This is a genomic window from Rheinheimera riviphila (assembly GCF_004005945.1).
Lineage (GTDB): Bacteria > Pseudomonadota > Gammaproteobacteria > Enterobacterales > Alteromonadaceae > Pararheinheimera > Pararheinheimera riviphila.
Genome location: NZ_SACS01000001.1, coordinates 519,043 through 569,627 on the forward strand (window position 1 = coordinate 519,043; position 50,585 = coordinate 569,627).

Below are 50,585 nucleotides of genomic sequence, written 5' to 3' on the forward strand. Positions count from 1 at the left end.
ACCAGCCTGCATCGGTACCACCGGATCGGCAGTGCCATGCGCCACCAGCACCGGCGTTGTTTTATTGAGCGTGTTCATTTCAGTTTTTAAGCTGTCCGGAACCGCCATATAAGTCGATAGCGCCATCACCCCGGCAATTTTGTATGGCAGCCGTGGTAATAAATGTAGCGCAATCACCCCGCCCTGACTAAAACCCGCGAGGATAATTTTTTCTGAAGGAATACCACTGGCAATCACTTTATCCAACAGATTCTGCACCAGCAGTGCTGATTGTCTGACGCCGGCTTCGTCAGCGCGGTTTTGTAAATCCCAGGTTTTAATGTCGTACCAGGCCCGCATCACCATGCCATTGTTGATGGTGACCCGCTGCTCTGGTGCATGTGGAAACAAAAACCGGATGCCATGACCGGCAGGTAACCGCAGCTCTGGCACTATCGGTGAAAATCCATGACCGGAATCGCCAAGGCCATGCAACCACACCACAGCCGCTTTGACTTCACCACTGGCTGGAACATCGACAAAAGGTAACTGATTCATTGCTTTACTCTACTGATTTTAACTAACTAAATTAACCACAGCACCCGCTTGTTTTGACGCTGCGTCATTCAGCAACTGCCAGAATTCACTGCCGGTGCGGTTATCAATCCACTGCCCGTCGCGGTATTCAAAATGATGGCCATTAAATTTGGTCGCCACCCACAGCTGATGCAAAGGCGGTTGTTTATTAATGATTATTTTACTGCGATCCGGAAAGGTGATGCTGAGCAGGCCACCGTGGCTCTCATAATCGAGATCCAACTCCAGTTTTTCAATGGCCTCTTCCACTGCCAGCAAAACACTATCGGTCAACTCATCATATTCTACGTCATTCATCGGCTTCACCTGTTTGCTTTTGCTGCTAAGGATGCGATTATAGAGCGCTCAAAAATTAAAGAAACAGAAACGATGAAAGCGGTGATGCAAACTCTGTTCGTGTTGATGCTGGCCAGCCTTGGGCTCGCCGGTTGTGGTCAAAAAGGTGACTTATTTTTGCCAACTGAAAAACCGCCGGTGGCGACGCCCGCCGAACCAGCCGCTGAACCTGCATCAACGCAGCCAGAACAACAGCAGCCCGCAGCTACCGGGACTACTGCTGATCCAGCTCAGCACAGTACAAGCAACACAAAAAGGTAACGCCGGTGGATTATTTTAATTATCAGGGGCCACAGTTACAGGCCGAACAAGTCAGTTTAGCCGCCATTGCCAGCCAATTCGGCACCCCAACGTATGTTTATTCCCGCGCCACATTAGAGCGCCATTATCGTGCTTTCACTGATGCCGCCGGTTCTCAGCCGCATTTAGTCTGTTATGCCGTTAAAGCCAATAGCAATATCGCTTTATTAAACCTGTTGGCTCGTCTGGGCAGTGGCTTTGATATTGTGTCTGAAGGCGAATTACGCCGCGTGCTACAAGCCGGTGGCAACCCAGCCAAAGTGGTATTTTCCGGTGTTGGTAAATCGGAAGCAGAAATTGAGTTTGCGCTGCATACCGGCATCAAATGTTTTAACGTCGAATCCGAACCTGAATTACATCGCATTGCGCAAATCGCCGCCCGGCTTGGCAAAGTGGCGCCAATCTCCATTCGGGTGAACCCGGATATTGACGCCAAAACCCATCCCTATATTTCAACTGGTCTTAAAGCCAATAAATTTGGCATCGACATCAACAGTGCCCTCTCGATTTATCAACAAGCAGCGGCATACCCACAGTTAAAAGTCTGTGGTGTTGATTGTCACATCGGCTCACAACTGACTGAAACCCAACCGTTTTTAGATGCACTGGATAAATTGTTGCTGCTGATCGACAAGCTGGCGGCTGCCGGTATTGTGCTGTCGCATATCGACATCGGCGGTGGTCTTGGTGTGACTTATCTGGATGAAACGCCACCGCATCCGGCCGAATATGCCGCCGAAGTGGTGAAACGACTGGCTGCTTATCCACATTTAACATTGTTGTTTGAACCGGGCCGCGCCATTATGGCCAATGCTGGTGTGCTGCTGACCAAAGTCGAATATTTAAAACCAGGTCAGGAAAAGAATTTCGCCATTGTCGACGCGGCAATGAACGATTTAATTCGCCCGGCACTCTACAGTGCCTGGATGAATATTGTGCCGGCTCAGTTGAAACCAGAACTTAGCGCGCAAACCTATGATGTGGTTGGGCCTGTTTGTGAAACCGGTGATTTCCTCGGTAAAGATCGTGCTTTAGCGATTGAACCTGGCGATTTACTGGTGGTGCGCTCTGCCGGCGCCTATGGTTTTACTATGAGTTCCAACTACAACAGTCGCTTACGTGCAGCTGAAGTACTGGTGGACGGCGATCAAGTACATCTGGTGCGGCAACGGGAACAATGGCAAGACTTATGGCGCGGCGAACAGCTGCTGCCCGCTTAACCAACAATAGATAAGGTTGGCATGTTATTACAGTTTTCTAAAATGCACGGGCTTGGCAACGATTTTATGGTGGTTGATGCCGTCAGCCAAAACGTGTTTCTGACCAAAGAGCAGATCAAGCAACTGGCTGATCGCAACTTTGGCGTGGGTTTTGACCAACTGCTGATGGTCGAACCACCTTATGATCCGGATCTGGATTTTCACTACCGTATTTTTAACTCCGATGGTTCGGAAGTAGAACAATGTGGCAATGGCGCCCGCTGTTTTGCCAAGTTTGTCCGTACTAAAGGCCTGACCAATAAGTACAAAATTAACGTCAGTACTAAATCTGGCAAAATTGTGCTTTATATCGAACAGGATGGTCAGGTCACGGTCAATATGGGTATTCCGCAATTTGAACCGGCCAAGGTGCCGTTTAAAGCGCAAAAGCAGGAAATTAATTACATTCTGCACGCCGAAAACGCGACTACTTTGTGTGGTGTGGTGTCGATGGGCAATCCGCATGCGGTGATCACGGTCGATGATGTTGATGTTGCACCCGTCTTAAGCTGGGGCCCGGAATTTGAACTGCATGAGCGGTTTCCGGAACGCGCCAATATCGGTTTTATGCAGGTGCTGGATCAGACACATATCAAATTACGGGTTTGGGAGCGCGGTGCAGGCGAAACTTTAGCTTGTGGCACCGGAGCTTGCGCCGCAGCGGTGATTGGGCAAATGCAAAAAACGCTGGGGCCAAACGTCAGGGTTGATTTACCAGGCGGAACCTTGCATATTCGTTGGAACGGTCCTGGCCAACCGGTGAAAATGACCGGCCCGGCCGAGCATGTTTATGATGGGCAGCTGGTCTTGTGAATGAAGGCTTTGTAAATAAAGGTGGCATGAGCGAAGGTGTAATGACAGATCTGCCGGAATTAAAAGAAGAAGAAAAAGCGCTGCTGCACGATCAGTTCGTGTACCAGTACTTGCTGGAACATCCGGCATTTTTTCAGCATCATCCGGAACTGCTCAATCGTTTACGGTTACCTCACGCTCAGCGCGGCGCGGTGTCTTTAGTGGAACGTCAGCTGGAAATGCAGCGAGAACGTATTCGCGGCATGGAAGAAGACATCACCCGGCTGATGAGCATCGCCCGCCAGAATGAACATATTTTCTTTGCGTTAAACCAGCTTCATCTGGATTTATTGTCGGCGCGCCAGCGTACCGATATCACCATTGCGCTGAGCACTTTCGCTAACCGGATGCCACATGTGCATGCCTGTACCCTGCTCGATTTTAACCACGAAGCGATGGGTGACAACTTCAGCGGCCTGCAACTGGTACTGCAGCATCGATTGCAACACCGCAGTTATTATTTTGGCCGCCTCAACAAAGACGAAATGGCAACCGTGTTTCCTTCCAGCATTCACTCGGTGGCGCTGCTGCAAATCAGTCAGGGTGATAAACCGCTAGCGTTATTGGCCTTTGGCAGCGAACTGGACGACCATTTTCAACCCAGCATGGACACTTTGTTTATCGACCATATCGCAAAATTACTGGCCGTGGTGTTACCACGTTATGACCAGCGCTGATCCCATTCCCTCCTCAGTTGCCACCAACACCGGCAACAACGAAGCGGACGCTCTGGCGGCTTTTACGCCCTGGCTGAGCCAATTTTTAGACTATCTCAAATTTGAACGCGCTTATAGCAAGCAGACGTTATCAACCTACCAGCAACAACTTGATAGTGTGGCGCGGCAGTTGGCGGCAAGCCACAGCCATTGGCGCGAATTAACCCAGCAGCATTTACAACAACATTTATTGTCCTGTCGCGCCAGCTTAAAGCCACGCAGTTTGGCCCTGCGCGCTGCCGCCCTGCGTAGTTTTTATCGGTATTTACAGCAGCAAAAACTGATCGAGCAAAACCCGGCTTTGTATTTAAAAGTGCCGAAGTTTGATAAACCGCTGCCAAAAAATCTCGATGTTGATCAAATGCATAAGCTGCTGGATTTACCGAAAGAAGATGAACTGGCTTGTCGCGATCAAGCCATTTTGGAGCTGTTTTATAGCTCAGGCTTACGGTTGGAAGAACTGGTCAGCGCCAATATTGGCGATATAACCTGGAGCGAAAAAATAATCCGGGTGCGCGGTAAAGGCAACAAAGAACGGGTACTACCGATTGGCAGGCTGGCCGTCACCGCCTTGCAGCGCTGGTTGCAAATCCGGCCGGATTTTATTGGCACTGAACCAGAGGCTTTGTTTTTAAGTCGGCAGAAACTGCGCATTTCCGCCCGCCATGTCCGCAATAGAGTCAAGCTGTGGGCCAAACGTCAGGGCATGGATCAAAACGTGCACCCGCATATGTTGCGTCACTCTTTTGCCAGTCATCTGCTGGAATCCAGCGGCGATTTACGGGCAGTGCAGGAACTGCTCGGCCACGCCAATTTAAGTACCACCCAGGTTTACACCCATCTTGATTTTCAGCATCTGGCAAAAGTCTATGATGCCGCCCACCCCAGAGCAAAAAAATAGCCACACCAACCTCTTTTAATTCTTACACCACATTCGTAAACGCAAATAAATTAGTTGTTAACGCAACTTTACTAAGATATGTTTTAGCCATATTTTCAAAAGGATTTGATATTTATGCACAGTTTTCGCTTAGGCAAGTCAGTTACCGCCGCTATTTCACTGCTTGCTTTATCCTTATTCAGCACGCTGCTGTTGCCTTCCGCTCATGCCAACGAAAACTGGCCGGCCTTACTGGCGAAAAACCCAAGCTTTTTTGACTTCACCATCTCGCCGGATGGCAAACACCTGGCGGCAAAAATATTTAGCGAAGGCAAACGCACGCTGGTGTTTTTCGACAGCGCGACGATGCAAACCGTGGGTGCGGTGAGCATGGGTGGATTTAAAGAAGTCGGTGAATATCGCTGGGTCAATAATGAGCGGGTGGTATTTCAACTGGTTGAATCCAAAGCCTGGGAAAAACAACCTTTTTATTACGGCGAACTGTTTGGTGTGAATATCGACGGTAGTCGCAGTCAGTTGCTATTTGGCTTTCAAGCCGGAGACGCCAAAGGCGGTTCGCGCCTTAAAGTACGCGAATCCCGCAATGCCTGGGCTGATTTTATTGATACCGAATTGGATAAAGACGACCAGATCCTGATCCTGAGCACACCGGCAGATAAAGTCGGCGCTAAGACCGCTGAAATCCTGAAAATGAACGTTTATACCGGTCAAACCATCGGCCAAGGCAAAGTGCCGGTATCCTATGCCAACGTGTTAGTCGACAGTGATGGCAAGCCACGGGTGGTCACGGGTACCAACAAAAAGGGTGAAACAGAAGTTTATATTCGCTCCTTAGCATCAGAAGAGTGGCAAGAACTACCGCAGCAGCTATTTGGCTCATCATTTGACCCAATTGCCGTGGCCAAAGATAACAAATCACTGTATGTATTTGATAACCAAGGGCAAGATAAAACTGGCGTTTTTAAGTTAGATTTAGCAAGTGGCAAATATGAAGCTGTGTATACCGATCCGTTGGTCGATGTGACAATGGTCAGCAGAACGGCAGATTTACGTTCTGTTTATGGTTTAAGGGTCGACGATGGTTTTCCTACTTATGCATTACTAACCTCGGCGTTTGAAGAAGCAAAAGTGTTTAAAAAACTGTTGGCGGCCTTCCCAAGTGAACAGGTGACCATTACCAGCAGCACCAACGATGGCAAAAAGTGGTTGGCAGCCGTCAGTTCCGACATTAATCCTGGCACGTATTATCTGTATGATCATGACAAGGTATCGTTAACCAAGCTCGCTGATCGCAACCCGCATCTGGCCGGTAAAACCATGGCAATGATGGACCCAATTAAATTCCCTTCGTTTGACGGCAAAGAAATTCACGGTTACCTGACGCTCACCGAACAGCAGTCCGCGGCCAAACCAATGGTGGTGCTGGTCCACGGAGGTCCGCACGGTGTGCGCGATCGGTGGGGTTATGATTCAGAAGTACAGCTGCTGGCGAAATCAGGCTACAACGTCTTGCAGGTGAACTATCGTGGTTCGGGCGGATATGGTTCGGATTTCCTGCAAGCCGGTCATCGGCAATGGGGTGATGCCATTCAAAAAGATATCATCGCCGGTACCGAATGGGCAATTGCTCAGGGGCATGGTAAAGCAGGAAATGTCTGTATTATGGGCGGATCGTTTGGTGGATATTCGGTGGTACAAGCTGCCACCCTCAAACCGGATCTGTATCGTTGTGGCGTTGCGGTCGCTGGTATTTACGATTTAGCCTTGATGTCAAAACTGGGAGATATTCCACGTTTGGGATATGGCAAAGCATATTTACAAAAGGTGATCGGTAAAGACCCGGCACAGCTAGCGGCTTTCTCGCCTGTGAACCGGGTTGACCAACTCAAGGCGCATTTGCTGATCGCCCACGGCAGACACGACGAACGAGCGCCGATGGAACATGCCACCGCACTCAAAAAGGCGCTGGACAAAGCCGGCAAACCTTACGAGTGGCTGGAGTTTACCGATGAAACCCACGGTTTTTACTCAGAAACCAATCAAGAGCTATATTTCACTAAAGTGCAGCAGTATCTGGCGCAGCACTTAACTAAATAAGTCAAAATTTTGTCTGTCGCGGCAGTTTTGTCTGGAACTGCCGCGCATCATTCGTTGCTCCAACCGCCATTTTTTATCCGTCCTCACTTTTACAAACTTATGTGACCGCTGATCATTTTATGACTTTCGGCACTATGGGCGTTACCGCAAAACGCTCAGACTGCAACTACAGCAACTCCTACTTCTTAACATACAAGGACGACGATGAAATTATTCACGGTACTGACCAACCTGATACTCAGCGGTTTTATGGCGACGGCACTTGCTCCTGCCCAGGTATGGGCCGCTCAGCCATCCGTCGCTGCTGCCGCCAAACCAGCAAATACTGTGCAAGTCACCGAACTTGATTTATATGACAACAAACGCCAGCGACCAGTAAAAATTACCCTCTGGTACCCGGCGCAAGCAAGCTGTAAAGACGCCAGCATTTGTCTGGCAGAGCGCACCAAACTGAACAAAGCGGTGGTGTTTTCACATGGTGCGATGGGCGCCGCCAAAGGTTATAGCTGGATTGGTAAGATGTTCGCGGCGCAGGGATATGTCACTGTGGGTGTCAATCATTATGGTGAATCCTGGATCTATGGACCGGAGCATGTGAACCCGGCGGCAGCGCTGCAATTTTGGGAAAGGCCAGTCGATATCAGCTTTGTGCTTGATCAACTCAGCACCAATCAACAGTCAGTGCCGTCAGCAACCACCGCCCCCTCAAAACCTTCACAACGGATCTTTAACCGTGAAATCGCCTGGGATCACATCATTGCCGTCGGCCATTCGTCTGGAGGTGCGACTGTATTGACGATGGCTGGCAGCAAATTGGCTTTTGCTGATGCCGCGACCTACTGCGCCACTGCCGCTGCTGCGCCGGATAGAAGCTGTCATTATCTGAAATTTCAAACCGAAGCCAATACCAAAGGTTACAACCCGGCACAAAACTTTTTTGATGCCCGGATTCAAAGCGTAATTGCATTGGATCCGGCGCTGGGCCACGCCACCACAGCGCAAAGTTTGCAGGCAATGACGATTCCGGTGCTGGTGATTGGCTCCAGCCAAAACGATTTTTTACCTTATGAACGGCATGCCGGTTTCTACGCTGCAACCATCCCGGCGGCCGAAAGCCTGGTCTTTGCCGCTGGTGAAGGCCATTTTGTTTATCTGGACCGCTGCAAACACCAATATCAGGCGATGGGTGTCGCACTTTGCACTGACCGGCCAGGTATCGACCGCACGCTGGTACATCAGAAAGCTGGCGCGGCGATGCTGAAGTTTATTCAGGGTTGACGTCAGGTCACAGGGTCAAAGCAGTTGGATCCTGGATCCGGCTGCTGCTCGTCTTTCTCCTCCTCAACGCTGATCCTGGCGGCGCTGCAAATTCTGCATTTCAGATCTTGTAATCAATCACGGCCAATAGTAGTATTTATCATATAAATATAACTATTGCGTTATTTCTGATTGTTGGCGCGTGGAAAGGATTGCTGAATGAAAGTTTTGGTCACCAGTGGGAAGGGCTGTATCAGCAGTCACCGTGGTATTGCCTTGATGCCGGCTGGCATCACACCAGGGAATTTTGATCGTTTGAGCAACACCAGCGCCAAAATGCTGCATCGACGGCAAGCCTTTAGCGGCCAGCATGGTGAATTTACGACGGAGTCTGCTGATGAATAACGGCAAAGCTGCATCCCTTGATGTATTGCCCTTAACCCAAACGCATCGCCGGAAAAATCCGTTATCCGGCGATTGGGTGCTGGTGTCGCCGCACCGCAATAACCGCCCCTGGCTCGGCGCCACCGAAGCACTGGCCGAAGACCAGTTGCCGCAACATGATCCGGCTTGCCCTTTGTGTCCACGTAATCAAAGGGCCAATGGCGAAACCAATCCCGATTACGCCTACACCCATGTTTTTGTGAATGATTTTGGCGCTTTAACGCCGGGTGTGACCGAGATTGCCGAAAGCGACGATGCGCTATTTAGTTATACCGCCGCCAGCGGTGAATGCCGGGTGATTTGTTTTTCGCCGGATCACAATAAGACCTTGCCGGACCTGTCTTTAACTGAGCTCTCTGCGGTCATCAGCACCTGGCAGCAACATTATCAGGAGCTAAGCCAGCACTATGCCTGCATCCAGGTGTTTGAAAATAAAGGCGCTATCATGGGCTGCTCGCAACCGCACCCGCATGGCCAAATCTGGGCGCATCCGCATTTATCCACCGAAATCAGCCGCGAAGATGACCAGCAACGGGCGTATTTTCAGCAACATGGCCGGGCATTACTCGCTGACTACGCGGGGCGGGAAAGCCTTGATGGCAGCAGAACGGTGTTTGAAAACCAGCATTGGCTGGTGGTGGTGCCGTTTTGGGCGGCCTGGCCTTTTGAAACCCTGGTACTGCCGAAGGACAATCTACAGGCATTACATGAGCTCAATCAGGCGCAAAACCAGGCGCTGGCTGAAGCTTTAAAAGTGCTGACCACCAAATACGACAATTTGTTTCGCTGTAGTTTTCCGTACTCGATGGGCTGGCACAATGCGCCGGCCGGTTTCGCCGAACCTCAGTTACATTGGCGCTTACACGCCCATTTTTATCCGCCGTTGCTGCGCTCAGCCACAGTCAAAAAACATATGGTGGGTTATGAGATGTTGGCAGAAAGTCAGCGCGATTTAACCCCGGAAACAGCCGCTGCCATTTTACGGGCCGCGTCGACCCTGCATTACACACAAGGAACCCCTGATGACGTATGAATCGTTACAACAACAGTTTCAGGCACTGTATCAGCGGCCAGCGCAAGGCGTGGCCAGCGCGCCGGGACGCGTGAATTTGATTGGTGAATTTACCGATTACAATCAAGGCTTTGTATTTCCTTGCTCACTGGATTTTCGCACTGTGGTGTTATTTGCCGCACGTTCGGATCAGCAATTAGTGGTGCATTCGGTGAATTATCCGGGCGAGCATGACTCTTTTGCGCTGGATCAACCCGTAGTGACCGGCCCTTCGCAGTGGGGCAATTATATTCGCGCCATGGTGTATGTGCTCAAAGGTGCAGGCCTGCAACTGGGCGGTGCCGATTTGCTCATTAGTAGCAATGTGCCACAAGGCGCCGGTTTGTCGTCCTCAGCAGCGCTGGAAGTAGCGATTGGCGGCGCTTTTAATCAGCTGAATACGCTGGGTTTATCGTTACAGCAAATCGCCTTATTCGGCCAACAAGCTGAAAACGATTTTATGGATTGTCAGTGCGGCATTATGGACCAGCTGATATCGGCCAAAGGTGCACAAGGCTATGCGCTGCTGATCGACTGCCGCGATTTACAGACCACAGCCGTCGCGCTGCCAGCGGACTTGAAGCTGGTGATTATTAATTCTAACTATCCACGAAAACTGGTTGATAGCGAATACAATCAGCGGCGGATTGATTGTGAACAAGCGGCACAAAAGATGGGCCTGCAAAGTTTGCGTGATGGCACCTTAGCGTTACTGCAAGCGACCAAACCGCAATTAACCGATACCGAATATCGCCGTGCGCGGCATGTGATCAGCGAGAACAACCGGGTGCTGGCGACCCAACAGGCGCTTGCCGCTAATGATATGGCGGCGCTGAGTGCGCTGATGCGTGCTTCGCACCTGTCGCTGCGCGATGATTTTGAAGTGACAGTGCCGCCGGTTGACGGTTTGGTCGATATTTGCCGCGAAACCCTCGGAGATGAAATTGCGGTGCGGATGACCGGCGGCGGTTTTGGTGGGGCTATTGTTTGTTTATGCCGCGACGAGCATGTGCCTTTACTGCGCGAAGCTTTAACTAACAACTATCAGCAGCGTTTTGCTTTGCACGCCGATTTTTATCTCTGTAGCGCCGGTGGCGGCTTGCAGATTGAATTATTCAACGCGCTGCCTGCTGCAAATGCATGACCGACAAGCGATTGATCACAAAAAGGAATACAGCATGACCGCTTTCACATCTTCCCTCAGTCGCCGCAATGCTCTGGCGCTTGGCTTGTTGCTGGTGACCAGCCCGCTGGCCGTATCAGCCAAGCAAACGATACCTGAGCAGCTTTATCCGGCATTATCGGCAGAAGTTTTGCCAGAGCTGGCCGCTGCCGGCCGTTTTGCTGTGGGCGTGAAAACATTGCAGGTGACCGATCCTGCACGGTTTGACCCGCTCACTCAAGGTCCCAAAGCCCGTAAGCTGACGCTGGAAATCTGGTATCCGGCAGCGGCAGACGCCTCCAAAGCTTTGACATCCTATGAAAATCAAAGCCGTAGCGGCGTGCCGTTTAGCTTGCAGGCAAGTGCGATGCGCGACGTGCCGGTGCTGAAAAATGGGAAGGAAAAATACCCGCTGGTGGTGCTGTCACACGGTTACACCGGCTATCGCACCATTATGTTTTATCTGGCCGAGCATTTAGCGTCGCAGGGGTACATTGTGGTGGGCATCGACCACACCGATTCCACCAATGCTGAAATTGATATGAAAGCCGCGCCTTTTGCCGGTTTTGTCAGCACGCTGCTTAATCGTTCGCGCGATCAACAATTTGTGCTGGAGCATTTGCGTCGTGAATCAGCGCTCACCGGTTCACAACTGGATGGCAGCAAAGCGGCGGTGATTGGCTATTCGATGGGCGGATTTGGCGCGCTCAGCACCATTGGCGCTTGTTATGATTTTAATCCGATGACCACAGCGGCTTTTACCGGCTTAAAAGATCCGGCGCAGCTTGCCGCAATGCAGCAGTTATTGAATAGTTGTGCCGGTGGTCAGTACCCGGCGGCAGCTGAAAAACCGTCACAAGCCTCTGGCGCCACGCCAACTCCAGATCCAGCCTGGCAAGCCGCAATTGCGCTGGCGCCCTGGGGTGGTCAGCATCAATTATTCTCTGCTTCCTCGCTGGCATCGTTAAAAGTGCCAGTGCTTTATGTGGCGGGCGATTTGGATGATGTGTCGGGCTATGCCGGTATGCAATCGCTGTATCAACAAAGTGGCAGCAAAGCCAAGTATTTACTGACTTACCACAACGCCCGGCACAATATAGCCCCGCATCCGGCACCTGCTGTTGCCAGCAGCAGCGAACTCGATGTCGGTCATTATCATGAACCGGCCTGGTCGGTGCGCACCCTGAACGAAGTGAATAAACATTTTGCACTGGCGATGCTGGATTGCCACGTTAAACAACAAAAAGCGCGTTGTGCTTATCTGGATTTACCGGCCAGCCCGGATCAAAAACCAGTGGATGGCAAAACACCGGACACCTGGCGCGGCTTTGACCATCGTTATGCGACCGGGATGTCATGGCAGCAAGGCGCTGCCAAGCCATAAAGAGCGCATGCGGTTGGCTCTGGCAGTTAACACGGATGATTTCAAAGCAGCGGCTGGATTTCTATCTACGCCGCTTTTACAACAACCACTGCGGCGATAAATCGCAGTGGTTTTCAAGCACTCCCTGAACACCATGCAGCTGATAAATAAACAAATTTCCTGCAAGCGGCTGCTGCGCAAGCTGCGCTTCGGATAACCCCAGCCTGGATGAAGTGATGAATAACAAATCCAGATTGGGACCACCAATGGCCACACTGGACGGTTGTGACACCGGCAGGGTTAATTCCAGATCGATACTGCCATCAGGGCGATAACGCACCACTTTTCCAGCCCCCCAATGGGCATTCCACAGATAACCAGCCGCATCAATGGTTGAACCATCCGGATGGGCATTATGCGGCGTATCGGCAAACAACACAGCATCGCCGACAGTGCCGGTGGCAGCATCATAAGGGTATTGCTTGATTTGATGTTTGGGCGAATCGGCATGATACAAAGTGCGACCATCGAGGCTCCAGCACAAACCGTTGGAAATGCATAAACTGCCTAAAACCGGTTGTGCCTGGCCTGTGGCATCAAGCCGGTACAAAGCGGCTTGCGTGTCAGAAATGGCTGCGTTTTCGACCATAGTCCCGGCCCAGAATTCACCTTGCCGATTAACACGGCCATCATTAAAGCGGTGTCCGGCCAGCTGAACTTCCGGCTGACTGAGCCATTTCAATGCTTTGGTCTGTGGGTTGTACAGGGCAAAACCTTCGGCAAAAGCGACAATCAGCTGGAAATCCTGCTGTGGCCCTGGCTGCAAAAAGGCAAAACTGCCAATGCGCTGTGGCAACGCAAAGACGCTGTATGCGGCATCGGTGAGGCTGTAGCGCTGCAGCAATGCTGCTTCAATATCAATCCAGTAAATGGCCTGATCTTCGTGATGCCAAAGCACATTTTCGCCGAGAATATTTTGCGACGCGATGCTGGTTAACAGCGCACCCACGGTAGCAGTGTTCACCTTTCCCAGTCCTTTTCCCGAAACAGCAGATGGCCGAGCTTATCACAGCGCTGACCGGGATCAGACAAAATTTGCGATGATTGCACCAACGCAAAGCGCTGCTCGCCTGGTGTTGGTGCATTCCTCGCCAGTGGTTGGCTTTTTTGCAAAAATTCAGTTGCCAAACCGCATTTTTCCCGTCAATCTGACTATATTATAAGATATATATGAATTATAAACATGAAAACGCGTTATTTGCTGTCGATTGATCAGGGCACCACCAGCTCCAGAGCTGTGGTTTTTTCCGTTGATGGCAAACCTGTAGCTTGTGTCCATGAAGAATTTACCCAGCATTATCCGGACAACGGCTGGGTCGAACATGATCCAGCCGACATCTGGCGGACTGTGCTCAGCACCTGCAAAAAAGCTTTGGCGCAGCTGCATTTGAACGCCGCGGATATTATCGCCATTGGCATTACCAATCAGCGCGAAACGACGTTGGTGTGGGACAGAACCACCGGCGAGCCGCTGTACAATGCCATTGTCTGGCAGGACCGACGCACTACGGCTTATTGTGAATCAATCTATAGCGAACAGACCGAAGCTTTGATCACCGCCAAAACCGGTCTACTGCTGGACCCGTATTTTTCCGCCAGTAAAATCCGCTGGATTTTAGATCAGGTGCCAGGGGCGCGGGAACGTGCTGAACGCGGTGAATTAGCCTTTGGCACCGTCGATACCTTTTTACTGTGGCAGCTGACGCAAGGCCAGGTACACCGCACCGATGCCACTAATGCCTCCCGCACCATGTTATTTAATATTCATACCCAACAATGGGATGAACAATTATTGAACCTGTTTGATATTCCAGCATCGATGCTGCCAGAAGTGCTGGATTCATCCGCCGATTTTGGCATGACTGCCGCAGAATTACTGGGCGGCGCGATACCGGTGTATGGCATGGCAGGCGATCAGCAGGCGGCGCTGTTTGGCCACGCTTGTTTTGAGCAAGGTATGGCCAAAAGCACCTATGGTACTGGTTGTTTCCTGATGCTCAATACCGGCGACATGCCGTTAAAATCGGCCAACCGGTTGCTGACCACCGTAGCCTATCGGCTCAACGGCAAAGTCACCTACGCCATCGAAGGCAGTATTTTTATGGCCGGCGCCACCATGCAGTGGATAGTTGAAGGGCTGAAATTATTGCGCCATGCCGGTGAAAGCGAAGCCATGGTCAAAGATGTACCACTGGATCACGGCGTGTTTTTAGTCCCCTCTTTCACCGGTCTTGGTGCGCCCTACTGGGATCCCAATGCCCGTGGCGCCATTTTAGGCTTAACCCGCGATTCGGGCATCAGCACTATTGTCGCCGCGGCTTTGCAATCCGTGGGTTACCAGACCAAAGATTTACAAAAAGCGATGGAGCGTGATGGCTTAAGACCCAAAGTGCTGCGGGTTGATGGTGGCATGGTGAAAAACAACTGGGTGCTAAGTTTCCTGGCTGATATTTTAGGCGCCGTAGTCGAACGGCCGCAAATTATTGAAACCACTGCGCTTGGTGCAGCTTATCTGGCCGGATTACACGCCGGTGTTTACCACTCCACCAGCGAACTCGCCGCCATGTGGCACTGCGAACGCCGCTTTGAACCTAACATCTGTACCGAACAACGCAATCATTTATATGCGCAGTGGCAACATGCGGTGGCGCAAGTGCGGCTTTGATAAAAAGGGGGCGGAGCACATTTACACTCCGCCCCCTTTTACAATCCCTCACTGTGATAATAATCAATCGCATTGCTGTACGTGAAAATAACTAATTTCACTGACAGCTCAATTACTCCAGCACAGCGGACACTCGTCGTTTCGCGAGCGGCAGCTGGCCAAGCTCTGGCCTTACCACCAACCTTTTTCCCACCTTCTGCCCAAATGCCGCTTGTCAGTGAAGCAGGATCGCCATATCATGAGATATATACTATTTGTCTGATTTATTAATTGGTGATGGCGATGAGCGAAACTGCGCAAATCTATGATGTGCTGGTGGTTGGAGGGGGCATCAATGGGACGGGTATTGCGGCGGATTGTGCGGGTCGGGGGTTGGATGTGTTGTTGTGTGAACAGCAGGATCTGGCCTCTGCAACATCGTCCAACAGCAGTAAATTGATCCATGGTGGTTTGCGTTATTTAGAGCATTACGAGTTCCGGCTGGTAAAAGAAGCGCTGGCCGAACGGGAAGTGCTGTTAAAAAATGCGCCGCATATTATGTGGCCGATGATTTTCCGGCTGCCGCACCAGCCAAATTTACGCCCAGCCTGGCTTATCCGCACCGGGTTGTTTTTATATGACCATCTGGCAAAACGGGTCACCTTACCGGCGTCGCGCGGTATTCGTTTTGGTGCGGATAGCCCGCTGCAAAGTCAATTTAAAAAAGGTTTTGAATATGCCGATGGCTGGGTCGACGATTCCAGGCTGGTGGTCAGCAATGCATTGGCTGCAGCGCAGTATGGGGCAACCATTGCTACCCGCACCCGCTGTATTCTGGCGCGGCGCGAACAGGATCATTGGCTGGTGACCTTACAGCCAGCACAACAAGCGGCTTATCAAATCAAAACCCGCGCCATCGTCAATGCCGGTGGCCCCTGGGTTGCCAGGTTATTTGATGAAGCTTTAGAAGACAAATCGCCGCAGAATGTCCGTCTGGTCAAAGGCAGTCATATTGTGGTGCCACGCCTACACACACAGCCGCACGCTTATATGCTGCAAAATCAGGATCAGCGGATTGTGTTTGTGATCCCATTTGAAGATAACTTTACCTTGATTGGTACCACCGATGTCGAGTATCAGGGCGATCCGGGAAAGGTGCAGATCAGTAGCGAGGAAATCAGTTATTTGCTGGACATCAGCAACCACTATTTTAATCAACAGCTCAAGCCAGAAGACATCGTCAGCTCGTTTTCCGGGGTGCGGCCGTTATTGGATGATGAGTCGGCCAGCGCGCAAACTGTCACCCGCGACTATAAACTAGAACTCAGTACGCAAAACGGCCAACTGCCTTTGTTGTCAGTGTTCGGCGGCAAAATTACCACCTACCGCAAACTGGCCGAAGCGGCGACCGACAAACTGGTCGAGTTTTTCCCGGGCGCCAGTGGTCGTTGGACCGCCAGCCAACCGCTGCCAGGTGGCGAATTTAGGTCAGTCGAGGCACTTTCCAGCGAACTTCGCCAAGCCTACCCCTGGCTGCCGGAACAACTATTGCGGCGTTATCTGCGCAGTTACGGCAGTCGCAGTCGGCTTGTTTTGCAGCAAGCGGAGACGTTGGCTGATTTAGGCCAGGATTTTGGCCATGGATTGTTTGCCGCTGAAGTAACCTATTTGATGGCGCACGAATGGGCACAAAGTGCCGAAGATGTTTTATGGCGACGCAGCAAGCTTGGCTTGTATTTTAGTCCGGCACAAACCGCCACATTGGCCGGTTTTATGGCACAGCACCTGGCCGGAATTCCTGCTACCGCTGATGAAGCAACGGCACATAGAGTAGCCGACACAACCCCGGCTTGACGCTTTACCTACGTCAGGCTAGATCCGGACAAGTCGGGTTGTGTTGCTGTTGAGGTTGCTGTTGAAACAAAAATTCAGTGGCAAAACCACGCAAGGTGCAGGTTGTGACATCAGCCATCGTCGGTTCGATACCAACAGCCTGCAATACCCTGCTAAAACAATCCAATAACGGATAACCGCCAATCACCACCACGCTGGAATCGGCATTGAGCTGCCAGTCCGTGGCATGTAGCGCTGCCCGCACATCACTGCCAATCAACATCCCCGACAGATAAGAGCAGGCCTGAACGCTATTTTCACCACCAAACAGCTGCCGGGTACGCACGCTAAACAAACCATGCACTAAATTACCGGCATCCGCTGTTAAGGTGAAGTCACTTCCCTGGGTAAAAGCCGTCCAGTCTAACTGTTCCGGTGGACAAGGTTGCTGAATGAGCACACTGTGACGACTTAATAAATCATATAACTCGCCGGTCATCGCGGTTTTAAAATATTCAATCACCCCATCGCGCAGCAGCACCCATTTAGTATGGGTACCCGGCAAACAGAGCAGATGTTCGCCTTGGCGAAACTGCGGATTGAGCTGCAAAAACCCAAGAATTTGCAGCTCTTCACCACGCATCACATCAAATTGCTGGCTTGCCAATCGACAACATAAGCCCGGCAGAATGGTCAGTTGCATCTCAGCGTAACTAAACTTGAAACCATTTCCCAAAATTTGTTGCGGTACAATGGGGCAAGGCAAATACGCGGTTTCGTGCCAGCCGATGCTGGAGCCAATTTGTCCGGCCAGCAGCACCGGCAGATTGCCAAATTCCGCCAGCCAGGGCGCGATTGCTTGTTGTAATGTTTGAGCAAAATCGGTGTTTCGTTTGCCAACCCCAGGCCCTGCCGCTTGGTCTTGCAACACAACTTGTAGACCGACTTGAGCTTGTTGATCGCACTGGATCTGGCATAAATAAGCGCGCAGATGACTGGTACCCCAGTCCACGGCAATATAACGGCTATTGATCAAACCTCAGGTCCTCCCACCATCCACACAGATGGCCTGCCCTGTGATCAATGCACTTTGATCGGATGCTAAAAACAACGCCAGATTGGCGACATCCTGTGGGGTAATAATTCGTTTCAGCACCGCCGAATCCAGCCATTTTTGCTGCTCTTCTGCGGTAAACCAACTGGCGAGCTGGCGCTCAGTGGCGACCCAACCCGGTAATATCGCATTGACCCGAATGCCGTTATCGCCATAATCTTTAGCCAGCGCTTTGGTCATGCCAATAATACCCGCCTTGGCGGTGACATAACCTGCCATCTGCTGTTGCCCGGTTAAAGCATTGATAGAACTGAAATTAATAATGCAGCCTTGCTGCTTGGGCTGCATCAGCGCAAAGGCCTGTTGCGAGGCGAAAAACGCTGGATCCAGATTCACCTGCATGCATTGTTGCCAGTCCTGTGCTGTCACTTGCTCAGTTGGTTGACGGCTATCGTTGGCAACATTATTGATCAGCACATCGAGACCACCCAGTTCAGCCGCCGCCTGTCGCATGGCTTGTTGCAGCTGCTGAGGTTCACGCACATCAACCTGTTGAAACCAAACCTTGCTACCGGATAATTCAACCTGCAAAGCGGTAGCGGCATCAGCATTGATGTCGATAAACGCCACCTGTGCCTGCTGCGCGGCAAAAGCACGCACCATCGCCGCACCAATGCCAGTTGCACCGCCGGTGATAAACACAATTTTCTGCGCAAGACTGGGATAAAAGGTCGTTGCAGTCACCTGAAAGACTCCAATATTATCTGATTTAATCAGAAGGTTGCTGCGATGAGGATACTGCAGCCAATGCTGCGGCAGCGCAGTAATTAAGCCGTCTTCAGCTTGATCCGGGCTAGATATTCGCCCCTGATCAGCGACAGTGGAAAAAAGTTATATCATATCTGTACGTATTTTAATATGATATATTATGTTAACAATCATTGATGAATCGCAGCCCTATGAGTAACCCTCCAATCCAGAATCTGACCCATCAGCTCACATATGATTTAGGTTTAGCCATAGTGCAGGGTGTGTACCCTGTGGGCACCGGTTTACCCTCTGAAGCCGATTTATGCATTGAATATAATGTCAGTCGCAGTTCAACCCGCGAAGCGGTGAAAATGCTGTCGGCCAAGGGCCTGATTTCCTCCAGACCAAAACAAGGTATTCGCGTGCTGCCGGAAAGCAGCTGGAATATGTTTGATACCGACGTATTAAAGTGGATTTTAAGCAGCAAACCTTCGCTGGCATTACTCAAAGAATTTACCGAAGTGCGGGTGGCGTTAGAGCCTAAAGCGGCGGCGCTGGCGTCTTTGTCGGCCTCTTACCAACAACTGGAAGTGATTGAAAAAGCCCTGGCAAGAATGGTTGATGCTGATCGCGGCCTCGATGATCCACTGGAAGCCGATATTGCTTTTCATACCGCCGTGCTTGCCGCCAGTAACAACAGATTTTTTCTGCAGCTGACTGAATTTATCAGCACCGCCTTGCGGGTCAGTATCCGTTACACCAATAAAATCAAAGGGGTGCCGGGCGCCGACGTGCAAAAACACGCCGAAATCCTCAACACCATCAAATCAAGAAACCCGGAGCGGGCGAAAAAAGCCGTCGAAGCTATTTTAGATGAAGCGCTGGAATTGATTGAATCCAGATTGGAATAAGCAGCCGGCCAAGTCTAATTGTCTTTGACTTGTGGTGGCGCTTCGCTTATCCACCCTACAAAAATATATAAATCAATACGTTAAACCGCCAACAACTCAAACACCAACGAACTTTGCGGATGCACTATCGGCAATTGCATCCCAAATTGCAGCAAGGCTTCACCACTGAAAATCTGCCCTTCAATCTGATCCAGAATTGACGCCGAGTATTCTTTAAAACTGCCCCGCGCTGGCCACAGCAGCTTGATCTGGTAACGCAGTTCTGGCTCCAAACCGGTAAACCGGTAGCGCGGCGGTAAAGTCCGGGCCGTTTCACGCACCGAGTTATAAGCAAATAGCGCCTTGGTTTTGCCTGGGCTCACCAGCCCGAAATTAATCGAATCGCCGTCGCTGTCCAGCCGGTATAAATCGGCATGGTGAATAAATTCACGTTGCTTTTTATGCAGCGCAATCGCTGCTTTGAGCGCGGTTTTTTCGGCGACGGTCAGCTCACGCGGATCCATTTCAATGCCCATATGACCAAACATCGCCACTGCAGCACGCATCTCTAAACTCACCCGACGCCCGGTAATATGGCAATCCCGTGGCCCAACATGCGCGCCCATTACATCCGATGGGAAGAAAAACGAACAGCCGCGCTGGATATTTAACCTGTCTAGTGCATCGTTCGAATCTGAAGTCCAAACCCTATCGGTATGTGCCAGCACGCCGTAATCAACCCGCGCGCCACCAGAGGAACAGCTTTCGATTTCCAGCCCTGGATGCGCGGCTTTGATCCGATCCACCAGCGCATAAAGCGCCAGCGTCTGCTGATGCACCGCCGGTTTCCCCGCAAAATTGCCCGGATGATTCAGGTCGCGGTTAATGTCCCATTTGATGTAACGAATAAGCGGATATTCGCGCAAAATCGCATCAATGGCGCCAAACAAATACTCGGTTACTGCCGCGCGGGTTAAATCCAGCACCAGCTGATTGCGAAATTTCAGTTGCGGATTACCGGCGGTTTGTAGCACCCAGTCCGGATGCGCGCGGTATAAGTCGCTGTCTGGATTAACCATTTCCGGTTCAAACCACAGGCCAAACTCCATCCCCAGTGCGTTGACATGGTCAATTAACGGCGATAACCCATCCGGATACACGGTTTTATCGACCGTCCAGTCGCCGAGTCCTGCATAATCACCGCGCCGACCTTTAAACCAACCATCATCCAGTACAAACCGCTCCACGCCAAGCGCTGCCACTTCATCCGCCAATGCTGTTAACGTCGGCACATCATGCTGAAAATAAATACCTTCCCAGGTGTTGTAGTGCACCGGCCTTGGCTTTTGGCGCTGCGCTTTACTCAACAAATGCTCGCGGACAAAACCATGGAAATTGCGTGATAAGGCACTAAAACCGCTGTCAGACCAAGAAGCATATAAGGTCGGGCTTTGATAACTGTCGCCGCTTTGCAGCGTCAGCTCACCCGGCAGCAATAACTCACCCATTTGCAGATAACTGCGCCCTTCGGCCAACAGCTCAACGCGGCTGCGATGATTGCCCGACCAGCCTAAATGAAAACCATAACATTCGCCTTGTTGCTCACCGGTGTGTTTGCTGTGTACCAGCAGGCCAGGGAAATTATCGTGTGAGGTTTTGCCTTTGCGGTTTTCGCGCACAAAGCTGCCTAAAAACAAATCGACTGAACGGCGCTGAAATTCATTTGACCAACGGCCTTCAAAACTGGTGAGCTGGGTGAGATGATCCGGCAACAACAGCGTCGGCGCGGCGCACCACTGCAGTTGCATTGGCTCTTTGGTTAAATTACGAAGTGCGGTGCTGGCTTGCAGCACATTGTGTGTGGCATCAAGCGCCAATACATGCGTCAGCTCAACACCCCGCTCGCTATCCACACTCACCAATTCCACCTGCTGCGCCGATAGTTGCCGCACTTCCGTGAGCTGCGGACCGGCAGACCAGGCTTGTTGACCGTTAAAAAGTTCCAGGCCGGGCGCACCGGTAAATCCTTCGCCGTTTAATGGGGTCAGCGACACCGGCGCTTCAATCACCACCGAACACTTCGCTTCCTGGCGGGCACTGAGCAGCGTCAACATCGCGCCTTCAGTGGCGGCAGTGAGTTTTTTGCCAAAATACAACATTGCGGGTGTGCGGTTACGGCAATCCAGTAACAGCGTCAGGGTTTGGCTTTCCAGCCGAACGTACAAAGGCCGCGCAGTTTCAGACGGCGAAGACGATGGAATTACAGACATTTCAGCATTCCTTTAAAGCTGCCCGGCTTCGCTCAGCAACAGTTTGCTGAGACAACATTAGACAGAAATGACAAACAATAATAGTATATATCATATAATTAATTGACGAACAGTTTCAACCATGGCGAGACGTACCAACGACGCTTTGTTGACATTTAATCTTAGAACCTCAGGCAAGGAGAATTCATGTTAGGTGTATGTTATTACCCAGAGCACTGGCCGGAAACGATGTGGGCTGACGATGCCCGCGAAATGGCCGAACTTGGTCTGAAATACGTGCGGATCGGCGAATTTGCCTGGTCTCGTTTAGAATCATCGCCAGGGGTGTTTCATTTTGACTGGCTGGATCGCGCTATTGAAACCCTCGCCAGCGCCGGCTTAAAAGTCATTATGTGTACCCCAACGGCCACGCCGCCGAAGTGGCTGATTGATTTGTACCCGGATATTTTGCCGGTCGATATTAAAACCGGCACCGTGCGTGGTTTTGGTTCGCGCCGCCACTGTGACTTTTCCAGTGAGAACTACCGGCGTGAATCGATGCGCATCTCTGAAGTGCTGGCCAAACGTTACGGCCAGCATCCGGCGATTTGTGGCTGGCAAACCGACAATGAAATTGCTTGCCACGACACCGCCCATAGCGGTAGCCACAACGCCAAAGTCGCTTTCCAACGCTGGTGTGAAGCGCGTTATGGCGATGTCGACACGCTCAATAGCGCCTGGGGTAATGTGTTTTGGTCGATGGAATATCAAACCTTCGGGCAAATTGAACTGCCGATGTTAGCCGTCACCGAAACCAGCCCGGCGCATCAATTGGCCTACCGGCGTTTTAGCTCGGATATGGTGGTGAAGTTTCACGATGAAATGGTCGATATTATCCGTGCCCATGCACCGAACCAGTTTGTGACGCACAACTTTATTCCGATGCACGACACCCAAACCGATAACTTTGCGCTGTCGAAAAAACTCGATTTTGTCAGCTACGACAACTACCCGCTTGGTCGCACCGATTTGTTTTTTGCCGATGCGCCCACCGCGCAATTTAAAAAATATATGCGCACCGGCCACCCGGATTTTTCCAGTTATGCCTTTGACCAAAGCCGCGGCATTAGCAACCGTGGTTTTTGGGTGATGGAGCAACAACCAGGCCCGGTGAACTGGGCAAGGCATAACCCGCGGCCAGAAGCAGGCATGGTGCGGTTATGGTCCTGGCAAGCCTTTGCCCACGGTGCTGAAGCGGTGTGTTATTTCCGCTGGCGTCAGGTGCCGTTTGCGCAGGAGCAAATGCATGCCGGTATTAAAAGAACCGATAACTCGCGGGCAGCGGCGCATCAAGAAGTGGCGCAAGTGCGCGATGAGCTGAAATTATTAGCACCTTTCACCGAGCATTTTAACGGCGATTTAGCCACGCTGCCATTACAGGCAAAAGTAGCCATTGTGATGACCACCGAGAATCAGTGGGTCACCGAAATTGAACGCCAGGGCGATAGTTTTAACCAGCATCAGGTCGAATTTAGCTGGTACAGCGCCTTGCGCCAACTCGGATTGGCAGTTGATTTTGTCTCACCAGCGCACGATTTAACGCCTTATCAGCTGGTGATTGCGCCGTGCATGCCGATTGTCAGCCCGGCTTTTGTCGAACGTTGTAAAGCAACATCTGCGACCTTAGTGTTTGGCCCGCGCAGTGGCGCCAAAACCGCTGAACTGAGCGCAGTGCCAAATCTCGGTCCTGGTTTATTGCAGCAGCTGATTGATGTCAAAGTGCTCAGTACCGAAACCATCCGACCGGATTGTTATGCCGAATTGTTGCTCAACGGCGACCAGACCAGCTATCAAAGCAGCCGCTGGCGCGAAGAATTAGCACCAGGTGCGCAAGTAGCGATTCTGGCCAAAGACGAATACCAACAACCTGCCGTCGTCCAGCAAGGTAAGGTGGTGTATGTCGGGACTCTAAGCTGCGAAGGGTTTTTAATCGCGTTGTTCCGCCAGTTGGCAACTCAACTTGGGTTACCGGTGTGGCAACTGGGTAGCGATCTTCGCACCATGCAACGCGGTGAGCTGCAGTTTGTGTTTAACTACGGCGCCACTGCACAGCAGTTTGTCGCACCAGCGAATGCAGAATTTATCATCGGCAGCAGCACCTTGCAGCCTTATGATGTGGCGGTATTGCGGCTGAGCTAAAGACGTAACTGTTTTGAAGAATATGCTTAAGACGTTTGTGGTGGATGATGCTTCGCTTATCCACCCTACGCGAAACTAGCAAAACCACTTCTCAAAACATCAGAATCAAAAGAACATATTTAATTGCCGTAGGGTGGATAAGCGCAGCGTCATCCACCATCTACTCAAGCACCTACTCAAGCACCTACTCAAGCATCTCCATGAATGGACATATTGGTATCACCACACCAATCTAAGGCGTAATAACCTTGCGCCACGTAACGATGAAAAGTTGAATAGGGCCAATCTTGTACCCGGGTTACCCAACCATGTTTTAACGGATTTTGGTGGATGTAATCCAGATGACGCAAATAATCAGCGTCATCGCGGATCTGATGCTCCCAAAAACGTCGTTGCCAAATGCCACGTTCCCCTCGTTGCAGCTGGCTGGCCGTTCGATATTCAGTGCTAGCCAAAGCGCGGGAAAAAGCTTTTTTTATCGCCCGCCAGCGACCAGAATAATCTTCATCACCATCTGGCAAAGTCCACAAACAGTGCATATGCTCCGGCAAAATGACCCAAGCGTTAATCGTAAATGGTTGAAGTTGATGCACTTGTTTAATACAGAGTTTTAAAAGGTAAATTTCGTCTATCAACAAAGTTTGCTGACGTTGTTGCAAGTTGACGGTAAAAAACCAACATGCCCCCTTTACATGAAGACGTCGGTAGTCAGGCATTCCGTTGCCTCCCACAATGAAAGTTTTTAATGACACGGCATCGTTAATAAACAAGACGCATTGTGTTGCCCTAAATAAAGTGGTGGATGACGCTTCGCTTATCCACCCTACGCCAAACTAGCAAAACCACTTCTCAAAACATCAGAATCAAAAGAACATATTTAATTGCGGTGGATAAGCGCAGCATCATCCACCATCTAACATCCACCAACCTCCATGAAATCATCAGCGCCCACTTACATTCACCGGCAGACCTTGTGAAGCCTGCTGCTCAACCGCAGTTCGAAGTTGTTCCAACAGCACTGGATCCGTTTGTGGATGCGCGGCCAAATATAACTGAATTTTCTGCACGACCTGACGGGAAGCAAAAAACTGGGTTTGCCGCACTTTCAGGTCCGCCAGCGCTTTAAAATCAGGCTCAAACGCCAGCGTCAGCTGTGCCCGCTGGATCTGCAACATTTTCCACTGCGCGTTGACGTCTTTGACATGAATAAGGTTTTGCTCGGGGACAAAACCCAATTGTTGCAAGGCGCTGTCCATCATGCTGCCGGCCACCGCCACGGCGATAAAGTCCAGCGGTGATTGACCTTGTTGGATCTGTTCTATCACTTTGTGATCGGCGGAAAAGAAGCGGTAATCTGCCTGGATCAGCGGCGCCAACCAGACAAACAAATGTTCGCGTGCCGGCAAACGGGCCAGCGAATAAATCAAGGTATTGGGCTGACTGCGGGCTAGTTCAAAGGACCGGGCCCAGGGTAACACTTCGGTACGACAAGGCAGACCGGCACTGCGCAAAATTGCTTCCACCTGTAAATAGGCTGAACCTGCCACTACCTGATGGTTCTTGACGACTTGATAAGGCGGCAAATCCTCGGTCAGCACCCGCAACCCACAAGCTGCACTTGGCATTGCCAGCAGAGCGCACCCAAACACACTGAAAATCCATTTCGTCATGTCAGCCTCCAGATTAAGATTTCAGTATAGTCAGCCCATAAAAAAAGCCAGTCACCGGGGGAAACCGGAAACTGGCTAAACACACAACGCAGGAGAACTATTTTTCCAGTACCGCCTCAAACCGGCCGGCCCAACGGGTTTGCTGGCCAAAGGCGAATTTATTCAGCAGTAGCGCAAAAGCGACACAGCTAAACAAAGTGACGGGCATTAAATGGATGTAATGCACAGTGGTGTAAAAAGGTGAGAAACTAAAGGTCAGCGAACCGTACAGCAGCACGCCAAAAATCACTGCGGCAATCGCAGCGCGGGCATCCACATTGGTAAACAGCAGGCCAACAATAAAAATCGACAGAATAGGCATGCTCAGCAGGCCATTCAGTTGCTGCAGCAAATTGATAATACTGTCGGCTTGCTGATACACCGGCACCAATACTAAGGTCAGTATCGTTAAACCCAACGTCACGTAACCACTGAGCTTAAATACGTTCGGGTTTTTCTCGAAATAAGCCTCATGAATATCACAGACATATAAGGCCGTGGCGGAATTGAGCAGGCTGTTATACGTCGAAAGTACGGCGGCGGCCATGGCGGCGGCAAACACACCACTGAGCCAACCCGGCATTAAATCACCGACAATCCGGCCGTATGCCGCATCACCGATATCACCATAAAGTTTGTACGAAACAATGCCTGGCACCACCACAATTGCCGGCACAATCAGGATCCGGATGATGGCCGCAGCAAACACACCTTTTTGCGCCTCTTTGACGTTTGGTGCTGCCATCGCGCGTTGGGTGATCGTCTGATTGGTGCCCCAATAATACATCTGAATAAACACCATCCCGGTGAGCAGTGTTTGCCAGGGCAGTGGTGAGTCAGCATCGCCAATCAGGGTTAACCGTTCAGCCGGAATACCAGAAAAGTCAAAATCAATGGCAAATAACGCCAGGATCACCACCAGTACCGCCATGCCGAGCACCAACACACCGTTGTAAGTATCGGACACCGCCACCGCACGCAAGCCGCCAAAAAAGGCGTACATGGCACCCACCAATGCAAAAATCAGCGCGATATACATCAGCGGAATATCCACTTTAAACATGGTTTGCATCAGCAGTGCACCGGAGTAAGTCACTGCCGGCATATAGATCAAAGCATTCCCAAGGAAAAACAAACCACCAATCACCGCACGGATGTGCTTGTTGTGATAGCGTTTTTCCAGAAGTTCGGTGGTGGTGGTGCACTGATAACGGTAATACACCGGAATAAATACTTTGGCCAGAATAATCAGACCGATCACCGCCGCCAGCTCCCACCACACCAGCAACATCATCTGGTTGCCGTTCATACCAACCAGCTGATCAGTACTTAAATTGGTTAAGGTGATGGAGCCTGCGACAAAAATCCAGCTCAACCCCCCACCTGCCAGAAAGTACTCTTTGTTCTGGCTGTTATGATCGCGTTTCTGGCCACGGCATTTGACGTACGTCAGGCCGCCTATCAAAGCACTGACGATAATAAACACCGCCAGCTGTATCATGTTATCGGACATCTTGTACCCACAATAGTTATAATTTTAAAACGAATGCTCAGACTCAGCCATGAACGGAGCGGCTGATTTCCAGCTTGATATTTTTAAGTGGCGGATGGTCAGAATGCTGCCCAGCAAGTCGAACGTTATGCAATTGAATCAACCGGTTCAGCCTGGAAATCGACAACAACATGGCATGCAATAACAACAGATAACCCTGTTGTTGCAGCTGATGTAACGTTTCGGCACTGACTAACTGCAGCTTGTCTTCATCAACCGTTGCCAGACCTTTAATCAGCTGACTGCTGCCATCCGCATGCAGCAGATGCAGGTCTAACTCTTTGATCAGCCCCAGCTCATTCACTGCCTTCACAAACTGAAAGGTCAGATATTCCTGTTGTAAGTCTTTATCCAACATGGCTTTTTGCTGACGCAGGTAATCTGTGGGTTGACCATTTTCACTAAATAACGGCATGGCACCTGCCGCGGCGCCCTTTTTCAGCACCCGCGAGTCCGCCACCAACATCAGCTGCGCAGGATCAGTACCCAACAGCAGCGGATAGGTCTGCATACCAACCGGCTGATAACTGCCAAGCCATTGGCCTTGTGGCAGCCACAAATTCTGCGCCGGTGTGAAGCTATATAAGCCCGACAATAACCATTGCCCGGTCTGCTGATGACGACTGAAAAATACCGGCACATCGGCCATCACCTGGCCAATTTCGCCAAGCCGCACATTAAGCAAATGCTGCGAAGCGGCGTAGATCAGAGCGGCATCAGTGGTCACAGCGGTATCCAGATGGCTGGCAACGGATAACGGGATCAACGAGTTCATCATTTACCCCCTACTCCCGGCTAGCCAGCGGTTGATGTAGTCACGATGCGACGGCAAGGTTTGCAGCATTTGTGTCGTCAGTTGCTGGTTGCGACGAATAATTTGCTGCGCTTGCCCCTGCTGTTGATACAGATAAGCCTGCGCACTGAAATCCGGTTTAAAACCCATGCCATACAACACATATTGGTAACTGGCTGCCGGAAATAGCTCCAGCGCCCCGTTAAAATCAGCGATCTGCGGCCCGCGATGCCGCCACAGCTGTAAATCATCTTGCAGACTCTGCGGAATAGTGGCTGGGTCCAAATGTGCCTGCCAATAAGGCTCTGGCCTTTTGGTCAACATATAATGCAATTTCAGAAAATCCAGAATACGTTGCCAGCGATACAACATTTGCTGGTTAAAACGCCGCGCCACTAACGGCATGGTCGCTTGATCGGCCGGTAAGTTATCGGCAACAAACCGCGCTGAAATTTCCACCAGCATAATGGCCGTCGCTTCCAAAGGCTCGACAAAACCAGCCGCCATGCCAATCGCTACACAATTGTGCTGCCAGAATTTAGTGCGGTGGCCAGTCGCAAAACTGATTTTGCGGACTGCAACGCCTTCGGCAGCTTTGCCGATGTAACGACGCAAATTAAACTCCGCTTCGTCATCACTTAAATATTTCGCGGCGTAAACATGCCCGACACCACGACGATGAGTCAGGCCAATATCCCAGATCCAGCCAGCATTTTGCGCTGTGGCGATGGTATGGCAAGGAATAGGTGCATCCGGATTATCGTAAGGCACCTGCATCGCCAATGCGCTGTCGTTAAACAATAAATGATCAACGCTCTCAAAAGGCACGCCCAGGGTTTTGCCCAGTAATAACGAGGCAAAACCGGTGCAGTCGACAAACAAATCGGCTTCGATAGGCTCAGAGCCATCGGTCAGATGCAAGGCTTTAATCTGGCCATCGGCAGTTAATTCGCAGCGCTCCACGGTGCCGATGCGCTGCTCGACACCCAGTTTGGTTTTACAGTGTTGTTTGAGTAAATCGGCAAAAGCGCCGGCATCCAGATGATAAGCGTAATTGCACTGGCCCTGATATTCGCCCTCGGCCAAAGTGCGGGGTGCCAGTCCGGCTTCACAAATCTGATGCTGAAAATTACTGTCGATGGCGAACTGACTGACATCATCGACATAAGGTGCCAGATCAATCCGACCGTATCCCATCGGAACGGTAAACGGATGGTAATAGAATTCTTGCTCAGGGCCTGAATCGCTGCTGAGTTGGGCGGCGGAGCGTACCCAATTGACAAACTTGCCACCTTGTTTAAACACGGCATGGCAATGGGCAAACACATCGGCTTCCTTCAAGCCAATTTGCTGCAGGGTATTTTTCATTGTTGGCCAGGTGCCTTCACCGACACCGATGGTCGGAATATCGGCCGACTCCACCAACATCACCTGCAATCCTTCTGCGGTATTGCTGCGATGCTGTGCGGCGATAATAGCGGCACTTAACCAGCCGGCGGTACCACCACCAACGATAACCAGTTTCTTGACTGCTGTTGTCATCAGGTTCTGACTCTTATCCGGGATTTTTACAACCTAACATGCCGGATGAGCCTGCAACAACAGGCTGATCCGGCAACGTCAGTCACAGATCGCACCGGGACAGCGCAAATGCACGGCCCGGTGTTTTCATCAGAACGAACCGCGTACGCCAACAGAATAACGGGAACCGTTATCTTCGACTGAGTAGATCTGGTTCTTGAAGCGACCGGTTTGCACCAGCTCTTCTTCAGTGATGTTGATCCCCTCGATAAAGAACGTCAGATACTCGTTGTAGTCATAGCTGGCACTGATATCCCACTGGCCAAAGGTTTCGGTGTTAATCGGCTCGCCGTTAAAACCGTTATCCAGCGCGCGCAGGAAACCTTCCCGGTTGTTAAAGGCGATCCGCGCCTGCCACACGTCCTGCTCATAGAACACCACCAGGTTTTGTGAATCGCCGAGTCCTTCCAGCGCAAAACTCTGGGTGCTGTCGGCCGTAACCGACAAATCGCTGTCGACCACTGTGGCGTTGACAGAAGCGCCAAAACCGTTGTCAAACATATGCGTCAGCGCCACTTCATAACCGGTAATTCGCGCCGATTCGCCGTTCTGCGGCCGGGTCACAGTGTAGATTTCCGATGAACCGTTTAGCTCATTGGTCGTGCCGACCACTGCGCCGCTACAAAGAGCAGAATTGGTGATGCTACAACCAAAACCAGGACCGGTGCGGCTGGTCATGTTGTAAGTTTCAGTGCCGGTCAGGGTCACAATAAAGTCTTCCACTTCTTTATTAAACACCGCGAAACTGAACATGCTGGCGTCGTTGTAATACCACTCGTAGGAAATATCCCAGTTTTCTGCCTGGAACGGTTTTAATGCCGGGTTACCGCCGCTGGCCGTCAGGTTCTGCCGGCGTGGTTCGTTAAAAGTGGTGGCCGGTGACATCTGATCCATGGTTGGACGGGTGATGGTGTCGTAGCTGGCAAAACGCAGCACCATATCGTCGGCGATGCCGAGTTTGATATTCAGGTTTGGCAGCAGGTTGGAATAGCTGGTGCCCTGATGAATGGTGGTCGCAGGACCAAACACGTTGGCAAACAAGGTGGCATCTGCTGTTGGCACGATGTCGGTGACAAAACTCTGGATCGCCATCACCGACACATCCGTCGACGCATAACGCGCGCCCAGGTTCACCGTTAACGGCATTTCACCCAAATCATATTGCAGGGTGAAATCCATATACAAACTGGTGATATCTTCGTTGATGGTGTACCTGTTGTTTTGCAAAGTTGGCACTATCGGGAAACCAGAATCGGCCAGATACTGGTTCATCTTGTCACCATCATAGGTATAGAAGGTGTCAATTAAACCAGGGAAAAAGTTGTTCGCGGTGTAGGACCTAAAATCGATTTTATCCAGTGGTGCGGCAGTGCCATAACCACAAAACCGGCATTGTGAACCAGAAATTTGAAACGCAGATTTTTCGCGCTCCTGACGGTAAGCACCAAAATTGGCTTTTTCAAACACGCCATTTTCTGCGGTGTATTCAAAATCGGCTTTAAATTCATCGATATCATCGGTGTTGCTTGGCTGATTACCTTTTTCGTTATAGTGCATCCGCGCGCGGCTGGCATTCGGCAAGCTGCCGTTTACAAAACCGTCGTGGGCGACTGTTGGTAAACCGCCGGTGGCATCAAAGGTATAGTTGTTGATCATGCCCACCACGTTAAAGCGGTCGCGACCGGCGCGGTCGTTTTCAGCACTGGTGGTAGAAATATCAAAATCAGCTTTCAGTTTTTCGTTGATGATCCATTCAACATTTAACCCAAAAGCATCGTTGGTCACATCCCGCGAATTACGGGTATGCGACACAAAATCCGTTGCCGGATCACCGCTGCCCTGGTGTAAACCGACTTCCTGAGTAAACCGCAACAAGGTGCCGGTGGTTGGATCAATGTCGGCGCTGCCAACCCGATCCGGTTCAAACCAGGATGCTAAGTCAGTGACCTGAGAATCGACTTCAAATTTTGACACCAGACCGTCCAAAGTCACAGTCACATCTTCTGAAGGCGCAAATTGCAGCACTAAGCTGGCGTTGGTGCGTTTGCGATCTTGCTCGTCGATGATCTGATCCCAGTTCCGCGGGATATAAGCATTGCTAAACAGCACGCCATCTTCTTTGTTCGAAATGGTCTGACCGCCGCGCCAACCAGCCGTCGCAATTTGATTGACCTGGACTTTGCGCTGCTGCTGACTAACCGCCAGCAACACGCCAAACATATCGTCGTTAAAGGTGTTGCTAATCAGGAAGGAGCCCGAAGGCGAGGTTTCTTCTGACAGGCTTTCGTACATGCCTTTGATGGAGCCGGCGATCCGTAAGTCGTCGTAATCAAAAGGCCGCGCTGTGCTTACATTAATAGTGCCGCCGATGCCACCTTCCTGCAATTTGGCCGACGTACTTTTATACACGTCAGCGCCGGAAATTTGATCGGCCGCCAGCACATCAAAGTTAAATTCACGACCGGCACTGTCGGTCGCTAGTTGTCGGCCATTGACCAGCACGGTGTTAAACTGCGGACCAAAACCACGAATGGTCACCGCTTGACCTTCACCACCACTGCGGTCAATCGACACCCCGGTGATCCGTTGCAGCGATTCCGCTACGTTTAAATCCGGGAATTTACCCAGATCTTCTGCTTTGATCCCATCCGATACCACGGAGGATGATTTTTTATCTTCCATCGAAGATTTCAGACTGCTGCGAATACCTGACACCGCAATCACTTCAATTTGTTCCTGCTCTGCTGCAGGCTGCTGCGCCTGCTGTGCCATCGCCTGAGTGCTGAACAGACTGGCAATCGCAACGCTTAACGCGGTTCTTTTACTGATAGTTGATATTTTATAGTTATGCATGATGTAACACCCTGTCCTTTTTTTGGTTTTATCTGTCGTCTATCTTATTAGCCTATTTATCTTATAAATACTTCAATTATGATTAAACTTCAACCTTTTTTACGTCTTTTGCCGTCTGAGGGTCGGTAGCCGGTTGTTGCTACCCCGGTCTGGTTATTCGAAACTCCGATCTCTGCCAAAGGCATAGACGATTTGCTGCTGCCAGATTTGTCCGGCAACCAGCAACGCCGATGGAAAATCCGGACGATTGGGGGCATCTGGCCAATGCTGCGCTTCCAGGCATAATCCCTGCCGCGGCGAAAAAGGCGCGGTCAATCCATGCCCGGCGTAAAACTGCAAACCGGGCAAGGTACTGCTGACCGTCAGGCTAATGTTGCTCAGTGGGGAACTTAAGGTGGCCATCTGCTGTAACGCTGGCAACGGTTGGATTGGTTCATCAGTCGCTGACCCGTTCAGTTGCTGCGGGAACAGATAACAATGATCAAAACCACCGGTCTGCTGCAGCTGCGGATCGGCTACGGCCAGCTGGCTTGCAATCGAAATGGGCTGGCGAAAATCAAAGGCTGTGTCTGCGACCAACTGACGCTGGCCAGTGGGAATAAGACTGGCATCTACCGGCAAAAAAGCATCAGCATGGATCTGCAGCTGATGGCCGCCGATATCAGCGCTGCCATCCAAGTTAAAATAACAATGATTGGTCAGGCTGATCACGGTACTGCTGTTGGTGGTGGCTCTGAAGTGGATGTGCACAGTTGTCCCTTCGAGGCGGATCTGTTGCCACACCAACAAATCCCCCGGAAAACCGCAGTCGCCATCATGACTGTGTAAAAACAGCAACAGCTGGTCCGCCGATTGCTGTTGTACTTGCCACAGCCGGTGACTAAAACCCTTGCCACCATGCAAACAATGTTCGCCGCCTGCGGTCTCCAACTGGTGGATCTGTGCGCCAAACCGCAACAGCCCACCGGCAATCCGATTGGCATAACGGCCAACGGTTGAACCCAAATAACCATTATTTTCAAGATAATCAGAGATCTGCGGATGTTGTAACGTGAGCTCTTGCCCATCGAGCTGAATCGAACGAATAGTGGCGCCATAAGGCAATACTTCGACCCGCAAGCCAGTCGGACTTTGCAAAATGACAGGTTCCAGCCCCTGCTGTCGCAGCAAAGATTGCGTGTTCAGGTCCTCGGACATCCCGAAAGAAAGGCTGAGCATCGGTTCCACCCCCTAAAATATACTATTTATCAGACAATATAGCATCAATTTAGAGGGGGAAAGCAAGCCCGTTACCGAAAAATTGCCAAAGCCTGCTATCGATTGACGAGCGTTAGTAAATGAAGGTTTATACCCAAAATCATGTTCCGATAGCTACTTTCGGGGTTATTATCATGTCAGTTTTAACCTGACAGATATTTAAATGCGCATTTACAAAGCCCTCTCTCCCATCAAAGCTTTGTCGTTTGATTTGGATGACACGCTTTACCCAAATTCCGATGTGATCAGCAAAGCTGAACTGGCGATGCAGCGGCGATTGCGGCAGCTGCTCGGTGATGTTGCCTACAATCAACCGGACTTTTGGTGGCAGCAGCGCAAAATGTTGGCAGCGGTGCAGCCGGACATTCGCCATGATGTTAGCAGTTGGCGTTTATTGGCGCTGGAACAGGGTTTAGTGGAGCAAGGCATCAGTCGGTGTGAAGCTGCGGAAATCGCTGAGCTGGCGATGACGGCTTTTTTAGCTGCCCGCACCGATATCAAACTACCAGCGCAGATCCGGCCTTTGCTGGAACAACTGGCAACACGTTTTCCACTGGTCGCGATCACCAACGGCAATGCCGATATTCAGCAGATGGGCATTGGGGACTTGTTCCAGTTTGCGCTGCGGGCAGGGCCGGATGGCCGGATGAAACCTTATCCGGATTTGTTCTTAAATGCCGCCACGCGCTTACAGGTTGAACCTTGCGAGATACTGCATATCGGCGACCACATTAAATCTGATGTATTGGGTGCATTGCATGCCGGTTGCCAGAGCGCCTGGCTGAATCTGACACCAGGATCAGTTAAAGCGCTAAAAACCCTGCCGCATCTGGAAATTAGTGATGTGCTGGAATTGAAAGATTTGTGATGGCAATTGCCGTAGTCGGCGGGATTATTCCGGTACTTTTGGCAGCAGCAACCAGTTCGCAATGGTCGTTGCGATAGTTGTACTGGCACCGTGATCGGTAATGAGCAGATCGCAGTTGGCAGCCACTTGCAAAACTGTTGCCTGATAGACCTGATGCAGATAGTCATCATAACGTTGCAGGTAATTTTGGATTTGCGCCGCAGCATCGGCAGGGGTGTTTTGAGTGAGATTGCGCTGAATCACCCTCGATAAACAAATCGCCAGCGGCGGCTGCAACAACACCACTTTATCAACTAATGCTGCAAGTTCCGGTCGTTGCCGGCCAAATGGTTCTTCCAACAACAAAAACTGCGGAGCGCACGGCTTCCGTTCAGTCTCGGCGATGGCTTGTTGTAGCGCAGTGACCAGCCTCGGCGTGCGAATAACAGCCGGATCCGCACCTGCATCTAACCAGCTGCGCATCGAAGCCGGATAACTTTCGGCATCGATAAAATCATCAAAGTGCAGATAATTGCAATTGAGCATCAAAGCCAACTGTTCAATCACCGCAGACTTACCACTGCCGGAGGCGCCGCTGATGGCTATGATGGTGAGGTTATTGATCAAAAAACTGCGCTCGCTTGATCATAGCTGCTTCACCATAAACACACTATTTGGGTCCAGCACATAGTCGGCAAAAGGGTCACAATATTCAAAACCAAAGCGCTGATACAAAGCGCGGGCCGGTGCAAAGTAGGCCATTGAACCTGTTTCCAGATACAGCTGCTGATAACCACGTTCCGTTGCGACTGCAATCAGATGCGTCAACATAGCGGCGGCAATGCCTTGGCGGCGAAAATGATCTGCGGTGCGCATCGACTTAATTTCGGCGCTTTGGGCGTCTAACTGTTTTAGTGCGCCACAACCGGCTAATTGCAGCTCGTCCTGAGTTTGTGCGGATTGTTTTTGCCCGGCAGGAAGCGGCAGCCACAAAGTCCAAAAACTAACATCGGCGGCGCGCAGGCCGGTGAGATCCAACGCATGCACACTTTCCGGCGGCGACGTCAGATGCATATCGTGCAGATGTTGTTGCAGCAGGGCGATGATGGCGTCGCCGGTCAGGTTGTCAGATTTAATCAGCATTGATCACCAGCGCAGTTGTCTTCATAACGTCCCTCAAATTCGCTTCTTAATCAGACTCGTTTTGTCGCAGCATACCCAAAACTCTACCTGAACACCATTGGCCGATATTGGTGGCATTGATGATAAATATGGCAGTGCTACGCTTGGTCACCACGATGAAAAACTGCAAACGGGTTTAGCCCATCGCCAAGCCCTGATATACTGCCTTTATCTGAAAACCACTGTACATATATATACCTCTTTACCGGTATAGCGATAGGCTGCCTCAATGGACGTTTCTTTATTACTCGATGGTTTAAACGACAAACAACGGGATGCCGTGGCGGCGCCGAGTCAGCATATGCTGATTTTAGCCGGTGCCGGTTCGGGCAAAACCCGGGTGCTGGTGCATCGGTTGGCCTGGCTGATGCAGGTCGAACGCGTTGCGCCGTACAGCTTATTGGCGGTAACGTTCACCAATAAAGCGTCGCAGGAAATGCGGGCACGGATTGAACAAACCGTTGGCGTCAGCCTGAATAATCTGTGGATGGGCACCTTTCACGGTTTGTCGCACCGCATGTTACGGGCGCATTTTGTTGAAGCCAACTTGCCGCAAACCTTTCAAATTATTGATTCGGACGACCAATACCGCTTGGTACGCCGGGTGCTGAAAGCGCTGAACCTCGATGAAAAACACTGGCCGCCAAAACAAATTCAGTGGTTTATCAATGGTCGCAAAGACGAAGGTGAACGGCCGGGCAAAATGGCGCATGGCGGTGATTTTAATCTGGAAACGATGATTAAAATTTACGCCGCTTATCAGGAGATGTGCGACCGCGCCGGTTTAGTCGATTTTGCGGAAATTCTGCTTAGAAGCTTTGAACTGCTGAAAAACAACAGTGAAATCCGCAGCCATTATCAGCAGCGCTTCCGGCAAATTCTGGTCGACGAGTTTCAGGATACCAACGCCATTCAATATCAGTGGTTGCGTCTGCTGGCTGGCAACCATGCGCGGGTGATGATTGTCGGTGACGATGACCAGTCGATTTACGGCTGGCGCGGCGCCAAGGTTGAAAATATTCAGACCTTCCTGAAAGATTTCCCGGAGCCGGTGACTATTCGTCTTGAGCAAAACTACCGCTCCACCTCCACTATTTTAAAAGCCGCCAACGCGGTGATTGCCAACAATCAGGGTCGGCTTGGCAAAGATTTATGGACTGACGGCGAAGCCGGTGAAGCCATTTCGCTGTACAGCGCTTTTAACGAACTGGACGAAGCGCGGTTTATTGTCAGCCGCATTCGTGAGTGGCGCCGGCAAGGTGGCAAGTTGATTGAAGCGGCGATTTTGTACCGTAATAACGCCCAGTCGCGGGTATTAGAAGAAGCGCTTATTCAGGATGGCATCAATTACCGCATTTACGGCGGACTGCGCTTTTATGAACGGCAGGAAATTAAAGACTCGCTGGCTTATTTGCGGCTCATCAACAACCGGCAGGACGACGCGGCGCTGGAGCGGATCATCAATACGCCAACCCGCGGTATCGGCGATTCCAGCATGGATAAAGTGCGTGAATTTGCCAAACGCGAGCAACAAACGCTGTGGCAAAGCTTGCAGCAGATGGTATTCCAGAAAGAGCTGACCGGCCGCGCCGCCAATGCCATCAGTGCTTTTATGGAGCTGATTAATAAGCTCGATGATGAAATTCGTGATTTGTCACTCGACGAACAGGCTGACCACGTCATTCATCAATCGGGCTTGCATGCGATGTATCAGGCGGAGAAAGGCGAAAAAGCCCAGACCCGGATTGAGAACTTAAACGAGCTGGTCAACGCCTGTGCTAACCAGAATTTTACCGCCAACGAGGAAATGAGCCCGCTATCGGCGTTTTTATCACAAGCTGCGCTGGAAGCCGGTGAATATCAGGCGGAAGAACATTCGGATGCAGTGCAACTGATGACGCTGCACAGCGCCAAAGGTCTGGAATTCCCGTTGGTGTTTATCTGTGGTTTGGAAGAAGGCATGTTCCCGAGTCAACAGTCCGGTGACGACCCAACCCGGATGGAAGAAGAACGCCGCCTTTGTTATGTCGGCATGACCCGCGCCATGCAAAAGCTGTATTTATGCCACGCCGAAAGCCGTCGTTTATATGGGCAAGAGCAATACAACAAACCATCGCGGTTTTTACGCGAAGTGCCATCCGAGTATATCGAAGAAATCCGCCTGACCACCTCGGTCAGCAAACCAACCCAATTTAACCGGTTTGGCAGCGCCGCTACCCATAGCGCTTTTGAAAATACCGGCTTTAAGCTGGGGCAACGGGTGCTGCACGACAAATTCGGCGAAGGCACAGTGCTGAATTATGAAGGCACCGGCAGCCAGTCGCGTATTCAGGTCAACTTTGATGATCTCGGTAGCAAATGGCTGGTGACGTCTTATGCCAGGTTAGAGGCGATTTAACTTGCCTGCCGACTTGGGTCTGCGCCAGCAACTGGCTGAACTGCAACAGCAATACCGGCAACGGCGCTGGCGTTTGCCGTTGTGGTTGCAGATTGCTGACTCAATGGAGTGTCACTGGTTGTCGCAAACCATGGCAGAACTGCTGGCCACTCAGCACGAAGGTGCTGGTTTTTGGCTAGGTGAGTGCTCAGCCGACTTGCCATTACCGGCACGGACAACGCAGATTAAACACAAAGGCCAGTTACTAGGCCTTGAAGCCGACTGGATTGTGATCAACGGTTTAGCTGGTATTGATTGGGATTTGTTCGCCGCCAGCAGTGGTTGTTTACGCGCCGGTGGCCTGTGGTTATTGATCACCACCACGCCGGAGCAATTTGCGCTACAACCCAATCCTCAAGCACAACGGATGTTGTCTTATCCGCTGCAAGCACATGATCAGGCAAGCAATTTTCAGCAGTTTTGGCTGTCGCAGCAACAAGATTGGTGGTTGTATAACAACGAACTTGGTTTACACCGCCAGCCCAATTACCATCCGCACCCAGCAAATCCAAAGGTTCCAACCTTTCCAGCCGAAGAATCGGCTGCTGTTGCCGCAGGATCGGCACCAGCGCCCTTTTCAACGCTGGAGCAACAACAAGCCGTTGCCGCCATCTTAAAAGTGGTTTCAGGTCATCGCCGCCGACCGCTGTTGCTAACCGCCCATCGCGGTCGCGGTAAATCCGCAGCGCTGGGTATTGCCGCCGCACAGTTGCAACAACAAGGTAAGCAAAAACTCATTATCACAGCGCCGAATCCAGCAGCGGCCGCCGTTGCTTTACAGCATGCAACAGCCTATCTGGCCGAATTGCAGCCAAATGCACCGCTGGCGCTACAGTTTTGGCCAATCGATTTGTTATTGCAGGAAAAACCAACCGCCGATTTAGTGCTGGTCGATGAAGCTGCCGCCATTCCTTTGCCGCAATTACAACAGCTGACGCAGCAATACAGTCGACTGGTGTTTGCGACCACTGAGCATGGTTACGAAGGCACCGGTCGTAGTTTCAGTTTAAAATTTCAGCCGTATTTACAACAACATTGTCCCGGCTGGCAGCAACTGCGGCTGCACACCCCCATTCGTTATACCATCGACGATCCGCTAGAGCAGCAAATTTTCCGCAGTTTTCTACTGGCCTGCGAGCAGCCAACACCTGTTTATAACCCGTCAGTGCCGTTAGTCACCAAGTTGCATCCAGCGTCAGAATTGTTGGCACAACCGGCCTTGCTGGCCAACATTTTTGGGCTGTTAAGCCTGGCGCATTATCAAACTGAAGTGACGGATTTATGGGCTTTGCTCGATAACCCACAGCTACAGGTAATGGCGTTGTATCAGGACTCAACGCAAGAACAGACCTCAGCATCACAACTGCTCGGCTGCGCCGTGATAAGCCTGGAAGGACTTTTACCACCGCAACTAGCCACTCAGGTTTATCAGGGCGAAAGAAGGGTACAAGGTCATTTATTGGCGCAAAGTCTGGCCTTTCATCTGGCAACATCGGAATTGGCAACCTTGCCACTGGCGCGGGTGCAGCGGATTGTGATCCATCCGGCCTGGCAGAACAGCTGGCTTGGCCAGTATTTACTCAAACAAGTGCAACAACATTGCCAGCAGCAGAGTATTGCCGCAATCGGCAGCAGTTTTGGCGCCACGCCGACGTTATTGCGTTTTTGGACTAGCCAGGGTTTTCTGCCAGTGAAACTCAGTGCGCAAGCCGAACAAGCCAGTGGTGAGCCTTCGGTTTTAATGATCAAAGCCTGCGACAACACACTGGCACCGACCATTGTGCAGTTACACCAGCAGTTCGCCGCCAACTTGTACCTGCAATTGGCTGACAGCCAGCGTCAGTTAAACCCACGACTGGCGCTACAGCTATGTCAGCCGCCCGCGACCACAGTGGACGCCCTTGCAAAACACCAACTGGCATTGTTCGTGGCTGGTCAACGGCCCTATGAACTGGTCGAGCTTCTGTTACTGAATTGGTTTAATCAGTGCGCTCACCGCCTACCGGTCGACGAAACCCGGTTATTGGTCCAAAAACTCTGGCAAAAACACAGCTGGGCCGAACTCACAAAACAACAAAGTGCTTATGGTAAAGCACAATTGATCAATCAGATACGCCAGTTGCTAGCCACTTTTGGCTTGGAACAACCGCCAACGAGTTCACCCGATAGACCTTCAATAGACCTTCAATAGACCTTTAGCATGAGCTAAATCAAAACACCGCCCGTACCTACCAGCTAAGCTATAGTTGAACCACTTCGGTGTCTTTTACAGGGACTTACGTTAATGTGCCGATATCTTAAGCTGTTTTCGTGCATCTTGGTTGGTGTTTCACTGCAGGCGCTGGCGGCCGCGCCGATTAAAGTCGGCATGTCAGCACCTTTTTCCGGTCGTGCTGAACGGTTAGGACTGGATTATCGTGCTGGAGCGCAGCTGGCATTTAATCAAATAAATCAACAAGGTGGCATTGCCGGGCAACAGCTTGAACTGATCACGCTGGACGATGGTTACGAGCCACTTCGTACCGTCGATAACACCCGGCAACTGGTGTTTCACGACAAAGTGCTGGCATTGTTTGGTTATGTTGGCACACCCACGTCCAACGCCGTGCTGCCGTTGTTACGCCATGAGCAAATTCCCTTTATTGCGCCTTTTAGTGGCGCCGATTTACTGCGCCAACCAGCAGATCACTTTATCTATAATTTTCGCGCCAGTTATGCGCAGGAAGCCAGTGCGCAAATTCAGTATTTGGTGGATCAACGTCACTTTAAAAAAATCGCTTTGCTGATTCAGGCCGATGAATTTGGCGCCAGTGTCGAACGTAATTTTCTGGCTGAGCTTCACAAGCGCCAGTTAAAACCTTTGGTGATCAGCAGATTTAAACGCAATACCACCGATTTAGCCGACGCTGTCGCAGCGCTCGTTGCGCAAAAGCCGGACGTCGTACTGACGGTTGGGACCTATCAGGTGCTGATTGATGCGATTGAGCTTGGCGCGACGCAAGGTTTTAACCCCTTGTATTCAGTGGTATCTTTTACCGGCGTGTCGGAGCTGACCAGCTTGCTCGACCCACGTCAGCAGGTGCTGGCGTCGATGGTGATGCCGGATCCAAACCAGTCAAAACTAGCGCTGGTGGATGCTTATCGCCAACAATCACTGGCGCAAACCGTAAGCAAAGCGGCGCTGCTACCCGCGATGGCGCAGGCGAAACCACGCCTGAGTGATGTCGCTTTGGAAGGTTTTGCCGCGGCCACAGTGTTGGTCGGCGCACTCAAACAGTGCGCCGCGACTATGACCCGGCAATGTGTGTTACAGGCGTTACCGCAACAACAGCTTTACGATTTTCAGCTGCAGTACGATGTACAGCGACACCAGGCTTCACAGCAAGTGTCGCTGATGTGGCTACGCCAACAAGGCCTACAACCGGTTAGTGACTAAAATAGCCGGCACAACTACGGCTGCCGTTTTTCGTCAGGTAATAACGGCTGCAATTGGTGTCATAGCTGCTGCCAGTTGCAGTAATTTGCCAGCCAGAAACATACACACCATTTAAATGCGTCCAGCTACCATTTTGTTTCAGACTCCAGTGTTGGTGCGGGCCGGTCGAACTGCCGCCATTGCACAAAGCTTGTGGCTGGGTATTCGCCGGATTTGCAATTTTGGTATTTTTGCTGACGGTGGCGCCGGTACTAAATTGAATATTCATCAAATGATAATAAGTGGTAGACCAGCCGCCACTATGCACCACTTCAGCAAAACAGGACGAATGGCGTTTAAAACTACCCGCCGCTGATGCCGCAACCCAACGACTGGACTGATTACTGCCCCAACCGCCACCTTGACTCAAATCCAGCGACGACATCGGATAATTACCACTGCCGGTATTGGTATGCGCGCCACCAACATGCCAGGATTGGCCGGTTGGAAATGGAAATTGTAAAAAGCCATTGGCCGGACCTGCCAGAATAACCGGATCAACCATTGCTTGTTGCTCAACGGCTTGTTGCTGTTCTATCTGGCTCGGTGCTGCTGAAAACTCCTCGGCAAACAACTGCTGATAAATGGCATTGAAGTGTCGAGCCGCGGCTTGTTGCGGTAAAGCTTGTGGATCAGGCAGCGACGGTGCGTCTGACAAAGTCTTAGGTGTGGCACTGGCAAATAAAAAATCTAACGCCGACGGCGCCTGCTGCTTGGCGAATTCTGCAGCTTCAGGGTGAGTGGGTTCAGTGTACAACCGGGTCGCCAACTGATCGGCGACATCTTGCAACTGGCCAGCAAAATCGCGTTTTGCTGATAATTTGCCAAACGGCTGCGCCAGTTGTTTTGCGCTTAGATTTGCGTTTCGCAGGACGCCACTTTGCTGCTCCATCAAGGCCATTAACACCCGCGGGCTGATGCTGCTATAACCAGCCCAATGCGAAATTTGTTCGGCATAAGGCAATAAATGCGGCGCCTGACTGGCGAGATAAGCTTCAATATCAAAGTTAAACATTTCATCGTAGCTGTAGATCAGCGGGTTGACTGGCTGGCGCGAAGCTGTGGCGGACGCACTGCGGTCGTGTACAACGGTTGGTGCGGCAACGGCATCAGCTGTGGTAGTGAGGATTGCAGGCGTTGCTGCAACCACCGATAAGCTACACAGCAATAACGAAAGTGTTGATAGGTTCCTGGTTTTCATAACGACCTCTTATTTTGGCTATATACCCGTCATCTTTGAGGAAGCGGGGTAGGGTTCGACAGCTGGAAAAATCTGCCGTACCCACTGTAGTCAACGCCGGGATCGTCAAAAGCTGCGACAAGAAATATCAGAAATTTGTCACTGAACTATCATCAAAAGTGCTTCAGAATGTCATTAATTAGTAAATTCACATCCAGCAATGTCGGAACATGACAGCCATCAGCAACAGATTTCTGTCCATTCGCAGCGGCATCAGCAAACAAATGACAAATGTCACCCCGTATTGATGACGAATACCGCTGCACTCAGAGACCGGCATAGCACACACTGTTCCGGTACCTTGTAAGCGGAGCCGCCTGATGACCACGCCCTATATCGAAATTACTGATCTCAACAAAAAGTTTTCGCAACACCCGGTGCTCAACCAGCTGAACTTAACCATTCAGGCCGGGGAAATTGTCGCTATTCTTGGTGAAAATGGTGCCGGAAAAACCACGTTACTCAACATTTTGCTCGGGTTGCTGCCCGCCGACAGCGGCGAGGTGCAGTTGTTCGGTCAGCCGGTGAGTGTCTTGCAACAGTCGATGGCCCTGCGCGCCAATATCGGGGTGATGCTGCAACAAGCCAGTTTGCCGGGCAATCTGACGGTGCTGGAGCATCTGGAGCTATTTAGCTGTTATTACCCCAATCCGCGGCCACTACCGGAACTGATCCAGAGCTGTGGCCTGAGTGACCTTGTTCAACAACGGTTTTCATCATTGTCAGGTGGCCAGAAACAAGCGGTGTTATTTGCGCTCGCCATCATCGGCAAACCGGCCTTGCTGTTTTTGGATGAACCCACAGTCGGCTTAGACGTCGCTGCCCGCCAGGCGTTCTGGCAACAAATCCGCCAGGCCAAAGCCGATGGCATCAGCGTGATTTTGACTACCCATTATCTGGAAGAAGCTGATCAACTGGCGTCCCGGATTTTGGTGCTGAAAAACGGCCGTTTTATTGCAGACGGCAGCCCCGCCACCTTAAAAGCTTTTAGTCAGACCCGGCAAATCAGCTGCTGCAGCAGATTGTCGCAGCAGCTGATCAGCAGCTGGCCGGAAGTGCAATTGGTTGTGCAACTAGCCGCGCAGTTAACAGCACAGAAGGACAATCCGGCAGCGCAACACTTACAAATTCATAGCAGCCAACCCGAACAAACCTTACGCCGGTTACTGGCGCTGGACGAACAACTGACGGATCTCACCGTCAGCAGTGTCAGCCTGGAACAAGCCTTTTTACATCTGACACATAGCAAGGAGCACAGCGCATGAATCCGCGTACGATGCCGACCTCACCGGACACAACACCAACCACAACACCGACCCTAGCGGTCAATATGCCGTGGCTTAACTGGCGCCAAACCCTGAATTTGCTGCAGATGGAAGCAAAACTTGATTTGCTGACGCTATGGCGCACGCCGGGTTTTGTCGCGCCCAGCCTGATTTTTCCAGTGATGTTTTACCTGCTGTTTGGGGTTTTTATCACCAAAGGCGGCCAAAGTGACTATTTGCTGGTGACGTATTGCTGCTTCGGCGTGATGGGCCCGGCGCTGTTTAACTTCGGCGTCAATGTCGCCACCGAAAAATCTCAGGGATGGCTCACGATGAAACAAATTGCCCCGGCGCCGGTGTCGGCTTATCTGTTCGGCAAAGTGGTCTCCAGTTTATTGTTTGCGCTGGTGATTGTGATGTTGTTGTTTGTCTGCGCTGCGTTGTTCGGCAATGTCCGGTTGTACACCAGCCAGTGGCTGGGACTGGCGGGACTCGTGTTAGTTGGCACCCTGCCATTTTGTTTATTTGGGCTGTGGCTGGGGCTGACCTTAAGCGCCAAAGCAGCACCTGCAGTGGTGAATCTGATTTATCTGCCGTTGGCGTTTTTAGGAGGTTTATGGTTACCCATTCATATCCTGCCTGGCTTTATGCAGCAGTTTGCCCAGTTGCTCCCAAGTTTTCACTTTGGCCAATTGGCGCTGAGTGTGATTGGCCGTGATTTGCCCCAGCCATGGTGGCAGCATCTGTTTGCCTTGCTGATTTTCACCGTGGTATTTGGCGTGCTGGCCAGCCGTGCCTTTCGTCAGAACAGGAGTGTTTGAGATGTCTTCGAAAACTTTAATGATCACTTGCGGTTCGGTGCTGATGCTGGCCGCTTTTTTCAGTCTGTTGCCAACGCCAGACACAGCAAAAACACCAGCAGCAACGACGGCACCCAAAACCGCAGAACCAGCAAGTTTTGTGCTGGGGCCGGTGCAACTGTTTGATGGTGAAACCTGGCAAGGGCAGCGCTATATCGAAGTGCAGCAAGGGCGGATCAGCCAGATCAGCGAAAACCCAATTCAAAACGAATTACCAAAGCTTGATGGCGAAGGCATGGCTCTGCTGCCGGGGCTGATTGACGCGCACGTCCACACCTACAACGATGCGCTGGAATTAGCGCCGCAATATGGCGTGACCACAGTGCTGGATATGTTTATGTCGGCGCAGTTGATGAAGCCGCTGCAGGCTGGCCGCGACGAAACGCCGAACCAGCAACGCGCCGATTTATATAGCGCCGGCACCCTCGTCACCGCGCCAAAAGGCCACGGCACTGAATATGGCATGCCGATCCCAACCATTGAAACGCCGGCGCAAGCCGATGCTTTTGTCGCGGCACGCATCGCTGAAGGTTCTGATTATATTAAAATTGTCTACGAGTCGGCCAAAGCCCCACGCAAAATGTTCCCTTCAATTGACGAAGCAACCTTAAGCGCAGTGATTAAAGCCGCTAAGCAGCACGGCAAACTGGCGGTGGTACATATCAGCGACCAACAATCGGCATTAGAAGCGGTACGCGCTGGTGCTGATGGCCTGGTGCATGGCTTTATTGAGTCCAGAGTGCAGCAAAAGCTGCTGGATCTGATGAAGGCGCAAAAGGTGTTTATTATTCCAACCTTGGCAGTGCACGAAGCAATGACAGTGCGTCAACACAATAACAAATATGTGCTGAACCGCGCTGACTTAAAGCTCAGTGCCAACCAACGCCATAATTTAAAACAAGGTTTTACTCAGTTTAATATTCCGCCGGCGCTGTTTGACAATCTGCTCTACAACACCCGGGTTATGCATCAGCACGGCATCCGTATTCTGGCCGGTACCGACGCGCCAAACCCAGGCACCGCGCACGGCATCAGCCTGCCATTGGAGATGTTGTTGCTGCAACAGGCTGGGTTGAGTATCGATGAAGTGCTGAAAAGCGCCACCTCTGTGCCCGCCAGCAGTTTTGGCTTAAAACAGGCTGGATTGCTCAAAGTAGGTGCCAAGGCAGATTTGCTGTTGGTCGGGGATGTCAAAAACGATTTAACGGCATTATTGACGCCACACAAAATCTGGAAAAACGGTGTGCGGATTAACCCGATTGTCAGCGCTGAGGCCAGCAAAGTCAGCGCTGGATTACTGGCTGATTTCGCTCAAAGCCGCAAAACCTTACAGGGTCTTGGCATTAGCGCCAGCAGCGACAGTATGATGCAGGGCCAGTCGAGCGCGAATATGAGCTGGATAGCCGAAGGTTACCAAGGTGCCGGCGCCATTCGCGTTGATGGTGCAATCAAACCTGGGTTTAGCTATCCATGGTCTGGCTTGACCTACCTGCCAGGGAAAAGCATGGAACAAGGCGCTGATTTAAGCACATTTACCACGGTGAGTTTTGCCATTCGCGGCACACCGGGCACCTATCAGCTACAGCTGTTTAGCGCGGGCAGCATGATGCCGGTTGGCGCTGATTTTAGCGTCAGCAATGACTGGCAAGTGATTAAAATGCCACTGAGTCAGTTTGCCGGTGCCGAACTTTCTGCCATTAGTATGTTGTTATGGTCAGCATCACCGCATGCCAGCAAGCCGGAGTATTTCCTGGAACTGGACGAAATCCACATCAATTAACATTCGGGGTCAGAGTCAATTGTTAACGGATTTCTGTTAATAATTGACTCTGACCCACAATTAACAACTACCCGAAATACTCAGCGGTTTTAAATGACGCGGCTTGTTGATCGCGCACAGAAAGGGACGGTGGCAATGCTGGCAACTGTGCCAGTGGCCAGTCGATGGCCAAATCCGCATCATCCCAACGGATGCAACGTTCAAACGCCGGTGCGTAATAGTCCGTAGTTTTATAATGCACATCGGCGCTGTCGCTCAGCACCAGAAAACCATGGGCAAAACCTTCAGGAATAAACAATTGCTGCTGGTTTTGGGCCGATAAAAACTGCCCGATCCATTGACCAAAAGTAGCGGAAGAACTCCGTAAATCGACGGCTACATCAAAAATTTCGCCTTGTACCACCCGGATTAATTTCGCTTGCGGCTGAGAAATCTGGTAATGCAAACCACGCAACACACCTTGTTTGGAGTGCGAATGGTTATCCTGCACAAAATTGAGTGGCCGCTGTAATAAAGCTTCATATTGTTGTTGCTGAAAACTCTGCAAAAAATAACCGCGCTCGTCGCTGAAGACCTTGGGTTGTAAAATCAGCACATCGGGAATAGCGGTTGGGATCAGTTGCATCAGAGTCTCTGCCGGAGGAACATTTTGCAGCATTGTGCGTTTTTTGCGGTAAAAGGCAAGGATTTGTCCGGCGAGAGAAGGTATTCACCCCTGAATGCTCTGACCTCGCCATTTAGGCTGCTGCCCACCCTGCTTTTTCTGCTATGATCGCCCCATTGTCTGCGGCCAGTGACCAGCACCCAAGTTGGCAACACCTGCCCTTTTCTCGTGTATACCCAAAATCATTGAAGATTCGGGTAGGCGGCAACTGAACGAATCTGGAACGCCAGCCCGCCCCAGGAGCATAGCTGTTCTATGTGACTGGGGTGAGTGAGGGCGGCCAACAACCCCGAATCTTCAAGGATGATGGGTTTATCCACCTCGTATTCACAAGGTTTAACATGATTAACTATTTCCGGGTCCTGGGTGTCAAAGCCACCGCGACCGATGAAGAAATCAAAAAAGCATATAAACGACTGTCGAATAAATATCATCCGGACAAACTGCTGTCTGAGTCGGATGACGCCAAAGATCAGGCCGCGCTGCAGTTACAACGGGTGAAAGAAGCCTACGATGTACTATCTGATGCCAAAAAACGCGCCGCTTTTATCAAAGATTTTAACAACGTGATAGTGCCGGAACCGACCGCAGCGATGAAAGAGCTGTGGGACCAATATTACCCAGCCGGTTAACGAACCACAGACAGGAACTACCATGAGCAAAAAATTCGATCAGGCCAGATTACAACAGTTGAAAACTGATGCCTTTGAAAACATTGAATCTTATAACGACCCCGACACGCCAAAAGCGCTTGGCAACTTCACCAGCCAGATTAAAAAAGTATTAGAAGCCGATCCGGAAATGCTGCAATCGGTGCCGGAATATTTACCGGTGGCGCTGTTTGGCCGGGTGAAATTCACCGGCGAAGCCAAACTGAAATGGTCACAGTGGTTGAAAACCAATACGTTTCCATTATGGGATGATTTTAAAACCTCAGTCGCCTTTAACAATGACGACTTACCATTGGTAAAAACCATCCGCGGTTATGACGAAAACCTGCTGATCGAAGCCTGCGCCGTGCTCTTTATGCTGTCGAACGAATCTTCAACCCCGGCCAAACGCAGCAAGGATGAAAGCGATGAAGACGGTTACGAAGAAGATTATGATGACGATGAGCGCAACGAAGCGCAGGATGATTACGAAGGCCGCGACGAAGAAGATGAAGACGGCTATGACGATCAATATGATGAAATTACCTTTAACCGGGAAGGTCGCTGATGAATAGTCTGATTGAAATTGCAGTCGCGGAAATTAAACAACTGGCAGTGGTTGAGCCAAAACAAGCCAGCAAAAAATTTGAGCTGATGGCCAACACCATGTCAGACGCCCAGCTGGTTGAAGTGATTGAAAATATTGATATTGTGACGCTGACGCAAATCAACAGCCAACACGATATTTCGTTCCCTTCGATTATCTCTGAGCTGATGACGCCGGAAAAAATCCGCGACATCGTCTGCCAGCAGCCGTTGTACTGGGAAGAAAAAATCAAAAACAATGCGGATGAGTTAAAGCAGCACACCTTCGATTTTCTGACCTATTTAATCCGGACTCAGGAAAGCGAAGAAAAACAGGCCGAAATTCTGGAATGTATTGCTGAAGATCCGGCCGGTTTGTTTTATTTATCCATTCCGTTTATCGAGTTGTATCGTGGCGAAGTGATTGAAGATGAAGACGAAATCCATGATTTGCTGCACGAAGAAGAGGAAGATCTGGAAGAAGCCATCAGCTATACCGAACGTAATATCAACGAAGAAGTGCATGGTTTAGGCTTTGATGACCCTCGCAGTTTGCTGGCGCTGATCCGTCAGTTGACACCGGCGGTAGAACAATCGATTAAGAGCTTGGTTCGTAACGAAAATTCCGGCTGGGAACATATCATCAACAAGTTCGCTACTGAGCTGGTGATGCAAGCCAAAGAGAAAAACCAGGCCACCGACGAATACGCCGAAGTGGACGATATGTTTAGTTTTCTGGATTAAGTACTGAATTAAGGGAACGACATGCAGTTAGCGTTACGCGACGCCAATCAAGGGCCATTTTTAAGTAAGGTCATCGCTTATGGTCAGGCGCAGGGCCGACTCAGCGCCTCAGATCTTGAGAACATCAAAAGCAAAGCAGTGTTGATGAGTCTCAAGTTTGCCGACAAGTTTTATAACAAATACAAAATGCATTTGCTGGAGCAAGCGGCGCACGACATTATCGGCGTCGCCAGTTTAGGTTTAGCCGAGCTGTCGGAGCAGGATTTAGACCGCGCACTGGCGCTGCTGCAAAGCCCGGAAGGCATTGTGAAACCCTTCCAGAAAGGCTGGAGCATGCTCAGTCAGGTTAGCTTGCTGAATCCAAGCCGTAAATCACTGTATGGGGACGTCGAAGCGCAGCTGCTGGCTGATATCGCAAGCCCTCCCGATGCTGAAGAATGGTCAGGACTCTCGCAGTATCAACATGCATTGCAGGAATGGCAGCGTCGTCAGGCGATAGCGGTATTAAAACAGACGTTTTTTTATCATACCCAACTCGACCCATTCGAGCACTTTAACCTCGAAGGCATGCTGGCCGAAGTGGTGTTGTACCGCTTGTGCTGCAAAGGCGACAAGGTGAAACAGGATTTAAAACAGCGGCTGAAAAACATCGAACTGCAAGACAGCTGGTTTGACGTGACCTTTTTGCAAATCCAGACCCAGCAAACCATCAGCTTATTGCCACCAGGTTTTGCCGCAGCCGTGAACGAAGACATCGGCGATAACTTCGCCCCAGCTTTGCTCAAAACATTGCAGTTTGCCAAAGGTTACCAAAAACTATTGGCCGACAACGCCTCACCGGAACGCCGCGATGCCTTTGAACACAAACAAGGCATGCTGAATCCGCTGCTTGGCTGGCCGCAGTATATTGAGATGTAACTGGGCTGGAAATACGACGAAATAATGGTACAAGGGCAGCTCGACTTCGATGAGTCCGCCATCAAGCTGGTTGGTGTCAAATCATCACGTGGCGCACTACCGCTCACGCGGTGAGTGACGCCCTACGCCAGGTGAGCATTTACGCCATCAACAACCAACCGCCATCATGCGAGTCGTGTCAAATCACCACCCGGCGCACT

At 51.0% G+C, this 50,585-nt stretch carries 43 protein-coding genes (1 of these 43 running past the window's edge); 26 read left to right on the forward strand and 17 right to left on the reverse strand.

The features are described 5' to 3' along the window. Together EOE67_RS02220 and cyaY are read right to left on the reverse strand one after the other, a co-directional pair. Nucleotides 1–537, reverse strand: the 5' portion of a protein-coding gene (locus tag EOE67_RS02220; protein WP_127697399.1) for an alpha/beta hydrolase. Its footprint begins 144 nt before the window's first position; only the first 537 of its 681 coding nucleotides appear in the window; its start codon is at nt 535–537; the stop codon falls past the left edge of the window. 18 nt (nt 538–555) lie between these two features. Further along, nucleotides 556–873 (reverse strand): iron donor protein CyaY, encoded by a 318-nt coding sequence (gene cyaY / locus EOE67_RS02225; RefSeq protein ID WP_127697400.1) that lies wholly within the window; start codon nt 871–873, stop codon nt 556–558. A gap of 84 nt (nt 874–957) precedes the next feature. On the opposite strand from cyaY, the gene lptM reads away from it, so the two are divergent. From lptM to EOE67_RS02280, 11 genes are all read left to right on the forward strand, one after another. Beyond that, complete coding sequence (gene lptM / locus EOE67_RS02230) at nt 958–1,173, forward strand: LPS translocon maturation chaperone LptM (RefSeq protein WP_240652677.1); 216 nt, start codon at nt 958–960, stop codon at nt 1,171–1,173. Between the two features lie 5 nt (nt 1,174–1,178). Continuing rightward, on the forward strand, nt 1,179–2,432 hold the full coding sequence (gene lysA, locus EOE67_RS02235; RefSeq protein WP_127697402.1) for a diaminopimelate decarboxylase: 1,254 nt from the start codon (nt 1,179–1,181) through the stop codon (nt 2,430–2,432). A gap of 21 nt (nt 2,433–2,453) precedes the next feature. Beyond that, a complete protein-coding gene (gene dapF, locus EOE67_RS02240; RefSeq protein ID WP_127697403.1) occupies nt 2,454–3,284 on the forward strand; it encodes a diaminopimelate epimerase in 831 nt (276 codons plus the stop codon). Further along, nucleotides 3,281–4,000, forward strand: a complete 720-nt coding sequence (locus EOE67_RS02245; RefSeq protein WP_240652678.1) for a DUF484 family protein — start codon at nt 3,281–3,283, stop codon at nt 3,998–4,000. Before dapF ends, EOE67_RS02245 begins: the two co-directional genes overlap by 4 nt. Then, nucleotides 3,987–4,940, forward strand: coding sequence for a tyrosine recombinase XerC (gene xerC, locus EOE67_RS02250; protein WP_127697404.1), 954 nt, complete (start codon nt 3,987–3,989; stop codon nt 4,938–4,940). Before EOE67_RS02245 ends, xerC begins: the two co-directional genes overlap by 14 nt. A 114-nt stretch (nt 4,941–5,054) precedes the next feature. Beyond that, on the forward strand, nt 5,055–7,037 hold the full coding sequence (locus EOE67_RS02255; RefSeq protein ID WP_127697405.1) for an alpha/beta hydrolase family protein: 1,983 nt from the start codon (nt 5,055–5,057) through the stop codon (nt 7,035–7,037). Between the two features lie 204 nt (nt 7,038–7,241). After that, the gene (locus EOE67_RS02260; protein ID WP_127697406.1) at nt 7,242–8,315 is read left to right on the forward strand and encodes an alpha/beta hydrolase family protein; all 1,074 of its coding nucleotides are present in this window, start codon (nt 7,242–7,244) and stop codon (nt 8,313–8,315) included. Between the two features lie 198 nt (nt 8,316–8,513). After that, nucleotides 8,514–8,699, forward strand: a complete 186-nt coding sequence (locus EOE67_RS02265; protein ID WP_127697407.1) for a hypothetical protein — start codon at nt 8,514–8,516, stop codon at nt 8,697–8,699. Then, the gene (locus EOE67_RS02270) at nt 8,692–9,771 is read left to right on the forward strand and encodes a UDP-glucose--hexose-1-phosphate uridylyltransferase (RefSeq protein ID WP_127697408.1); all 1,080 of its coding nucleotides are present in this window, start codon (nt 8,692–8,694) and stop codon (nt 9,769–9,771) included. Before EOE67_RS02265 ends, EOE67_RS02270 begins: the two co-directional genes overlap by 8 nt. Continuing rightward, on the forward strand, nt 9,761–10,933 hold the full coding sequence (gene galK / locus EOE67_RS02275; protein WP_127697409.1) for a galactokinase: 1,173 nt from the start codon (nt 9,761–9,763) through the stop codon (nt 10,931–10,933). The genes EOE67_RS02270 and galK overlap by 11 nt, the downstream gene beginning before the upstream one ends. Before the next feature lie 34 nt (nt 10,934–10,967). Next, nucleotides 10,968–12,335, forward strand: coding sequence for an alpha/beta hydrolase family protein (locus EOE67_RS02280; RefSeq protein WP_127697410.1), 1,368 nt, complete (start codon nt 10,968–10,970; stop codon nt 12,333–12,335). A 76-nt stretch (nt 12,336–12,411) separates the two neighbouring features. On the opposite strand, the gene EOE67_RS02285 is transcribed toward EOE67_RS02280, so the two are convergent. Next, nucleotides 12,412–13,338 carry an SMP-30/gluconolactonase/LRE family protein gene (locus tag EOE67_RS02285; RefSeq protein ID WP_127697411.1) on the reverse strand — a complete coding sequence of 309 codons (927 nt, stop codon included), beginning with the start codon at nt 13,336–13,338 and terminating at the stop codon, nt 12,412–12,414. A gap of 219 nt (nt 13,339–13,557) precedes the next feature. Between EOE67_RS02285 and glpK the strand changes: the two genes are divergently transcribed. Together glpK and glpD are read left to right on the forward strand one after the other, a co-directional pair. Then, entirely contained in the window at nt 13,558–15,039 is a 1,482-nt protein-coding gene (gene glpK / locus EOE67_RS02290; RefSeq protein ID WP_127697412.1) for a glycerol kinase GlpK, read from the forward strand. A gap of 282 nt (nt 15,040–15,321) precedes the next feature. After that, the gene (gene glpD / locus EOE67_RS02295; protein ID WP_127697413.1) at nt 15,322–16,872 is read left to right on the forward strand and encodes a glycerol-3-phosphate dehydrogenase; all 1,551 of its coding nucleotides are present in this window, start codon (nt 15,322–15,324) and stop codon (nt 16,870–16,872) included. 13 nt (nt 16,873–16,885) lie between these two features. On the opposite strand, the gene EOE67_RS02300 is transcribed toward glpD, so the two are convergent. Both EOE67_RS02300 and EOE67_RS02305 read right to left on the reverse strand, forming a co-directional pair. Continuing rightward, nucleotides 16,886–17,887, reverse strand: a complete 1,002-nt coding sequence (locus EOE67_RS02300; RefSeq protein ID WP_127697414.1) for a 2-dehydro-3-deoxygalactonokinase — start codon at nt 17,885–17,887, stop codon at nt 16,886–16,888. A gap of 3 nt (nt 17,888–17,890) precedes the next feature. Then, nucleotides 17,891–18,649 (reverse strand): SDR family NAD(P)-dependent oxidoreductase, encoded by a 759-nt coding sequence (locus EOE67_RS02305; protein ID WP_206099399.1) that lies wholly within the window; start codon nt 18,647–18,649, stop codon nt 17,891–17,893. Nucleotides 18,650–18,864: 215 nt separating this feature from the next. Between EOE67_RS02305 and EOE67_RS02310 the strand changes: the two genes are divergently transcribed. Then, nucleotides 18,865–19,566 carry a FadR/GntR family transcriptional regulator gene (locus EOE67_RS02310; protein ID WP_068068324.1) on the forward strand — a complete coding sequence of 234 codons (702 nt, stop codon included), beginning with the start codon at nt 18,865–18,867 and terminating at the stop codon, nt 19,564–19,566. A gap of 80 nt (nt 19,567–19,646) precedes the next feature. On the opposite strand, the gene EOE67_RS02315 is transcribed toward EOE67_RS02310, so the two are convergent. Next, nucleotides 19,647–21,815 carry an alpha-galactosidase gene (locus EOE67_RS02315; protein WP_127697416.1) on the reverse strand — a complete coding sequence of 723 codons (2,169 nt, stop codon included), beginning with the start codon at nt 21,813–21,815 and terminating at the stop codon, nt 19,647–19,649. 186 nt (nt 21,816–22,001) lie between these two features. On the opposite strand from EOE67_RS02315, the gene EOE67_RS02320 reads away from it, so the two are divergent. Beyond that, nucleotides 22,002–23,993: a beta-galactosidase gene (locus EOE67_RS02320; RefSeq protein WP_127697417.1), complete on the forward strand. Its 1,992-nt coding sequence runs from the start codon at nt 22,002–22,004 to the stop codon at nt 23,991–23,993. Between the two features lie 188 nt (nt 23,994–24,181). Here EOE67_RS02320 and EOE67_RS02325 read toward each other — a convergent pair whose 3' ends face one another. From EOE67_RS02325 to EOE67_RS02355, 7 genes are all read right to left on the reverse strand, one after another. Further along, on the reverse strand, nt 24,182–24,709 hold the full coding sequence (locus tag EOE67_RS02325) for an REP-associated tyrosine transposase (protein WP_127697418.1): 528 nt from the start codon (nt 24,707–24,709) through the stop codon (nt 24,182–24,184). A gap of 225 nt (nt 24,710–24,934) precedes the next feature. Further along, nucleotides 24,935–25,663, reverse strand: a complete 729-nt coding sequence (locus EOE67_RS02330) for a hypothetical protein (RefSeq protein WP_127697419.1) — start codon at nt 25,661–25,663, stop codon at nt 24,935–24,937. 97 nt (nt 25,664–25,760) lie between these two features. Next, entirely contained in the window at nt 25,761–27,215 is a 1,455-nt protein-coding gene (locus EOE67_RS02335) for an SLC5 family protein (protein ID WP_127697420.1), read from the reverse strand. 43 nt (nt 27,216–27,258) lie between these two features. Then, the gene (locus EOE67_RS02340; protein ID WP_127697421.1) at nt 27,259–28,032 is read right to left on the reverse strand and encodes a SapC family protein; all 774 of its coding nucleotides are present in this window, start codon (nt 28,030–28,032) and stop codon (nt 27,259–27,261) included. Beyond that, nucleotides 28,033–29,589 (reverse strand): tryptophan halogenase family protein, encoded by a 1,557-nt coding sequence (locus tag EOE67_RS02345; protein WP_127697422.1) that lies wholly within the window; start codon nt 29,587–29,589, stop codon nt 28,033–28,035. 129 nt (nt 29,590–29,718) lie between these two features. Beyond that, nucleotides 29,719–32,481 (reverse strand): TonB-dependent receptor, encoded by a 2,763-nt coding sequence (locus tag EOE67_RS02350; protein WP_127697423.1) that lies wholly within the window; start codon nt 32,479–32,481, stop codon nt 29,719–29,721. 153 nt (nt 32,482–32,634) lie between these two features. Continuing rightward, nucleotides 32,635–33,699, reverse strand: coding sequence for an aldose epimerase family protein (locus tag EOE67_RS02355; protein ID WP_240652679.1), 1,065 nt, complete (start codon nt 33,697–33,699; stop codon nt 32,635–32,637). A 202-nt stretch (nt 33,700–33,901) separates the two neighbouring features. Here EOE67_RS02355 and EOE67_RS02360 point away from each other — a divergent pair, with 202 nt between their 5' ends. Beyond that, nucleotides 33,902–34,606: an HAD-IA family hydrolase gene (locus tag EOE67_RS02360; RefSeq protein ID WP_127697424.1), complete on the forward strand. Its 705-nt coding sequence runs from the start codon at nt 33,902–33,904 to the stop codon at nt 34,604–34,606. A 24-nt stretch (nt 34,607–34,630) separates the two neighbouring features. On the opposite strand, the gene EOE67_RS02365 is transcribed toward EOE67_RS02360, so the two are convergent. Both EOE67_RS02365 and EOE67_RS02370 read right to left on the reverse strand, forming a co-directional pair. Continuing rightward, complete coding sequence (locus tag EOE67_RS02365; protein WP_127697425.1) at nt 34,631–35,212, reverse strand: nucleoside/nucleotide kinase family protein; 582 nt, start codon at nt 35,210–35,212, stop codon at nt 34,631–34,633. An 18-nt stretch (nt 35,213–35,230) separates the two neighbouring features. Beyond that, nucleotides 35,231–35,728: a GNAT family N-acetyltransferase gene (locus EOE67_RS02370; RefSeq protein WP_127697426.1), complete on the reverse strand. Its 498-nt coding sequence runs from the start codon at nt 35,726–35,728 to the stop codon at nt 35,231–35,233. Nucleotides 35,729–35,996: 268 nt separating this feature from the next. Here EOE67_RS02370 and uvrD point away from each other — a divergent pair, with 268 nt between their 5' ends. The 3 genes from uvrD to EOE67_RS02385 all read left to right on the forward strand — a co-directional run bounded on the left by uvrD (nt 35,997) and on the right by EOE67_RS02385 (nt 41,640). Then, the gene (gene uvrD / locus EOE67_RS02375) at nt 35,997–38,165 is read left to right on the forward strand and encodes a DNA helicase II (protein WP_127697427.1); all 2,169 of its coding nucleotides are present in this window, start codon (nt 35,997–35,999) and stop codon (nt 38,163–38,165) included. 1 nt (nt 38,166) lies between these two features. Then, nucleotides 38,167–40,395, forward strand: a complete 2,229-nt coding sequence (locus tag EOE67_RS02380) for a tRNA(Met) cytidine acetyltransferase TmcA domain-containing protein (RefSeq protein WP_206099400.1) — start codon at nt 38,167–38,169, stop codon at nt 40,393–40,395. A 93-nt stretch (nt 40,396–40,488) separates the two neighbouring features. Then, on the forward strand, nt 40,489–41,640 hold the full coding sequence (locus tag EOE67_RS02385) for an ABC transporter substrate-binding protein (protein WP_127697428.1): 1,152 nt from the start codon (nt 40,489–40,491) through the stop codon (nt 41,638–41,640). On the opposite strand, the gene EOE67_RS02390 is transcribed toward EOE67_RS02385, so the two are convergent. Next, the gene (locus EOE67_RS02390; protein WP_127697429.1) at nt 41,630–42,880 is read right to left on the reverse strand and encodes a M23 family metallopeptidase; all 1,251 of its coding nucleotides are present in this window, start codon (nt 42,878–42,880) and stop codon (nt 41,630–41,632) included. The genes EOE67_RS02385 and EOE67_RS02390 overlap by 11 nt on opposite strands. 359 nt (nt 42,881–43,239) lie before the next feature. Between EOE67_RS02390 and EOE67_RS02395 the strand changes: the two genes are divergently transcribed. The 3 genes from EOE67_RS02395 to EOE67_RS02405 are packed head-to-tail and all read left to right on the forward strand — an operon-like array spanning nt 43,240 to nt 46,824. Next, complete coding sequence (locus EOE67_RS02395; protein ID WP_127697430.1) at nt 43,240–44,184, forward strand: ABC transporter ATP-binding protein; 945 nt, start codon at nt 43,240–43,242, stop codon at nt 44,182–44,184. Continuing rightward, on the forward strand, nt 44,181–45,005 hold the full coding sequence (locus EOE67_RS02400; RefSeq protein ID WP_240652680.1) for an ABC transporter permease: 825 nt from the start codon (nt 44,181–44,183) through the stop codon (nt 45,003–45,005). The genes EOE67_RS02395 and EOE67_RS02400 overlap by 4 nt, the downstream gene beginning before the upstream one ends. A gap of 1 nt (nt 45,006) precedes the next feature. Continuing rightward, nucleotides 45,007–46,824, forward strand: coding sequence for an amidohydrolase family protein (locus EOE67_RS02405; protein ID WP_127697431.1), 1,818 nt, complete (start codon nt 45,007–45,009; stop codon nt 46,822–46,824). A gap of 67 nt (nt 46,825–46,891) precedes the next feature. Here the strand turns inward: EOE67_RS02405 and rfbC are convergent, their stop codons facing one another. Then, nucleotides 46,892–47,449 carry a dTDP-4-dehydrorhamnose 3,5-epimerase gene (rfbC, locus tag EOE67_RS02410; protein WP_127697432.1) on the reverse strand — a complete coding sequence of 186 codons (558 nt, stop codon included), beginning with the start codon at nt 47,447–47,449 and terminating at the stop codon, nt 46,892–46,894. Nucleotides 47,450–47,829: 380 nt separating this feature from the next. Here rfbC and atcJ point away from each other — a divergent pair, with 380 nt between their 5' ends. Genes atcJ through atcC form a run of 4 tightly spaced genes read left to right on the forward strand, consistent with a single transcriptional unit; the run spans nt 47,830 to nt 50,385 of the window. Further along, nucleotides 47,830–48,120, forward strand: a complete 291-nt coding sequence (gene atcJ / locus EOE67_RS02415) for a cold adaptation protein ActJcold adaptation protein ActJ (RefSeq protein WP_127697433.1) — start codon at nt 47,830–47,832, stop codon at nt 48,118–48,120. 22 nt (nt 48,121–48,142) lie between these two features. After that, nucleotides 48,143–48,706 carry a cold adaptation protein AtcA gene (gene atcA, locus EOE67_RS02420; protein ID WP_127697434.1) on the forward strand — a complete coding sequence of 188 codons (564 nt, stop codon included), beginning with the start codon at nt 48,143–48,145 and terminating at the stop codon, nt 48,704–48,706. Then, nucleotides 48,706–49,467, forward strand: a complete 762-nt coding sequence (gene atcB, locus EOE67_RS02425; protein WP_206099401.1) for a cold adaptation protein AtcB — start codon at nt 48,706–48,708, stop codon at nt 49,465–49,467. Before atcA ends, atcB begins: the two co-directional genes overlap by 1 nt. 21 nt (nt 49,468–49,488) lie before the next feature. Continuing rightward, entirely contained in the window at nt 49,489–50,385 is an 897-nt protein-coding gene (gene atcC, locus EOE67_RS02430; protein WP_127697436.1) for a cold adaptation protein AtcC, read from the forward strand. Nucleotides 50,386–50,585 lie beyond the last annotated feature (200 nt).

Coding starts and splice junctions, on each gene's coding strand:
- uvrD (WP_127697427.1), top strand. CDS start 35,997: ATGGACGTTTCTTTATTACTCGATGGTTTAAACGACAAACAACGGGAT.
- dapF (WP_127697403.1), top strand. CDS start 2,454: ATGTTATTACAGTTTTCTAAAATGCACGGGCTTGGCAACGATTTTATG.
- galK (WP_127697409.1), top strand. CDS start 9,761: ATGACGTATGAATCGTTACAACAACAGTTTCAGGCACTGTATCAGCGG.
- EOE67_RS02340 (WP_127697421.1), bottom strand. CDS start 28,032: ATGATGAACTCGTTGATCCCGTTATCCGTTGCCAGCCATCTGGATACC.
- EOE67_RS02370 (WP_127697426.1), bottom strand. CDS start 35,728: ATGCTGATTAAATCTGACAACCTGACCGGCGACGCCATCATCGCCCTG.
- EOE67_RS02310 (WP_068068324.1), top strand. CDS start 18,865: ATGAGTAACCCTCCAATCCAGAATCTGACCCATCAGCTCACATATGAT.
- EOE67_RS02255 (WP_127697405.1), top strand. CDS start 5,055: ATGCACAGTTTTCGCTTAGGCAAGTCAGTTACCGCCGCTATTTCACTG.
- EOE67_RS02390 (WP_127697429.1), bottom strand. CDS start 42,880: ATGAAAACCAGGAACCTATCAACACTTTCGTTATTGCTGTGTAGCTTA.
- EOE67_RS02385 (WP_127697428.1), top strand. CDS start 40,489: ATGTGCCGATATCTTAAGCTGTTTTCGTGCATCTTGGTTGGTGTTTCA.
- EOE67_RS02395 (WP_127697430.1), top strand. CDS start 43,240: ATGACCACGCCCTATATCGAAATTACTGATCTCAACAAAAAGTTTTCG.
- xerC (WP_127697404.1), top strand. CDS start 3,987: ATGACCAGCGCTGATCCCATTCCCTCCTCAGTTGCCACCAACACCGGC.
- EOE67_RS02325 (WP_127697418.1), bottom strand. CDS start 24,709: ATGCCTGACTACCGACGTCTTCATGTAAAGGGGGCATGTTGGTTTTTT.
- glpK (WP_127697412.1), top strand. CDS start 13,558: ATGAAAACGCGTTATTTGCTGTCGATTGATCAGGGCACCACCAGCTCC.
- atcA (WP_127697434.1), top strand. CDS start 48,143: ATGAGCAAAAAATTCGATCAGGCCAGATTACAACAGTTGAAAACTGAT.
- cyaY (WP_127697400.1), bottom strand. CDS start 873: ATGAATGACGTAGAATATGATGAGTTGACCGATAGTGTTTTGCTGGCA.
- EOE67_RS02405 (WP_127697431.1), top strand. CDS start 45,007: ATGTCTTCGAAAACTTTAATGATCACTTGCGGTTCGGTGCTGATGCTG.
- EOE67_RS02355 (WP_240652679.1), bottom strand. CDS start 33,699: ATGCTCAGCCTTTCTTTCGGGATGTCCGAGGACCTGAACACGCAATCT.
- glpD (WP_127697413.1), top strand. CDS start 15,322: ATGAGCGAAACTGCGCAAATCTATGATGTGCTGGTGGTTGGAGGGGGC.
- EOE67_RS02360 (WP_127697424.1), top strand. CDS start 33,902: ATGCGCATTTACAAAGCCCTCTCTCCCATCAAAGCTTTGTCGTTTGAT.
- atcJ (WP_127697433.1), top strand. CDS start 47,830: ATGATTAACTATTTCCGGGTCCTGGGTGTCAAAGCCACCGCGACCGAT.
- atcB (WP_206099401.1), top strand. CDS start 48,706: ATGAATAGTCTGATTGAAATTGCAGTCGCGGAAATTAAACAACTGGCA.
- EOE67_RS02315 (WP_127697416.1), bottom strand. CDS start 21,815: ATGTCTGTAATTCCATCGTCTTCGCCGTCTGAAACTGCGCGGCCTTTG.
- lptM (WP_240652677.1), top strand. CDS start 958: ATGCAAACTCTGTTCGTGTTGATGCTGGCCAGCCTTGGGCTCGCCGGT.
- atcC (WP_127697436.1), top strand. CDS start 49,489: ATGCAGTTAGCGTTACGCGACGCCAATCAAGGGCCATTTTTAAGTAAG.
- EOE67_RS02400 (WP_240652680.1), top strand. CDS start 44,181: ATGAATCCGCGTACGATGCCGACCTCACCGGACACAACACCAACCACA.
- EOE67_RS02350 (WP_127697423.1), bottom strand. CDS start 32,481: ATGCATAACTATAAAATATCAACTATCAGTAAAAGAACCGCGTTAAGC.
- EOE67_RS02330 (WP_127697419.1), bottom strand. CDS start 25,663: ATGACGAAATGGATTTTCAGTGTGTTTGGGTGCGCTCTGCTGGCAATG.
- EOE67_RS02320 (WP_127697417.1), top strand. CDS start 22,002: ATGTTAGGTGTATGTTATTACCCAGAGCACTGGCCGGAAACGATGTGG.
- rfbC (WP_127697432.1), bottom strand. CDS start 47,449: ATGCAACTGATCCCAACCGCTATTCCCGATGTGCTGATTTTACAACCC.
- EOE67_RS02260 (WP_127697406.1), top strand. CDS start 7,242: ATGAAATTATTCACGGTACTGACCAACCTGATACTCAGCGGTTTTATG.
- EOE67_RS02270 (WP_127697408.1), top strand. CDS start 8,692: ATGAATAACGGCAAAGCTGCATCCCTTGATGTATTGCCCTTAACCCAA.
- EOE67_RS02265 (WP_127697407.1), top strand. CDS start 8,514: ATGAAAGTTTTGGTCACCAGTGGGAAGGGCTGTATCAGCAGTCACCGT.
- EOE67_RS02335 (WP_127697420.1), bottom strand. CDS start 27,215: ATGTCCGATAACATGATACAGCTGGCGGTGTTTATTATCGTCAGTGCT.
- EOE67_RS02280 (WP_127697410.1), top strand. CDS start 10,968: ATGACCGCTTTCACATCTTCCCTCAGTCGCCGCAATGCTCTGGCGCTT.
- EOE67_RS02345 (WP_127697422.1), bottom strand. CDS start 29,589: ATGACAACAGCAGTCAAGAAACTGGTTATCGTTGGTGGTGGTACCGCC.